This is a genomic window from Streptomyces phaeoluteigriseus (assembly GCF_001896135.2).
Taxonomy (GTDB): Bacteria; Actinomycetota; Actinomycetes; order Streptomycetales; family Streptomycetaceae; genus Streptomyces; species Streptomyces phaeoluteigriseus.
Window position 1 is genome coordinate 263,783 of sequence record NZ_MPOH02000020.1, and the last position, 42,746, is coordinate 306,528.

Genomic DNA, 42,746 nt, shown 5'->3' on the forward strand with positions numbered 1-42,746 from the left:
GCCGCCGGTACGCCCGGCTGGGCGTACGGGTTGGGCGCGGCGCCGTACGGTCCCGGAGCGGCGCCCGGCATCGGCTGCGGGGGGCGCGTAGCCCTGCTGCGGAGGCGGCGGGGCGTACCAGCCGGGCTGGCCCTGGCCGGCCACCGGCATCGGCGGCTGCGCGCCCGGCGGCAGCGGCTGCTGGAGCCCGGCCTTCTGGTCGGTGGTCGACCGGTAGTCGACGGCCCCCTGCGTCATGCGCATGTAGGCCTCCTCCAGCGAGGCCTGGTGCGGCGACAGCTCCCACAGCCGTACGTCCGCCTCGTGGGCGATGTCGCTGATGCGGGGGAGCGGCAGGCCGGTGACGCGCAGGCAGCCGTCCTGCTCGGGCAGGACGTGGCCGCCCGCCTCGGTGAGCGCGCCGGCGAGCTTCTCGCGCAGTTGCGGTTCGGTGTGCGGGGTGCGCACGCGCGCGAAGTCGGCGGAGTTCGCCGAGATGAAGTCCGTCACGCTCATGTCGGCGAGGAGTTGTCCGCGCCCGATGACGATCAGGTGGTCCGCGGTCACCGCCATCTCGCTCATGAGGTGCGAGGAGACGAACACGGTCCGCCCCTCCGCCGCCAGGGACTTCATCAGGTTGCGCACCCAGAGGATGCCCTCGGGGTCGAGGCCGTTGACCGGCTCGTCGAAGAGCAGCACCTGCGGGTCGCCGAGGAGCGCGGCGGCGATGCCGAGCCGCTGGCCCATGCCGAGGGAGAAGCCCTTGGACCGCTTCTTCGCCACGTCCTGGAGACCGACGACGCCGAGCACCTCGTCCACCCGACGGCCCGGGATGCCCGAGAGCTGGGCGAGGCTCAGCAGATGGTTGCGGGCGTGCCGGCCGCCGTGCACCGCCTTGGCGTCCAGCAGGGCGCGACCTGGCGGGGGGCGTTCGGCAGCTTCCGGTAGGGGTAGCCGCCGATCGTCACCGAGCCCGCGGTCGGGTTGTCCAGGCCGAGGATCATGCGCATCGTCGTCGACTTGCCCGAGCCGTTGGGCCCGAGGAAGCCGGTGACGGCACCGGGCCGCACCTGGAAGGAAAGGTTGTACACAGCGGTCTTGTCGCCGTAGCGCTTGGTCAGGCCGACTGCCTCGATCATGCTCCGCACCCATCGAAAGGTTCAGGACAGCAGGGCACACGCCCCCGTAAGGCTTAGGAGGATATCGAGGCGCTGACGGTTCCGCTCAAATCAAAGTAAAACCCAGAGCTTCACGCATCGCGTTTTTTCAGCAGCACGTATCCGCCCGCGAGCGCCGCCACCACCCAGGCCGCCATGATCGCCAGACCGCCCCAGGGGCCGTACGGGGTGTCGTCGTCGAGCGGGGTGACCACCTGCATGATCCTGCTCCCGGCCTGGTCGGGCAGGTACTGGCCGAACGTCTTCGTCGCGCCGACGTTGCCCAGGATCTGCGAGATCAGGAAGAAGAACGGCATCAGGATGCCCAGCGACAGCATCGGCGAGCGCAGCATCACGGCCACGCCCATCGAGAACACCGCGATCAGCGTCATGTAGAGACCGCCGCCGATCACCGCCCGCAGCACCCCGCTGTCGCCGATCGACGCCTTGTGCTCGCCGAGCATGGCCTGCCCGAGGAAGAACGCGACGAAGCTGGTCGCCATCGCGACGACGAGGGCGAGCCCGGTCGCCACCGCGATCTTGCTGAACAGGAAGGTGCCGCGCTGCGGAACCGCCGCCAGCGAGGTGCGGATCATGCCGGTGCTGTACTCGTTGCCCACCACGAGCACCCCGAACACGATCATGGCGAGCTGGCCGAGACTCATCCCGGCGAAGCTGATGAACGTCGGGTCGAAGGAGAGCTGGTCGCCCCGGCTCATGTCGTCGAACTCGCTCTTCGACAGCGCCGAGATCAGCATGCCGAGAGCGATGGTGACCACCACGGCGAGGGAGAGCGTCCAGACGGTGGACGCCACGGAACGGATCTTCGTCCACTCCGAACGGATGACCTGGGTCGCCGCCATCTCAGTCCTTCCTCCATCCGTCGCCCCACGGCTCCCGCTGCTCCTGCTCCAGGGGGGCGTCGCTGTGCGCGTGGTACTCGACCGACTCCGCGGTCAACCGCATGAACGCCTCCTCCAGGGAGGCCCGCTGCGGGCTCAGCTCGTGCAGCACGATCTGGTGCTGCGCGGCCAGCTCGCCGATCCGCTCCGACTTGCTGCCGTCCACCTCCAGCACCTCGCCGCCGGCCTCCACGACCGTGATCCCCGCACCGTGCAGCACATCGAGCAGCCGCTCCCGCTGCGGCGTGCGGATCCGGACGTACGACCGTGAGTTCTGGGCGATGAAATCGGCCATCGAGGTGTCGGCGAGCAGCCGGCCCTGGCCGATGACGACGAGGTGGTCGGCGGTCAGCGCCATCTCGCTCATGAGGTGCGACGACACGAACACCGTCCGGCCCTGCGCGGCCAGCGATTTCATCAGGTTGCGGATCCAGTGGATGCCCTCGGGGTCGAGACCGTTGACCGGCTCGTCGAACATCAGGATCCGCGGATCACCGAGCAGGGCGCCCGCGATGCCCAGCCGCTGCCCCATGCCCAGCGAGAAGCCCTTGGCCTTCTTCCTCGCCACCGACGTCAGACCGACGGTCTCCAGCACCTCGTGCACCCGGCTGCTGGGGATGCCGTTGCTCTGCGCCAGGCACAGCAGGTGGTTGAAGGCGCTGCGCCCGCCGTGCATGGCCTTGGCGTCCAGCAGGGCGCCGATGTACTTCAGCGGGTCCTTGAGCCGGTCGTAGTGCTGTCCGTCGATCCGGACGTCCCCGGCGGTCGGCCGGTCCAGGCCGAGCATCATCCGCATGGTGGTGGACTTCCCGGCGCCGTTCGGACCGAGGAAGCCCGTGACGATGCCGGGTCTGACGGCGAAGGTCAGGTTGTTGACCGCCACCTTCTCGCCGTACCGCTTGGTCAGGCCCTCGAGCTCGATCATGCCGCCACGCTAGGACCGGTGCGCGGCCGGTGCCAACCCCGGCGGGCGAACGGCGGCCGAAGCGCACGTGAAAGGCGCGGCCTGCAAGGGCCACCCGCACGAGGGGAGCGGCCGACGGGGGGAGCGGCTCGCGTGAGGGGAGCGGGCCGCGTGAGGGGAGCGGCCCATGCGAGGGGAGCGGCCCGCGCGAAAGGGGCGGCGGGCCGAAACCCCACCGCCCCTCACCTCGCTCGGGTGACTACCGGGTCTGCTGCGCCGGCACACCGCGGGAGATCGGCTCGTCCTCGGTCGGGGAGCCGGTCGCGGCGACCGCGGCGCCCGTGAGGGTGGCGAGCATCTCGCGCACGTTCGTCAGCTGGGCGTTGATCGAGTCGCGGCGGTTGGTGAGAGCCGCCAGCTCGCGCTCCGATTCCGAACGGATGCGGTCCGCCTTGGCGTTGGCGTCGGCCACGATGTCCTCGGCCTGGCGCTGCGCCGTCTCGACGGTCTGACGGGCCCGGCGCTCGGCGTCCGTGCGCAGCTTCTCCGCCTCCAGACGCAGCTGCTCCGCGCGGTGCTCGATCTCCGCGAGACGCTTCTCCGCCTTCTGCTGACGGGACGCCAGGTCGCGCTCGGACTGCTCGCGGCGCTTGGCGAGGTTCGTCTCGAAGTCGGCGGCGGCCTGAGCGGCCTTGGCGCGGGTCTCCTCGAAGAGGGCGTCGGCCTCCTCGCGCTTCTGCTGCGCGTCCTTCTGGGCCTCGGAACGCAGCTGGGAGGCGTCGCTCTTGGCCTTCTCGATGACCCGGACGCCCTCGTCCTCGGCCTTGGCCTTGCGCTCCGCGGCGAACGACTCCGCGTCGTTGCGGACCTGCTGGGCCGCCGACTCGGCCAGCTCGCGGTGCTGCTCGGCCGCGCGACGGGCCTCCTCGCGCAGATCCTTGGCCTCCTCCTCGGCGAGGCGGAGGATCTTCTCGACACGCGCGCCGAGACCGGCGTACGACGGCTCGGAGTCGCTTACCTGGGCCTGGGCGTTCTGTGTCTCGAGGTGAAGCTCCTCGATGCGCTTTTCCAGAGCAGTGATACGGGCCAGAGCGCTGTCACGGTCGGAGACGAGCTTCGAGATGCGTTCGTCCACCTGAGCGCGGTCGTACCCACGCCGCACAAGCTCGAAGCCGTAGGGGGAAGTGTCGCTCATGGGGTTCCTGTCGAATGAGACCGGTGAGGTGATAGGTGGAATCCTAGGGGCCGAAGCGGTGTGTCATCGAGCGGATGCGCGTTTGATACGGAGAATGAGACCCCTTTTGGGTGGCTGAGCGTCAGACGGCTTGCCAAGGACTTGGGCAAAGGCCCCAGACTTCAACGGAACGCGCCCCTCCCGCTAGTGGTCCGAGGACTTGCCACCCGATCGTGGAGCGCCCACCGTCGCACCGGCCTTGACACCGCTGTCCTTGGCGGCCGGCGGGGCCTCGAAGGACTCCAGCGCCTCCAGGACGTCCTGGACGCGCGAGATCTCGGCGTTGATGTCCTCGCGGCGCCGCACCAGGACCTCCAGCTCGCGCTTGCCCTCCTCGACCGTGCGCCGGGCCTCGCGGATCGCCTCGGCCTTGAGCTCCTCGGCCTCGCGAACCAGCGTGGCCTTCTTCTGCTCGGCCTCCTTGAGGAGCCCCTCGGCCTTCTTCACGGCGGCGATCCGGACCTTGCCGGCCTCCGAGTTGGCCTCCGACACCAGCTCCTTGGCCTTCGCCTGAGCCTTGCCCAACTGCTCCTCGGCCGCCTTGATGAGCGCGTCGCAGCGGTCGCCGGTCGACCTCATCGTCTCGGCGGCCTCGCGGCGGGCCCGGTCGTGCAGCTCCTCGATCTCGGAGGTGATGCGGTCGCGCAGCTCCTCCGCCCGCTCCCTTATGGCGGTCGCGTCCCGGCGGGCGCCGACGAGCAGCTCGTCCGCGTCCGTACGGGCCTTCTCCACCCGCGAGTTGCCCTCGACCGTCGCCTCGGCGACGAGCCGGTCCGCCTCGGAACGGGCCGCGCCGACCATCGTGTCGGCCTGTGCCTCCGCCTCCGCGGTGGTCTTCAGCGCCTGCTGCTGCGCCTCGGCGAGCAGCTTGTCCGCCTCGGCGGCGGTCTCCGTGATGAGCGTGTCGACCTGCTCGGCGGCCTCGGAGCGCCGCTTGTTGGCCTCCTTGCGGGCCTCGTCCAGCGTCGAGTCGGCCTCGTCGCGGGCCACGCTCAGCATGCGGTCGGCGTCCGCCGCCGCCTCCCTCTTGACCCGCTCGGCCTCGGCCCGCACCCGCTCGGCGTGCTGGCGCGCGGAACCCACCGTCTCGGCGGCCTCGGCACGCAGCCGTTCCGCGTCGCCGGAGGCGTCCCCGATGAGCTTCTCCGCCCTCGCCACCGACTCGGCGCGCAGCCGCTCGGCCTCCGCGATGGTCTCCGACTGGAGCCGCTCGGCCTCGGCGATGGTCTCCGTCTGGAGCCGCTCCGCCTCCGAACGCGCCTCCGTGATGAGGGTGTCGGCCTGCGTCGCCGCGTCCGACCGGATGCGGTTGGCGTCGTCCCGGGCCTCGGCCCGGGTGCGCGACGCGTCCTGCTCGGCCTGCGCGATGGTGTCCGAGGCCTCCGTGCGCACCCGCTGGGCGTGCGCGGACGCCTCCGAACGCAGCCGCTCCGCCTCCGCGATCGCGTCGCCGACGGTCCGTTCGGCCAGCGCGCGGGCGGCCTCCGTCTCCTCGCTCGCCTCGCGCCGCAGCCGGCTCGCGTCCTCCGAGGCCCGCTCCCGCTCGGAGTAGGCGTCGGCGCGGACCCGGTCCGCCTCCTCCTCGGCCTCCCGGCGGGTACGGTCCGCCGCGTGCTCGGCGGCGGAACGCAGCCCAGTGATCTCCTCCTGCGCCTGTTCGTGCAGCCCGGCCACGGAGTCCCGTACCTGCTGCGCGTGCTGCTCGGCCGCCGACACCATCTCGGTGGCCCGCCGGTCGGCCTCCTCCACCAGCCGTACGGCCTCGGCCTGGGCGTCCTCCACGCGCTTGCGCGCCGACGCCAGCAGCTCCTCGCTCTGCTCGCGGGCCCGCTGACGCTCCTGGTCGGCCTCCTGGCGGGCCGCGCCGAGGTAGTCCTCGGCCTCGTGGCGGCGCCGGGTGGCCTCCTCCTGGGCGGCGGCCAGCGTCTCGGACGCCTCGGCGGCCAGCCGCTCGGCGGCGGCCTGCGCCTCCGCGCGCACCCGGTTCGCGGTGTCCTGCGCCTCCGTCCGCAGCCGCTCCGCCTCGGCGGCGGCCTCCGACCGCAGCCGTACGGCGACGGACTCGCCCTCGGCCCGGGAGACGGACGCGTCGGCGGCGGCCTCGGTGCGCAGCCGCTCGGCCTCGGTCTCGGCCTGCTGCTGGAGCGTACGGATCCGCTCGGCGGCCTCGGTGCGCAGCCGCTCGATCTCCTCGGCGGCCTCGCGGCGGATCCGCGCGGCCTCCTCGCGGGCGTCGGTGAGCGCCTGCTCGGCGGCGGCGAGCCGGGTCTCCGCCTCGGTGTGCAGCCGGGTCAGCTCCTCGGCGGCCTCGGCCCGACGGGCCTCGACGGCGCGCTCGGCCTCCTCGCGCAGGGCGAGCGCGGCCCGCTCGGCGTCCGCCGTGATGATCTCGGCGGACTCGACGGCCTCGGCGCGGTGCCGCTCGGCCTCCTTGCGGGTGCGCTCCAGCGTCTCCTCGGCCTGCCGGCGCAGCGAGGTGGCCCGCTCGATGGCCTCCGTGCGGACCTTCTCGCTGTCCGCGGTGGCCTTCTGGCGCAGCTCGTCGGCGTCCTGACGGGCCTTCGCCAGCAGTTCCTCGGCGGTCTTGGCCGCCTCCTCGATCTGCTGGACGGCCTCCTTGCGGGCCTCCGCGCGGATCTTCTCGCCCTCGGCGACCGCGTCGGCGCGCAGCTGCTCGGCCTCGCCGCGCAGCCGGCGGGCCTCCTCCTGGAGTTCGACCGTCTTGGCCCGGTACTCCTTGGTGTCGTCCTTCGCCGCGCCCTTGAGCTGCTCGGCGATGTCGTGCGCCTCGGCACGCAGCCGGTCGGCCTCGGTCTCCGCCTCCCGGCGGATCCGCTCGGCCTCCTCGGCGGCGGCCCTGGTGGTGCGCTGCGCGTCCTCCTGCGCCTTGTTGAGGACGTCCTCGGCGGTCTTGGCCGCCTTCGACAGCTGGGTGGCGCTCTCCTCGGCGGTGAGCGTGCGGGCCTTCTCGGCGGCCTCGGCGAGGACCTTCTCGGCCTCGGCGCGGGCGTCGGCGACCAGCTGCTCGGCGTCCGCCTTGGTGGCCTCGGCCTCCTTGGTGGCCTCGCTGACCAGCCGGGCGACCTGTTCCTTTGCCGTACGCGTGCGCTGTTCGTTGGCGGACTCGGCGCCGGAGAGGGCCTTCTCGGCGGCGGCCTTGGCCTCCGCGACGACCTTCTCGGCCTCGGACTGCGCCTTGCGCAGCGCCTCCTCCGCCTCGGCCATGCGCTGCTCGGCGGTGCGGCTCAGCTCGGTCGCCTGCCGACGGGCCGCGTCGGACTCGGTGGCCGTGGAGCTGCGCAGCGCCTCGGCGTGGTCGGTGGCCTCCTGGGCCTGGGTGGAGGCGGCGTTCAGCAGGCGCTCGGCGTCCGTGCGGGCGCGGCGCAGCAACTGCTCGGCCTCGGCGCGAGCCGCCTCGGCGTCGCTCTGCAGACGCTGCCGGGCCTCCGTGGTGACCCGCTCGGCCTCGGCGCGCGCGGCCGCCAGGGCCTGCTCGGCCTCGGCGCGCGACTCCTCCAGCAGACGGCGGGCCTGCGCCTCGGTGCGGGCCCGCAGTTGCTCGGCCCACGCCACGTTCTCGTTGACGTGCGACTCGACGGTCTGCCGGCGCTCCGCCAGCTCCTGGTCGAGCTGCTGGCGGCGGGTGACCGCCTCCTGGTGCAGCTCCGCCTGGAGCCGGGCCGCCTGTTCGGCGTGCTCCTGGAGGATGCGCTGGGTCTGCGAGCGGGCCTGGCTCAGCTCGCGTTCGGCATCGGCGCGCAGCTGGTCGGCCTGCATCTGCGCATTGCGCAGCAACTGTTCGGCCTGGTAGCCGAGGTCCCCGCCGTCGAAGGAGGGCCGGGACATGATGGTGCGCCGCGCCTCGTGCAACTTGGCGCGCAGCACCTCGACCTGGTAGCCGAGGTCCTCGGCGTGCTGGATCGCCTTTTCCCGCTCGGTCTTCAGCCGCTTCATCTCGGCTTCGAACCGCGTGAGGTGGTCGACGTCAGCCGCCGGCTCCCGCTCCTGGCTCTCGTAGCCCCGCACTGCGCGGTCCCATCCGTCCCCTGGTCGCAAGCTTCTCCGTACGAGCTCCGTCCATCCGCCGGACGGGGCCCCCGGGGAATGGTGTCAGATCATTGGCGGAGCACGGGCTGCTGCCCCGACGCTCGTCCCCCGAAACCCGGACCCCGGACGGGTCCTGCCGACATGACGGCAGGACACCGGTCGCCCTGGCTGGAGCGGCGACGACCCCAACCCTACCGGCCCATATGTACGAGGGTCAGTGCTCAGGTGACTCAACGGGCGCCGAAGTGACCAGTTCTGTCAGGACTCCGTGGCAATCCTTTGGATGAAGGAAGGTGATTCGTGACCCCATGGAGCCGCGTCGGGGCTCTTCGTACAGCACGCGTACCCCCTTGTCGCGGATGTCCGCCGCGTCCCCGTCGACATCCGCCGTACCGAAAGCGATGTGATGGACGCCCTCGCCGTTCTTCGCCAGCCACTTCCCGACGGCGGAGTCCTCCCGCGTCGGTTCCAGGAGCTGGAGGTACGAGGCGCCCCCGTCGGACGTATCGTTGATCTTGAGCATGGCCTCGCGTACGCCCTGCTCCTCGTTGACCTCGGAGTGGAAGACCTCGAAGCCGTACGTGGCCCGGTAGAACTCGACGGTGGCGTCGAGGTCGTGGCAGGCGATCCCGATGTGGTCGATTCGCGTCAGCATGGTGTCAGTGCAGCGCGGCGGACGTGGTTACGCAACGTGCGCGCGATCACACCCACGGCCCGATGACGGGTGAAGTACCGGTCAGTACATTCGAAGTAAACCCTCGTTCACTCCTCGGCCCGTGCAAGGCCGGTAAGGGGATCGCAGCTCATGACTGGAACCAACAGCACGACCTCGGTGATCGTCGCGGGCGCCCGGACGCCCATGGGACGGTTGCTGGGCTCGCTGAAGTCCTTCTCCGGAGCCGACCTCGGCGGCTTCGCGATCAAGGCCGCTCTCGACCGTGCGGGGATCGGCGGCGACCAGGTGCAGTACGTGATCATGGGCCAGGTGCTCCAGGCCGGCGCGGGCCAGATCCCGGCCCGGCAGGCCGCGGTCAAGGCCGGCATCCCGATGAGCGTCCCGGCGCTCACCGTCAACAAGGTGTGTCTGTCCGGCCTCGACGCCATCGCGCTGGCCGACCAGCTGATTCGAGCGGGTGAGTTCGACATCGTGGTGGCGGGCGGTCAGGAGTCCATGACCAACGCCCCCCACCTGCTGCCGAAGTCCCGCGAGGGCTTCAAGTACGGCGCGATCGAGATGCTCGACGCGATGGCGTACGACGGGCTGACCGACGCCTTCGAGAACATCGCCATGGGCGAGTCCACCGAGAAGCACAACACGCGCCTGGGCATCGCCCGCCCCGAGCAGGACGAGATCGCCGCGCTGTCCCACCAGCGGGCCGCCGCCGCGCAGAAGAACGGCCTGTTCGAGGCCGAGATCACGCCGGTGGAGATCCCGCAGCGCAAGGGCGAGCCGGTCGTCTTCAGCAAGGACGAGGGCATCCGCCCCGAGACCACCGCCGAGTCGCTCGGCAAGCTCCGCCCGGCCTTCGCCAAGGACGGCACCATCACCGCCGGCTCGGCCTCGCAGATCTCCGACGGTGCCGCGGCCGTGGTCGTGATGAGCAAGGCCAAGGCGCAGGAACTGGGCCTGGAGTGGATCGCCGAGATCGGCGCCCACGGCAATGTGGCGGGCCCGGACAACTCGCTCCAGTCGCAGCCCTCCAACGCCATCCTGCACGCCCTGGAGAAGGACGGCCTGGAGGTCTCCGACCTCGACCTCGTCGAGATCAACGAGGCCTTCGCCGCCGTGGCCGTGCAGTCGATGAAGGACCTCGGGGTGTCGACGGAAAAGGTGAACGTCAACGGCGGCGCCATCGCCCTCGGCCACCCCATCGGCATGTCCGGCGCCCGGCTCGTGCTGCACCTGGCCCTGGAGCTGAAGCGGCGGGGCGGCGGCATCGGCGCGGCCGCCCTGTGCGGCGGCGGCGGCCAGGGGGACGCGCTGATCCTGCGGGTACCCAAGGCCTGAGTTCCCTGTACGTCATTACCCGAACGGAGCTGTGATGCAGGACGTCTCCTCGCTGGTCGCCCAGGCCAGGGAAGGCCGGCCCCGGGCCGTGGCCCGGCTGATCTCCCTGGTGGAGGGGGCGTCGCCGCAGCTCAGGGAGGTCATGGCGGCGCTGGCCCCGCTGACCGGCAACGCCTACGTGGTGGGCCTCACCGGCTCGCCCGGCGTCGGCAAGTCGACGTCCACGTCCGCGCTGGTCACGGCGTACCGCAAGCAGGGCAGACGGGTGGGCGTCCTGGCCGTCGACCCGTCCTCGCCGTTCTCCGGCGGCGCCCTGCTCGGCGACCGCGTCCGGATGTCGGAGCACGCCTCCGACCCCGGCGTCTACATCCGCTCCATGGCCACCCGCGGCCACCTCGGCGGGCTGGCCTGGTCGGCCCCGCAGGCCATCCGGGTGCTCGACGCGGCGGGCTGCGAGGTGATCCTCGTCGAGACGGTCGGCGTCGGCCAGTCGGAGGTCGAGATCGCCTCGCAGGCGGACACCAGCGTGGTGCTCCTCGCCCCCGGCATGGGCGACGGCATCCAGGCCGCCAAGGCCGGGATCCTCGAGATCGGCGACGTGTACGTCGTCAACAAGGCCGACCGTGACGGCGCCGACGCCACCGCCCGCGAGCTGAACCACATGCTGGGCCTCGGCGAGTCCCGCGGCCCCGGCGACTGGCGGCCGCCGATCGTGAAGACGGTCGCCGCCCGTGGTGAGGGCATCGACGAGGTCGTCGAGGCGCTGGAGAAGCACCGCGCCTGGATGGAGGAGCACGGCGTCCTCGCCGAGCGCCGCCGCGCCCGCGCGGCCCGCGAGGTCGAGACGATCGCCGTGACCGCCCTGCGCGAGCGCATCGGCGACCTGCACGGCGACCGCCGGCTCAGCACACTCGCGGAGAAGATCGTCGCCGGCGAACTCGACCCGTACCGGGCGGCGGACGAACTGGTGACGGGCCTGACCCGGGGGCAGTGAGGCGAGCGGCGCCGACTCGGCGGCGCCGCCGGCACCTTGACCGCGTGTTCCTCTTCCTGGCGTAGGGCCCACCCCGCCACGGACCGGTCGGCCGGACCGGCCGCCGTGGCCCTCAGGGGTCCCCTTCTCCCGCCTCGCGTCGCGGAACTCACCCGTCTCCAAGCACCTCTCGCGGTCCGCACCGTGCCGCCGTGCTCCGCGTCCCGCACGCCCGCCGCATCCTTGCGGCGGGCCCCGCCGGCCTCGGTGCTGCGACCCGGCGTGCCGCCGCCCGCGCCGCCCAGGCGCGCCGTCGCCCGGCCGGCGAGAGCGCCTGCGGGGGTGAGCAGGCCCCGACCGCCGACCGCGGCGGAGTTCCGCTCGGCGCTCGCGGCCTGCGCCGCACCTTCGCCGCCGCCCTCGGCGGACGGCTCGCGTACGGCCTCGTCCCCTTCTCGCCGCTGTCCGCGCGACCGGCTCCCACATCGCCACCGTCCGCGCGACCGGCTCCTACGCCGTCGCCGGCACCGTCCTGGCCCTCTTCGGGGCCTTCGCCGTCGTCCTGATGCCGCTGCGCGTGTCCCTCGTCGACCGCCACGGCCCCCGGCGCGCCCTGCCGCCTACGACCGCCCCGCACGCCGTACCGCTGGGCGCGTCGGCCGACGTGACCTGGCGCCCGGGAGCCCAGCCGGTGGTGCTCGGCGCACTCGCCGCGCTCGCCGGAGCCTGCGCGCCTCCGCCGGGTCCCGTCACGGCGCTGGTGACGGCGGCGGTGGCGGGGACGGTGGGCCGATCGGGTGGAGCGAGGGGGACGGGTCTCAGTCGTCGTCGCCGGTCTCGTCCTGGCCGTCGTCGTCGCGGACCGCCGTGAGCTTGGCGTCGTCCAGGGCGACGTTCCAGTCGCGCTCCTCGGCCGACGAGCCGTCGGTCTCCACCTCCCAGGCTCCGGCGCCGTCGGCCTCCAGGTCGACGGAGGTGACGAAGCCCTTCGTGGTGGCCTTCTCGGCGGCCTCGGCGGCGGTGACACCCGTGCCCCTGAGCAGGGTGCGGGCCTCGCGGACGTCGTCGGCGTCGTCGCCGGCGGTGTGCGTGCCGAGGACGCGGCCCGTCGCCGGGTCGACGAGGACGTCGTACGAGGTCGTGCCGGTGCCCAGGATCTCGACCTCCCAGCCGCGGTCGTCGTCCCCGGCCTCCGTGTCGAGGTCGGCGGAGACCGCCGTGCCCGGCCGGCCTTCAACGCCGCCGCGATCGCCTCGGCCGCGCTCACGTCGGCGGAGCCGGGTGCCTCGGCCGCCGGCCGTGCGGTCCGGACGTCCGCCGTCGTACCGCGTGCGTCGTCGTCCGCGAAGGCGACCGCGGTGCCTCCGCCGATCGCGACGGACGCGACGACGGCGGCGATGACGAGCTTGCGCTTCATGGGTTTCCTCCCGCTGAGATGCTGATTGGTTCCGTCTGCTTCGGTTGCGACGGGGACCACGCTGCCCGAGCCGACCTGAAGGCACGCTGAAGCAACCTGAAGATCGCTTCAGGCGGGGTTTGCGACCCTGGTGGCATGCGCCTGCTGATCGTCGAGGACGAACGCCGTCTCGCCCTCGCCCTCGCCAAGGGTCTGACCGCCGAGGGCTTCGCCGTGGACGTCGTCCACGACGGCCTGGAGGGTCTGCACCGCGCGGGCGAGTCGCCGTACGACCTGCTCGTCCTCGACATCATGCTGCCCGGCATGAACGGCTACCGGGTCTGTTCCGCCCTGCGCGCCGCCGGGAACGACGTCCCGATCCTCATGCTCACCGCCAAGGACGGCGAGTACGACGAGGCGGAGGGTCTGGACACGGGCGCGGACGACTACCTCACCAAACCGTTCTCCTACGTCGTCCTCGTGGCCCGGGTGAAGGCGCTGCTGCGGCGCCGAGGGCAGGGCGCCGGGGCCTCTCCGGTGCACGTGCTCGGCGAGCTGAGGGTGGACACCGCGGCCCGCCGGGTGTTCCTGCGCGGCGACGAGACGGCGCTCACCGCCAAGGAGTTCGCCGTCCTGGAGCAGCTCGTGGTGCGGGCGGGGGAGGTGGTCTCGAAGACCGAGATCCTGGACCACGTCTGGGACTTCGCCTACGACGGCGACCCCAACATCGTCGAGGTCTACGTCAGCGCGCTGCGCCGCAAGCTGGGTGCCGGACTCATCCGCACGGTCCGCGGCGCCGGATACCGGCTGGAGCGGGCGGAGGCGGGCCGGTGAGACGCCGTCTCGGATCCGTCCGGGCGCGTGCCACCCTGGGCACCACGCTCGTCGTCGCCGTGGCGCTGCTCGCCGCCGGGACGGCCGTCCTGCTGTCGCTGTGGACGAACCTGAGCGGCCAGGCGGGCACCCGGGCGGAACGCACCGCGCGCGAGGTCGCCGCCGAACTCGCCGCCGGACAGCCCTACCGCGAGCTGTCCCTGGACGACGACGACCGGCCCGTCCAGGTCGTCACCGAGGACGGGACCCTGGTCGCGGTCAGCGAGCACCTGGAGCGGATCAGCGGGACGGGGACGGACACGGTGCGCCCGGCGACCGCCCCCGCCGCCGCGGGTGGTGACGGGGACGGGGACGACGACTCCGTCGGGGCCTCCGCGCCGGAGCCCGGCGAGATCGCCGAGGACCCCTCCTACAGCGACGGCTCCGCCACCGTGGACGGCGACAGCGCCGACTACCGCTTCGCCGCCGTCGAGGTCGAGACGGAGGACCGCGGCACCCTCACCGTGTACGCGGGAGCGCCGCTGTCCACCGAGCGCACCGCCGTCCGCACCGCGCTCACCGTCATGCTGACCGGCTTTCCGCTGCTGCTGGCCGTCGTGGCGGGCGTGACCTGGCTGATGACCCGGCGGGCTCTGCGCCCGGTCGAGGGCATCCGGCGCGAGATGGCCGCGATCACCGCCTCCGCGGACCTCGCCCGGCGGGTGCCCGAGCCGGACACCCACGACGAGGTCGCCCGGCTCGCGCGCACCACGAACGAGACGCTGGCCGCGCTGGAGGCGGCCGTGGAACGGCAGCGCCGCTTCGTCGCCGACGCCTCCCACGAACTGCGCAGCCCCATCGCCTCGCTGCGCACCCAGCTCGAGGTGGGCGCCGCGCACCCGGAGTTGCTGGACGTGCCGGGCGCCGTCGAGGACACCGTGCGACTCCAGAACCTGGCCGCCGACCTGCTGCTGCTGGCCCGGCTGGACGCGGGGGAGCGGCCCGTGGACAGCCGGGTCGACCTGGCCGCGCTGGCGCGGGAGGAGGCGGCCGGCCGGGTCCGGGTGACCGTGGACGCGGAGCCGGCGGAGGTGTCCGGATCGCCGGGGCAGTTGCGACGGGTCCTGGCCAACCTGCTCGACAACGCGCAGCGGCACGCCCGCGAGGCGGTCACGGTGACCGTGCGGCGGGAGGGCGGGCGCGCTGTCGTCGCGGTCGCCGACGACGGGGAGGGCGTGCCCGAGGCGGACCGGGAACGGGTCTTCGAGCGGTTCGTCCGGCTCGACGCGGCCCGTAGCCGTGACGACGGCGGGGCGGGTCTCGGCCTGGCCATCGCCCGCGACGTGGCCGTACGCCACGGAGGCACCCTCACGGTCCGTGGGACGCCGGGAGGCGGAGCCCTGTTCGAGCTCCGCCTCCCGACGGTCCGGCCGCTTCAATAGAGCCGCTTCAATAGAGCCGCTTCAATAGAGCCGCTTCGACAGAGCCGCTTCGGTGGAGCGGCTTCGGTCGAGCCGCTCGGGTCGTGCGGCTTGGGTCCCGCGGCTTCGGTTCAGCCGCTCACGGACGTCCCCGCTGCTCGCGGAGGTGGTCCGCGATGGGGGTCAGGGCCTTGTCGAGTTCCGCCAGGGCCTCGGTGGAGAGGAGGTCGATGAAGTGCCGCCGCACCGATGACACATGGTGGGGCGCGACCTTCCGCATCGTCTCCATGCCGTGCTCGGTGAGGACCGCGTACAGACCGCGGCGGTCGGACTCGCAGTTCTCCCGGCGCACCAGATGGGCGTTCTCCATGCGCGTGATCTGGTGCGAGAGACGGCTCTTGGACTGGAGGGTGGCGGACGCGAGGTCGCTCATCCGCATCCGCACGTCCTCCGACTCGGAGAGGTTCACCAGGATTTCGTAGTCGTTCATGGTCAGCCCGAACGGCTGAAGATCCTTTTCAAGCTGGTACGTCAACAGCCTGTTGACCTCCAGGTGGGTGCGCCAGGCGCACTGCTCCGCTTCGGTCAGCCAGCGCGTGGCCGTTTCGGTCTCCATAAGTGAAGTCTACCTAAAATGTTGAAAGGCGAACTACTGGGGGTGGTGTGACAGTGCGCACGCGTTCGATGTCACTCTCAGCAGACTACCGCTCACAGCCCGAAGCGACGCTGGAGGTCTCCCAGCTGTCCGGGAAGACGCGGTGCGCCGCCTTGCCCCGTGGGCCCGCCCGGCCCACCTCCGCCGGGCACCCCCGGCTCGTGCGGAACCGCTCCCGTGGCCTGCTCCGGCATGAGCGTCTCCGTGGACTGGAGCAGCACCGTGCCGGCGCCCACGAACTCGAACTGGTGCTCCTCGCCGGAAGCCCCGCCCAGGCCCGTCAGTGCACGTAGACCGCCCATCAAGCCCGTCATGTACCCGTGGTCGTAGTGATGGCACGGGGACGGGCAGTCGGCCCAGCCGACGAGCGCCTGCGGGTCCACCCGGATCGGGGGTTCCATGAACACCACCGGCCCGTTAGATGCGGCGACGAACTTTCCGGTTCCGATCAGTGTCAGAAAACCTGGAACGATCGACTGCTTCAGCGCGAGAGTTGGCTGAAAAGCGAGCAGATTGCCCGAGCGAATGGTCAGGTTGCCGTCTTCCAGGTCGTACGAATTCACGTCGAAGGCCCGGTCGGCGAGCAGCATCTTGCCCGAGCCCTCCGCCACGACCCAGTCGCTCGCGTGCAGAGGCGAATGGAACGACGTGCGCACCAGGCGGTCCAGCCGGCCGTGCCCGATGCCGTTGAAGTCGATCGACCCGTAGTAGGCGATCATCTTCCCCTTCTGGAGGAACCACTGGCTCCCCTTCAGCTCCACGCAGAAGGTGTACGGGTTCACGTTGTCGTCGACCGGCAGGGTCGTCGGGTCGAGGACGGTGGGGCCGCCGGTGCCCGGGTAGGTGGTCACAGCTTCTCCTCCGACGCCTGGACGAACACCGTGCCGCTGCCGCTCAGTTCCAGTTGGAACGCCTCGCCCGAGCCGCGGCCCACCATGTCCCGCCAGCCCAGGGCGGTCGACAGCTTGTTGCGGACGTCGCCGTGGTGGGCGACGTAGGCCTGCGGGTCGACGTGGACCGGGCGCTGGGGGGTGATGGGGACCTCGAAGACACCGCCGTGGGCCATCACGGCGACCGAGCCGTGGCCCTTCAGGGTCGTGGTGAACAGGCCCTGGCCGCTGATCTGGCCGCGGACCATGCCCATGACGCCACCCTGCGAGCCCATGAACATGGTCCCCTGCTGGAGGGTGCCCTCGAAGGCGAGCAGGCGGTCGGCCTCTACGTAGAGCGTCTCGCCGGTGAGGTCGATGACCTGCACGTGGTGGCCGCCGTGTCCGAACAGGACGGTGCCGCTGCCCTCGACGGACATCAGGGGAGTGTCCTCGTTCGCCATGCGGCGGCCGATCATCGACATCACACCGCCCTGGCCACCCTGCACGTTCGGGGTGAAGGACACCTCGCCCTGGTAGGCGAGCATCGCGCCGCGCTGACTGAACAGGCGCCGGCCCGGCAGCACGGTCGCCTCGACGATCCTGGAGTTGATCTCCCGGAAGGGCATGTCACACGTCTCCCGCGATCGTGTTCCGCTCGCTGGGCTGGACGTACACCAGGCCGTCCCCCTCGAAGCGGATCTGGAAGGCCTCGCCGCCGCCCTCGCCCATCAGCGTGCGGAACGTCACGCCGGACTGCAGGGACTGCCGGACGTTGCCCTGATGGGCGACGTACGCCCCCGGGTCCACCGTCAGCGGGAACTGCGGGCTGACCCGGAGCACCACCGCCGGACCGTCCGAGGTGATCGCGGCCCGGCCGTGCCCCTCGACGGTCGTCGTGAAGAGCCCGTTGCCCTGCGAGGCGCCGCGCAGGCCGGTGAAGGACGTCCCCGTCCTCAGCCCCGCGTCCGTCGCGAGCAGGTTGCTCGACTCCACGTACAGCTTGTCCCCCTGGAGATCCACGAGGTTGATCTCGGAGGCGCGGTCCGCGAACCAGCAGGTGCCCTGCCCCCTCACCTCCATCACGGTCATCTGCTCGCCGGTGAGTCGCCGGGTCACCATGCCCCGCAGTCCCTCGCCGCCGCCGCTCATCTTCTTGAAGGCCATCTGCCCGTCGTACGCGACCATCGAGCCGTTCTTCGCCTTGACGGCGTCCCCGGTCATGTCGACGGCGAGCACCTTGCTGCCTTGGAGTCGAAACATCGCCACGCTGCGAAGGTAGCCTTTGGACGGCCGTGCCGACAGGGCTCTTGGGGGGAGATCGTCCCTGAATGGTCCCCCGGGCACCGTCGGCGGCGGCCTCCCGCCGCCCGACCCGGCGCGCACCCCGCCCCGCTCCCCGTTCCGCCCGTTTGCCACAATGGACGAACGCTTGTGCGTGCGTTCACAAACGGACCGGATCAGCAACGCATCTCCCACCGAAGGTGACCCGTGGACCTCAAGACAGCCTCCGCCCTCCGCCGCCTCCGCCTGGTCTCCGGCCCCGAGGCCATCTCGTTCCTGCTGCTGCTCGTCTGCTCGGTGCTCAAGCGCACCACGGACTTCAACGCGGTGCCGGTGATGGGCATGGTCCACGGCGTGCTGTTCGTGCTGTACGTGATCTTCTGGGCGGACGCCTGGAACCGCACCAAGTGGTCCCTGAGGACCGCCGCCCTCTACTTCGTCCTCTCGGTCCTGCCGACCGGCGGCTTCTTCGCCGAGCGCAAGCTGCGCCGCGAGGCCGAGGACGCGGTCATCGCCTCCCGCGCCCAGCGCGAGGGAGTGGTGAAGGCATCGTGATCGTCGCCTTCTCCGTCACCCCGCTCGGCGTCGGCGAGGACGTCGGCGAGTACGTCGCCGACGCGGTCCGCGTGGTCCGCGAGTCCGGCCTGCCGAACCGCACCGACGCCATGTTCACGTCCGTCGAGGGCGAGTGGGACCAGGTCATGGACGTCGTCAAGCGGGCCGTCGCCGCCGTCGAGGCCCGGGCACCGCGTGTCTCCCTGGTCCTCAAGGCCGACATCCGTCCCGGCGTGACGGACGGCCTGACGTCGAAGGTGGAGACGGTCGAGCGGCATCTGGCACCGCGGGCGCGGGGGGAGTAGCCGGGGCGGGGTCTCTCACCGCTTCCCGGAGGCCCGCCGCAGGTACTCCGCACCGCCCGCGGGCGCCACGACCGAGGTGCCGCCGCCGAACGGCACGGCGGCCAGGGGGGACCGGCCCCAGTTCCTCCCGGGCGCCCACCAGTGACCCCGGTTGCTCCAGCGCGTCCAGCGCCGACGCGGCGCCCGCGCCGTCGACCCCCTCGTACAGCTCGATGCCGACGAACGAGGCGGCGACCGCGCGGGCCGGCCCGGCCGGGTCCGTGAAAGCGCCGAGCGGGGTGTCCGCGAGCACCCGGCCGAGCACCCTCGATCTCCACGATCCACAGGTCGAGCCCCGCCGCCGTGGCGGGCCGAGCGTCTCGTGCGTCCGGGCGCCGGCCATCAGCCGGCTGCCCAGCGGCATCGCCTGGCCGCCGGCCCGTTCCCGCTCGTGGATCTCCCGACCGACGGCGAGCAGCTCGGCCGGCGAGGCGACCGCCGCGCAGCGGTCCCGGTAGCCCGACACCGACCGCTCCGCGCCGTACCGGCAGGCCGCCGGGAGCAGTTCGTCCACCGAGCCGGAGCGTCACCGAGATCACCCACCCCCCGGCCCTGGTCTCCCGCCGCGCGCAGATCCCAGCGCCGGCGCGCGCGGGTCCTTGGTGCGGGTCCACAGGTCGTCCGGATCGGCGCGGATGCGCGTCTCGACACAGATCTCCATGTGCGCCCCCGGATCGGACGGGCGTTTGGGCGAACGTTCAAGCGCTCCGGGAATGGGAGTACCTGCGTTTGAGTAGTCGCTCAATCGGGTGCTATCGAAAGGGGTTACGGGCCGTGCCGGATGGCTAACCTCAGCCGGGACTCGATCAAGTCCCGTCCGACGGGGTGGGCATTCAGGCGGAGGCGAAGTGGCAGCGCGGCGCGGGCCGGTACCGGTTCGGGGCAGAGTGGGCGGGACGACGGCGACGGCCGTGAGGAGGGTGGTCGTGGCGGCCCTGACGGTCGTGTCGCTGGCGGCGCTGGGCGGCAAAGCAGCGCCCCCGCGCGCGGGAGACGACACCTGCGCGCTCGCACCCGGCGCCCTGACCGTAGAGGACCTGCCGGCCGGGTCCTCCGTGCTCGGCTGCGCGGCCGTCGGCCGCCTCGTCACGCACGCCGGAGCCGGCGTCACCGTCCCCGGCCCCGGCACGAAGGTGAGCGTCGACGCCCTCACCGCGGACGGTTCCCTGCACGGTTTCACCCTGGAGGTGGCCGCCGACGGAACGGTCTCCTACGACCTGACGGACACCGCGGCCCACGCGCGGGCCCCGGGCGCCCACCACCACGCCCGCGCGTCGGCCGCCGCCCCCGGCCGGGCCCGGGCCGCGTGCGCCGACGGCGCCTACGCCACCACCGGCCACAAGGAGTACGACACCTACGAGTGGTTCCTCGGTGACGGCGCCCTGCCCGGGGACCTCGCTCCCGACGACGCCCGCCGCGCCTTCGAGGACGCCATCGGCACCATCACGGCCAGCCGCAACGACTGCGGCTTCGGCGACACGGTCACCGCGAGGGCGCGGTTCCTCTCGCGCACCGGCAACGAGGCCGACGTCGACCGGGACGCCCGCTGCCTGGCGCGCGACGGCCTGAGCGTCTGGGACGCGGGGGACCTCAGCAGCGGGGTCGTCGCCACCACCTGCTCGTGGAGCCGGGCCGTCCCCGGCGGCCCCGACGCGCTGCGCGAGGCCGACGTCCGGTTCAACACCCGCGACCACACCTTCACCGACCGCCTCACCGACATCTGCTCGAACACCTACGACCTGCGCAGCGTCGCCACCCATGAGGCCGGGCACGTCTTCGGCCTCGCCCACGTCGGCCAGAGCCACGAGAGCCAGACCATGTTCACGAACTCCTTCGTCTGCTCCACCACCGCCCGCACCCTGGGCCGCGGCGACGTCCTCGGCCTGCGCGCCCTCTACTGACGGGGGCCGGTACGACGTGGGCCGAAAGGCCGGGCGGACCGAAGACCGAGACGGGGCTGACCGCGATATGACCGACGGGTAGGGTCTGGTGCCGTGCCGAAGCCGCCCAGCCTTCCCTTCGACCCCATCGCACGCGCCGACGAGCTCTGGAAGCGGCGCTGGGGAAGCGTGCCGTCCATGGCCGCGATCACCTCGATCATGCGCGCCCACCAGATCCTCCTCGCCGAGGTCGACGCGGTGGTCAAGCCGTACGGACTGACCTTCGCGCGCTACGAGGCCCTCGTGCTGCTCACCTTCTCGAAGGAGGGGGAGCTGACCATGTCGAAGATCGGCGAGCGGCTCCAGGTGCACCCCACCTCGGTGACGAACACCGTCGACCGCCTGGTGAGGTCCGGCCTGGTCGCCAAGCGTCCCAACCCCAACGACGGCCGCGGCACCCTCGCCACCATCACCGACAAGGGTCGCGAGGTCGTCGAGGCGGCCACCCGCGACCTGATGGCCATGGACTTCGGCCTCGGCGTGTACGACGCGGAGGAGTGCGCGGAGATCTTCGCCATGCTGCGCCCGCTCCGGGTGGCGGCGCACGACTTCGACGAGGAGTGACCCGACCCGTGACCCGACGGGTCACGGGAGGGGCCACGCGAGGGGCGACCCGGGGCAAGATCGCCCGGAACGCCTGGTTACGCTCGACGGCATGAAGAAGAGCGTGCTGACCCGCTACCGCGTCTTGGCCTACGTCACCGGTGTGCTCCTGGTCCTGCTGTGCCTGTGCATGATCGGCAAGTATGTCCTGGACCTGGACGGTGCCGCGGACGCCACCCGTGTCGTCTCCATCGCGCACGGCTGGCTCTACGTCCTCTACCTCGTCTTCGCCTTCGACCTGGGCTCCAAGGCCAGGTGGCCGGTCCGCAAGCAGCTCTGGGTGCTGCTGGCCGGTACCGTCCCCACGGCCGCCTTCTTCGTCGAGCGAAACGTCTCTCGCGAGCTGGAGGCCAAGGTCGCCGAGGAAACGCCGGCGGTCGCCAAGGCGTGACCCGCACCGCCGTACGCAGGTGTACGGCGGTCTCCCATCGACATTTACTTGGACGTCCTAGTAAATTCGAGGGTATGGACGCTGACGCCATCGAGGAAGGCCGCCGACGCTGGCAGGCCCGTTACGACGCCGCGCGGAAGCGCGACGCGGACTTCACCACGCTCTCCGGGGATGCCGTGGAGCCGGTGTACGGGCCACGGCCCGGTGACACGTACGAGGGCTTCGAGCGCATCGGCTGGCCGGGGGAGTACCCCTACACCCGGGGGCTGTACCCGACCGGCTACCGGGGGCGCACCTGGACCATCCGGCAGTTCGCCGGGTTCGGGAACGCCGAGCAGACCAACGAGCGCTACAAGATGATCCTCGCCAACGGCGGCGGAGGTCTCTCCGTCGCCTTCGACATGCCGACCCTCATGGGCCGCGACTCCGACGACCCCCGCTCACTCGGCGAGGTCGGGCACTGCGGGGTCGCCATCGACTCGGCCGCCGACATGGAGGTCCTCTTCAAGGACATCCCCCTCGGTGACGTGACGACCTCGATGACCATCAGCGGGCCGGCCGTACCGGTCTTCTGCATGTACCTCGTCGCCGCCGAACGGCAGGGCGTCGACCCGGCCGTCCTCAACGGCACCCTCCAGACCGACATCTTCAAGGAGTACATCGCCCAGAAGGAGTGGCTGTTCCAGCCCGAGCCCCATCTGCGCCTCATCGGCGACCTCATGGAGTACTGCGCCGCCGGCATCCCCGACTACAAGCCGCTGTCCGTCTCCGGCTACCACATCCGCGAGGCCGGATCGACGGCCGCGCAGGAACTGGCGTACACCCTCGCCGACGGCTTCGGGTACGTGGAGCTGGGGCTCTCGCGCGGACTGGACGTCGACGTGTTCGCCCCTGGCCTGTCCTTCTTCTTCGACGCGCACCTCGACTTCTTCGAGGAGATCGCCAAGTTCCGCGCGGCGCGCCGGATCTGGGCCCGGTGGATGAGGGACGTCTACGGGGCGAAGTCCGAGAAGGCCCAGTGGCTGCGGTTCCACACCCAGACCGCCGGCGTCTCCCTCACCGCCCAGCAGCCGTACAACAACGTGGTGCGTACGGCCGTGGAGGCGCTCGCCGCCGTGCTCGGCGGGACCAACTCGCTGCACACCAACGCCCTGGACGAGACCCTCGCGCTGCCCTCGGAGCAGGCCGCCGAGATCGCGCTGCGCACGCAGCAGGTGCTGATGGAGGAGACCGGGGTCGCCAACGTCGCCGACCCGCTGGGCGGTTCCTGGTACGTCGAGCAGCTCACCGACCGGATCGAGGCGGACGCCGAGAAGATCTTCGAGCAGATCAAGGAGCGGGGACTGCGCGCGCACCCCGACGGGCGGCACCCCATCGGGCCCGTCACCTCCGGGATCCTGCGAGGGATCGAGGACGGCTGGTTCACCGGGGAGATCGCGGAGTCCGCGTTCCGCTACCAGCAGTCGCTGGAGAAGGGGGAGAAGCGGGTCGTCGGCGTCAACGTGCACCACGGCTCGGTGACCGGGGATCTGGAGATCCTCCGGGTCTCGCACGAGGTGGAGCGGGAGCAGGTGCGGGAGCTGGGCGCTCGGCGGGCCGTCCGTGACGAGGCGGCCGTCCGTGCCGCCCTCGACGCGATGCTGGCCGCCGCCCGGGACGGGTCCAACATGATCGGGCCGATGGTGGAGGCGGTGCGGGTCGAGGCGACGCTGGGGGAGATCTGCGGGGTGCTGCGGGAGGAGTGGGGGGTGTACACGGAGCCGGCCGGCTTCTAGTGCCGCGGCACTAGGAGGCTCACCCGCCCGAGGGGCCGGGTGCTGCTGCCGTCAGGCCGTGCAGCAGCACCCTGGTGAAGTCGCGCACCCATTCCTCGTCCGCCGGCTCCGCGCTGACCAGGGTGCGGTGGACCACCGCGCCCGCGACCATGTCGAAGATCAGGTCCACCGTGCGGGACACCGCCAGGGGGTCCGGTTCCGGGGGGAGTTCGCCTCTGGTCCGGGCTCGGGCCCGGCCCTCCAGGACCAGATCCTTCTGCGGATCGACGATGGAGGCGCGGATGCGGTCGCGCAGGGCGTCGTCGCGGGTGGCTTCCGCGACCACCGCCATCAGGCCACTCCTGGCCTCCGGGCGGGCGAGGATCGCCGCGAACTGGAGAACCACGCCCTCGATGTCGGCGGCCAGGCTGCCCCGGTCGGGGAGTTCCAGTTCGTCGAAGAGTTCCGCGACCGCGTCCACGACGAGTTCGTTCTTGCCGGACCAGCGGCGGTAGAGCGTCGTCTTGGCCACTCCGGCGCGGGTCGCCACATCCCCCAGCGTGAGCTTGGACCAGCCCAGTTCGACCAGCGCCTGGCGGGTCGCGGCGAGGATCGCCGCGTCGGCGGCGGCGCTGCGCGGGCGTCCGGTACGGCCGGCGGGGGTGCGGCTCTGCATCCCCCGACCATAACCGGCCGATTCTGTGCGGTCGTGAGGGAGATCACCGGGGTGGGGCGGCGGGAAGGCCGCTCCCGGTATTACGCTACGACTCGTAGCGAAAGCTCGTGAACGGACGTACACGAGTCGCGGCCGGACGGCGCGGGGTGGGGACCCGGCGCTTTTTCGGATCGTTTTTCACGCACGCGCGCGGACGGGGGAGGATAGACGCATGCAGCCACGGAACATGTCCATGAGCGGAGTCGTCGACCTCGCCGCGGTGAAGGCGGCCCAGGAGGCCAAGGCGAAGGCGGAGCAGGCTCGGGCCGAAGCCGCCCGGCAGGGCGGGACGGGGGCCGTGTCGCCCGCGGACCTCGTCATCGACGTCGATGAGGCCGGGTTCGAGCGGGACGTCCTCCAGCGGTCCGCCGAGGTGCCGGTCGTCATCGACTTCTGGGCCGAGTGGTGCCAGCCCTGCAAGCAGCTCAGCCCGGTGCTGGAGCGGCTCGCCGTCGAGTACGACGGGCGGTTCCTGCTCGCCAAGATCGATGTCGACGCCAATCAGATGCTGATGCAGCAGTTCGGGGTGCAGGGCATCCCGGCCGTCTTCGCGGTCGTCGCCGGCCAGGCGCTGCCGCTCTTCCAGGGGGCCGCCGGCGAGGCGCAGATCCGGCAGACCCTGGACCAGTTGGTGCAGGTCGCCGAGCAGCGCTTCGGCCTGACCGGCCTCACCGTCGATTCCGAGGCCGGCCCCGGCGAGCGTGCCGAGGCCGTCGCCGAGCCGCCGGCCGGCCCCTACGACGCCCTGCTGGAGGCCGCCGTACAGGCGCTGGACGCGGGTGACTTCGGCGGCGCGGTGCGTGCCTACCAGAACGTGCTGGTCGACGACCCGGGCAACACCGAGGCCAAACTCGGCCTGGCGCAGGCCGAGTTGCTGCACCGGGTGCAGGGTATGGACCCGCAGCGGGTGCGTGGGGAGGCCGCCGAGAAGCCGGGTGACGCGCAGGCGCAGATCGCCGCCGCCGACCTCGATCTGGTGGGCGGGCATGTCGAGGACGCCTTCGGGCGGCTCATCGACACCGTGGCCCGTACGGCCGGTGACGAGCGGGACGCGGCGCGGCTGCGGCTGGTCGAACTGTTCGAGGTGGTCGGCCCGACGACCCGCGGGTGACCGCGGCGCGCAGGGCTCTGGCGCGCGCCCTCTTCTAGCCTGGCGGGGGCCCGGTTCTGACCAGTCGCTAAACGTCGGAGCCGGTGGTGCCCGCGTGAAAGTTCCGCCCACACGGTTCCCCAGCGCCGCGCTTTGCCAAAACTTGGCAAACGCGGCCGCTGTTACTGGCAGTAAGTCAGGGCCGTGATTCTGTCGGATTCTGTCCAGCGATCAATAGTTTTGTCCTGGGCATGGTTGCCACCGAGCGTCGCCGGTCGAGACCTGCGGGTCGTTGTTCGGTTATCCGGCCGTTACTAGCCAGTAACGAACCCCCTTGTGCGGGCGGCGAGAATGCACCACGATCGGCCACGCTCGGTCCGTTGCCCGTACCCCGACAGCCGGTTGGGTCGACGGGTTCTCCTGGGTCCCCACCGAGCAGAGCCGCCGGCAGTGGCGGCGGCTCTTGGGCAGGGGGGTCTTCGCCGAGGCGAAGCCTGTCCAGCAAGGTTGTGCGTGATGCGTGTCAGGCGCGACCAGTGGTTGTCGCTCGGGGGTGATCGCCGGTGATCCGGGCGCGGTTCGCGCCTCCGGGTACAGGCGCTCCCCTTCCCGAGGACGTAGCACTTCTCCCATCCCTGCCCGGCTGAGCCGCCGTTCCGGGGGCTAGTCAGGGCCAGGAGATGTACGTCCGAGAAGGAGGAAATATGGAGTCCCAGGTGCGTGGCGGGACCAGATGGAAGCGGTTCGCTGTGGTCATGGTGCCCAGCGTCGCCGCCACGGCGTGTATAGGTGTCGCCCTCGCGCAGGGTGCCCTCGCAGCGTCGTTCAGCGTTTCGGGTCAGTCGTTCAAGGTCACCGCGGACAAGCTCGTCGGTACGGGCTTCTCGCAGTACGGCGCGATCGACTCGGGCTACACCCTCGACGGCAAGAAGACGGCTCACCCCGTCGCCGTCTCCGGGTTCAAGAGCGCGTCGATCACGAACATGTGCCAGTCCGTGGTCACGCCGAACATCCCGCTGATCGGTTCGGTCAGCCTCACGCTGAAGGCCGGCGGTGGAGGCACCCCGGTCGAGGCCGAGAACCTCTTCATCGACGTCGAGGACCTCGCGGCCGACGCGACGTTCAAGAACATCGACATCGGTGTGGCCGCCAAGGACCTGAAGAAGGGTCCGGGCATCAAGAGCGGCGACACCGCGAACCCGTTCGGGTTCGCCCAGGAGGCCGAGTCGGCCGTCCTGACCGACGTGAAGCAGACGGCGTGGGCCACCACCGCCGGAACCTTCAAGCTCAGCGGCCTGAAGATGTCGCTGTCGACGGGTGTCAAGGAGTGCTACTAAGCACTCTCTGACGGGCGGGGGAGCCGGTGGCACCCCCGCCCGTCCAGTCTCACCCGTCCGGACCGGAGCGCCCCTGCAGCCGTGAGCGCCGGTCCCCACCCGCAGCACAACCACCACAGCAACGCCGCACCAGGGAGCTGTTTTCCATGAGCGCCGAGACCCCTGTCGCCCCCGGCCAGTTCGATCTCCGGAGGCAGCAGTTCCGCGCCTGGCGGGGCACGAGGCCGTTCTGGGCCGGTCTGTTCATTCTGATCAGCGGGTTCCCCATCGCCTACTTCCCGTACGCGAACCTCCAGATCGGCCATCTGACGCTGGCGATGGCGACCACCGCCGGCGCCGGCTCGCTGATCATCGGCGTACTGCTCGCGGTGCTGGGCGTCAGCCTGTGGTTCCAGAAGCACGTACGGGTCTTCGCGGGCGTCGCGGCGATCCTGCTGGGACTGGTCTCCATCCCGGTGTCCAACCTCGGCGGCTTCCTCATCGGCTTCCTCTTCGCCCTGATCGGCGGAGCGATGGCCGTCTCCTGGGCGCCGGGAGCACCGCCGGAGGAGCAGGCGCCGGGGAAGGGTCCGGACACGGGCACGACGCCCGCCGCGGCCTTCCCGGAGGACCAGGGGCCCGCCCCGGCGGACGGACCCGCCGTGAACCCGTACAGCACGGGTCCGGCCTTCACCAAGGACGCCGACGGCTCGGACGAGCCGAACCAACTGTCAGGAACGAGCCCGGCCAACGGGGCGAACGGGAGGCACAGTGCCGGCTGACGAGGTGACCACCGGGAGCGGTGTGGACGCTGCCCGCGTGAGAACCGGGCCGCGCCACGCGGCACCCAAGAAGCCGCTGTTCACCAGGTTCCACATGCCGGCCGGCAAGGCGATAGCCCTGGCGGCCATGCCGACGGCGGTCCTCATGGGCATGGGGTTCACACCGACCCTCGCCAACGCCGAGGACCAGCCGACGTCCAAGAGCCTCACCATCGACGAGTACAAGGACTGCGTGGCGGCCCTGGAGGACTCCGAGGGGACCGACGCCTCCGCGTCGCCCTCGCCGTCCGCCTCGGCGAGCGCGAGCGAGTCCGCGGACGACACGAAGGACGAAGCGGAGGACGACGCGAAGGACGACGCCGGCTCCGGTCCCAAGGACGAGCCGACGGGCGGCACTTCGGACTCCTCCGGCGGCACGGGCGGTTCGGGTGACTCCACGTCGCCGGATTCAGGTTCCGGCGAAGCGGACGAGCCCGCCCCCGCGGCGTCCTCGGCGGCGTCCGAACCGCAGGACTCGCAGACCTCGGGCGACACCGGGGCGGCCGGTCCGTCGCCGTCCGAGACCGACAAGAACCTGCTGGAGACGATCGGCGACACGATCACCGATCTGTTCGACGGCAAGGACACCGAAGGCACGGACACCGCGAGCCCGGCCCCGTCGGCCTCGGAGTCCGCCTCGACGGGCACCGGCGCCGACAAGCCGACGGACACGGGCTCCGGCCCGGCGGACTCCGGCAAGGACTCCGGTACCGCCAAGGACACGTCCGACGCCCTCACCGACGCCGCGAAGGACGCCGCCGACAAGGCGGACGACACGGCGAAGGCCACCGAGGACAAGGCGGACGAGGCGGAGGAAGCGGCCGAGGACGCCGCCGACGCGACCGCCTCGCCGAGTCCGTCCGAGAGCGCCACGACCGATGTGGACGACTGCCCGGTCGCCACCGAGGACGAGAGCGGCATCGACAACAGGACGCCGCTGCCGGACGATCCGTGGTACCTCGACGCCAGTTCGCTGCTCCTCAAGGGCGCCGACTACCAGGGCATCGTCGAGGTGAAGACGGCCAACGGGACCAAGAAGAAGGTCCTGAAGTACGTCATCTCCGAGGGGACCGACATCGGCGACCTGCACCAGAGGGTCAACGACAAGCAGGCCGGCGTGACCCATCACGTCCAGGCCGGCCCGGGCACGACGTCGACCATCCGCAACGGCGACACGATCATGTACACCGAGAGCATCTCGGGGAACCTGTTCGGTCTGATCCCGGTGACGTTCGACCCGGAGAACCCGCCTCCGCTGAACATCCCGCTGATCTACTTCACCAAGGTGAAGGTCGTCCAGGCCGGCCAGTTCGGCGGCGACCTCCACATACCGGGGATGCACCTCTTCAACACCAAGTAGGCATCCCCCGCAGTCCCTTCCGGGAGCCGCACGAAGGCCTGAGGGCGCCCCCTTCGCAGGGGGCGCCCTCAGCGCCGTACAGCGGTCCGCTCCCGCGGGTCAGCGGCCGGTCAGCCGCGGCCGTCCTCGCCCAGGTGGTGGACGCGGACCATGTTCGTGGTGCCGGGGACGCCGGGGGGCGAGCCGGCGGTGATGACCACGATCTCGCCCGGGTTGAAGCGGTTGAGCTTGATGATCTCCTGGTCCACCAGGTCGACCATCTCGTCGGTGCTGTTCACGAACGGCACGACGTGCGACTCGACGCCCCAGCTGAGCGCCAGCTGGTTGCGGGTGCCCTCGTCGGTGGTGAAGGCGATGATCGGCTGGGTCGCGCGGTAGCGCGAGAGACGACGGGCGGTGTCGCCGGACTGGGTGAACGCCACCAGGCCCCGGCCACCGAGGAAGTCGGCGATCTCGCACGCGGCACGGGCGATCGAACCGCCCTGCGTACGCGGCTTCTTGCCCGGCACGAGCGGCTGGAGGCCCTTGGAGAGAAGCTCCGTCTCGGCCGCGGAGACGATCTTCGACATCGTCTTCACGGTCTCGATCGGGTACGCGCCCACGCTCGACTCGGCGGACAGCATGACCGCGTCCGCGCCGTCCAGGATCGCGTTGGCCACGTCGGAGGCCTCGGCGCGGGTCGGACGGGAGTTGGTGATCATCGACTCCATCATCTGGGTCGCCACGATCACCGGCTTGGCGTTGCGGCGGCACAGCTCGATGAGCCGCTTCTGCACCATGGGGACCTTCTCGAGCGGGTACTCGACGGCCAGGTCGCCACGGGCGACCATGACACCGTCGAACGCCATCACGACGTCCTCCATGTTCTCCACCGCCTGCGGCTTCTCCACCTTGGCGATGACGGGGACGCGGCGGCCCTCCTCGTCCATGATGCGGTGGACGTCCTGGACGTCCTTGGCGTCGCGGACGAAGGACAGCGCGACCAGGTCGGCGCCCATGCGCAGCGCGAACCGCAGGTCGTCGATGTCCTTCTCGCTGAGCGCGGGCACGTTGACGGCCGTGCCGGGCAGGTTGATGCCCTTGTGGTCGGAGATGACACCGCCCTCGATGACGATCGACTTCACCCGCGGGCCCTCGACGTCCAGGACCTTCAGCTCGACGTTGCCGTCGTTGATGAGGATCTGGTCGCCGCGCGAGACGTCGCCGGGCAGCCCCTTGTAGGTGGTGCCGCAGATCGTCTTGTCGCCGGGCACGTCGTCGGTGGTGATGGTGAACTCGTCACCGCGCACCAGCTCGACCGGCCCCTCGGCGAAGGTCTCGAGGCGGATCTTCGGGCCCTGGAGGTCGGCGAGGACACCGATGGCCCGGCCCGTCTCCTTGGCGGCGGCACGGACCCGGTCGTACCGGCCCTGGTGCTCGGCGTGCGAGCCGTGGCTGAAGTTGAAGCGGGCCACGTTCATGCCGGCTTCGATCAGCGACACGAGCATTTCGTGGGAGTCGACCGCGGGGCCGAGAGTACAGACGATTTTCGAACGGCGCATGGGGCGATCCTATCGGTTTGTTTCGCTACGGAATATTCCGTCTGGTGGAAGATACAAATGGGCGGGAACGCGCTCAGTTGCTTTCCTGCTCAGTTGCCACGCGGCGGAGCCGCATATCGATTCCCCTCGACCAGCGCGTAGGTCTGTGTGGCGATCTCCAGTTCCTCGTCCGTGGGGACCACGGCGACCTTCACCCGCGCGCCTGCGGGCGAGATCAGCCGCGGTTCGTCACTCCGTACGGCGTTCCGTTCGTCGTCCACCGCCAGGCCCAGGGTCTCCAGGCCCGCGACGGCCGCCGCGCGCACCGGCGCCGCGTTCTCGCCGACCCCGGCGGTGAACGCCACCGCGTCCACCCGGCCGAGCACGGCGTAATAGGCGCCGATGTACTTCTTCAGACGGTGAATGTAGATGTCGAAGGCGAGCTTCGCCTGTTCGTCGCCCTCGTCGACCCGCCGTCGGATCTCCCGCATGTCGTTGTCACCGCACAGGCCGATCAGCCCGCTCTTCTTGTTGAGAAGAGTGTCGATTTCGTCGGTGGACATTCCGCCAACACGCGCCAAATGGAAGATGACGGCCGGATCGGTGTCCCCGGAGCGGGTGCCCATGACGAGCCCCTCGAGCGGGGTGAGACCCATGGAGGTGTCGACGCACTTCCCGCCCCGTACGGCGGAGGCGGACGCCCCGTTGCCGAGGTGCAGCACGATGACGTTCACCTCTTCGGGCGCCCTGCCCAGCAGCTCGGCGGTCGCCCGGGAGACGTACGCGTGCGAGGTGCCGTGGAAGCCGTAGCGCCGGATGCGGTGCTCGTCGGCGGTCTTCACGTCGATCGCGTAGCGCGCCGCCGCCTCCGGCATCGTGGTGTGGAAGGCGGTGTCGAAGACGGCGACCTGCGGGAGGTCCGGGCGCAGCGCCCGCGCCGTGCGGATCCCGGTCAGGTTGGCCGGGTTGTGCAGCGGGGCCACCGGGATCAGCCGCTCGATCTCCGCGAGGACCGCGTCGTCGATCACGGTCGGCTCGGTGAAGTGCTTGCCGCCGTGCACCACCCGGTGCCCGATCGCCGCCAGCTCCGGGGAGTCCAGGCCCAGTCCGTCCTCGGCGAGTTCCTCGGCGACGGCCTTGAGGGCCGCCTCGTGGTCGGCGATCGGCCCGCTCCGCTCGCGGGGCTCGCCCGTCGCGAGCGGCGTGTGCCTGAGCCGCGAGGTCTGCTCGCCGATGCGCTCGACGAGGCCCTGCGCCAGCCGGCTGCTGTCGCTCATGTCGAGCAGCTGGTACTTCACCGACGAGGAGCCGGAGTTGAGGACGAGGACGCGGGTGCCGGTCACTGCTGGGAAACCTTCTGGTCGAGGGTCTGGGCCTGGATCGCCGTGATGGCGACGGTGGTGACGATGTCCTGGACGAGGGCGCCGCGGGACAGGTCGTTGACCGGCTTGCGCAGCCCCTGGAGCACCGGGCCGACCGCGATCGCGCCGGCCGAACGCTGCACGGCCTTGTACGTGTTGTTGCCGGTGTTGAGGTCGGGGAAGATCAGCACGCTGGCCTGACCGGCGACTTCGGAGCCCGGCAGTTTCGTCGCCGCGACCGTCGGCTCCACGGCCGCGTCGTACTGGATCGGTCCCTCGATCCGCAGGTCGGGGCGCCGCTGTCGGACCAGCCCGGTCGCCTCGCGCACCTTGTCGACGTCGGCGCCGGAACCGGACGTACCGGTCGAGTACGACAGCATCGCGATCCGCGGCTCCACGCCGAACTGGGCGGCGGTCGCGGCCGACTGGATGGCGATGTCGGCGAGCTGCTCGGCGTTCGGGTCGGGGTTGACCGCGCAGTCGCCGTAGACGAGGACCTGGTCGGCGAGGCACATGAAGAACACCGACGAGACGATGTCGGCGTCCGGCTTCGTCTTGATGATCTCGAAGGCGGGCCGGATGGTCGCGGCCGTGGAGTGCACCGAGCCCGACACCATGCCGTCGGCGAGCCCCTCCTGGACCATCAGCGTGCCGAAGTAGTTCACGTCGGAGACGACGTCGTACGCCAGCTCCACCGTGACGCCCTTGTGGGCGCGCAGCCGTGCGTACTTCTCGGCGAAGGAGTCGCGCAGCTCGCTGGTGGCCGGGTCGATCAACTGGCAGTCGCCCAGGTCGATGCCGAGGTCCGCGGCCTTCTTGCGGATCTGGTCGACCGGGCCGAGGAGGGTCAGGTCGCAGACCCCGCGGCGCAGCAGGACCTCGGCCGCGTGCAGCACCCGCTCCTCGGTGCCCTCGGGGAGGACGACCCGGCGCAGGTCGGAACGGGCCTGTTCCAGCAGTTTGTGCTCGAACATCATCGGCGTGACGCGGTCGCTGCTCGGCGCGGAGACCCGCTTCAGCAGGTCGGCGGTGTCGACGTGCCGCTCGAAGAGGCCGAGCGCGGTCTCCGCCTTGCGCGGGGTGGCCGCGTTGAGCTTGCCCTCCAGGGAGAACAACTGCTCGGCGGTGGGAAAGCTGTTGCCGGCCACCGACAGCACGGGTGTGCCGGGCGCGAGGCGGGCGGCGAGCGTGAGGACTTCCTGGCTCGGCACCTCGCCCAGGGTCAGCAGCACGCCGGCTATCGGCGGGGTGCCGGCGCTGTGCGCGGCCAGCGAGCCGACGACCAGGTCGGCCCGGTCGCCGGGGGTGACGACCAGGGCGCCGGGCGTCAGGGCGTGCAGGAAGTTCGGCAGCATCGCGCCGCCGAAGACGAAGCCGAGGGCGTCGCGGGCCAGGCCCGAGTCGTCGCCGAGCAGCACCTTCGCCCCCAGGGCGGTGCTGACCTGCGCGACCGTCGGCGCCGACAGGGCGGGCTCGTCGGGCAGGACGTAGCAGGGCACCGGCAGCCGGGAGACGAGCCGTCCGGCGATCTCCTCGCGGTCCTCGCGGGCGACCCGGTTGGCGACCATGGCGATGACGTCGCAGCCCAGGCCGTCGTAGGCGCGGTAGGCGTTGCGGGTCTCGGCGAGCACCGACTCCGTGGTCTGCCCGCGTGCGCCGACGACGGGGATCACGGAGGCGCCGAACTCGTTCGCCAGGCGCGCGTTCAGGGACAGTTCGTCCGGGAACTGGGTGTCGGCGTAGTCGGTGCCGAGGACCAGGACGACGTCGTAGTCGCGGGCGACGCGGTGGAAACGGTCGACGAGCGTGGAGACCAGTTCGTCGGCGCCCCGCTCGGCCTGGAGGGCGGACGCCTCGTGGTAGTCCATGCCGTAGACGGTCGCGGGGTCCTGGGACAGCCGGTACCGGGCACGCAGCAGGTCGAAGAGGCGGTCGGGTCCGTCGTGGACGAGGGGGCGGAAGACCCCCACCCGGTCGACCTGCCGGGTCAGGAGTTCCATGACCCCCAGCTCGACGACCTGGCGGCCGTCGCCGCGGTCGATCCCGGTCACGTACACGCTGCGCGTCACGCGTGCTCTCCGTTCCATCGGTGGGGCCGTTCGGGCGGCTCATAAAAATCGCCCACCGAGGTGAGCAGAACCCTCTTGACAATACCCCTGTCCGCGGATAAGGCGCCCGTCAAGCGACAGTCTCCTCGGGGGCATGAAAGAATCGACACTGGCTCACCGGTACCCACAGCGAGCAGGAGACACAGCAGGATGCGCATCGGAGTCCTCACCGCAGGCGGCGACTGCCCCGGCCTGAACGCAGTGATCCGGTCGGTCGTGCACCGCGCGGTCGACAACTACGGCGACGAGGTGATCGGCTTCGAGGACGGATACGCCGGTCTCCTCGACGGCCACTACCGCACCCTCGACCTGAACGCCGTCAGCGGCATCCTCGCCCGCGGCGGCACGATCCTCGGCTCCTCACGGCTGGAGCGCGACCGCCTCCGCGAGGCCTGTGACAACGCCTCGGACATGATCCACGAGTTCGGCATCGACGCGCTGATCCCGATCGGCGGCGAGGGCACGCTGACGGCTGCCCGCATGCTGTCCGACGCGGGCCTGCCGGTCGTCGGCGTCCCCAAGACCATCGACAACGACATCTCCTCCACGGACCGCACCTTCGGCTTCGACACGGCCGTCGGCGTCGCCACGGAGGCCATGGACCGGCTGAAGACGACGGCCGAGTCCCACCAGCGCGTGATGGTCGTCGAGGTCATGGGCCGGCACGCGGGCTGGATCGCCCTGGAGTCCGGCATGGCGGCCGGCGCCCACGGCATCTGCCTGCCCGAGCGCCCCTTCGACCCGGCCGACCTCGTGAAGCTGGTCGAGGAGCGGTTCGCGCGCGGCAAGAAGTTCGCGGTCATCTGCGTCGCCGAGGGCGCCCACCCCGCCGACGGCACGATGGACTACAGCAAGGGCGCGATCGACCAGTTCGGCCACGAGCGCTTCCAGGGCATCGGTACGGCGCTCGCGTTCGAGCTGGAGAAGCGGCTCGGCAAGGAGGCCCGCCCGGTCATCCTCGGCCACGTCCAGCGCGGCGGCGTGCCGACGGCGTACGACCGTGTCCTCGCGACCCGCTTCGGCTGGCACGCGGTGGAGGCGGCGCACCGGGGCGAGTTCGGCATGATGACCGCGCTGCGCGGCACCGACGTGAAGATGGTGCCGCTCGCGGAGGCGGTGACCGAGCTGAAGACCGTCCCCAAGGACCGGATCGACGAGGCGGAGTCGGTCTTCTAGGGCCTGTCTCCTCAGCCGGAGTTCTTCTCGACGGTCGTCCAGAAGTGGTCGGTGATCCGGTCGAGGAAGTCGCGGCCCGCGTCCCCCGCGTCCCCGGCCGCGCTGCCGCCGCCCCAGCTCAGGGTGGCGGTCATCTGCCCCTGGTAGCTGTGGTGCAGCTGTTGGAGGACGGCCTCCAGCGGGCGCCGGTCCAGGGGGAGGATCTTGCCGAGCGGCTTGGTGTACGCCTGCCAGCGGGTGGTGACAGCGCTGCGCAGGAGTTCGGCGAGTTCGGCCTCGCGGCCGGTGACGGCGATCAGGTCGGGCGGGGCGAGGCCGAGCAGTTCGGTGAGTACGGCGCACTGGCGGTCGGTGCCGCGCCACCGGCCGCTCTCCTCCATGCGCAGGTAGGCCGGGAACTCGTGACCGAGGGCGCGGGCCACGTCCTCGGGGGCCAGGCGACGGGCGATCCGGAACTCGCGCAGCGTGCGCGGGCGGCCGGTCAGTTCGGCGGGGGAGCACCACAGGACACCGGCGAGGGCGGTCAGCTCGGGGCCGGTGGGGGACATGGTCGCGCGTTCCCAGGAGACGACGAGTTCCGCGGTGGCGTAGGGCAGTCCGAACGAGGCGCGCAGGCCGTGGGCGACATGGTCCGGGGTCATCCCCAGCGCGGCGCGCAGCCGGCGGGCGGCGAGGGCGTCGAAGGGCGGACCTGGCTGGTGGGTGTGGGACAGGGGTCGGTGCACGGGCACACCGTAGGCGTCGGAAGCCGCTGTGACTACGGGCCGTTCGGCCACGGTCACCGGTTGTGGAAACGTACGGCGAGCGCTTTCCGTCGTTTCCTCCCCCGCGTCCGGTGCCGAGTGCGGGGCCGGAGCCGGCGCCGCGTCCGGTGCCGGAGTCGGTCCCGCGGCCAGTCCGGCGGCCGGACGGCGGGCGTGCCGGCCGCCCCCCGCTCGTGGCTCCCTCACCGGGCGGCCGGAACCCACCGGTAGACCAGCTCGGGCCTGCCCACCTGCCCGTACAGCGGCTTGCGTGCCGCCCTGCCCGTCTCCACCAGGTGCTCCAGATAGCGGCGGGCGGTGATCCGGGAGATGCCCACCGCCTCGGCCACTCCGGCCGCGGTCAGTCCCTCCGCCGCCTCCCGCACGGCCCCCGTCACCCGCTCCAGGGTCGGACCGCTCAGCCCCTTGGGCAGCGCGACGGGGCCCGGTGCGCGCAGGGTGGCCAGGGCGCGGTCGACCTCGTCCTGACCGCTCGCCTCGCCCGCCGCCCCGCGGAACTCCGCGTACCGCACGAGCCGGTCCCGCAGGGTCGCGAAGGTGAACGGCTTCAGCACGTACTGGACGACGCCCAGCGACACGCCCTCCCGGACCACCGTCAGATCGCGCGCCGAGGTAACCGCTATCACGTCCGCGTGGTACCCCGCCGCCCGCAGCGAGCGCGCCAGCTGGAGCCCGTGCCCGTCCGGCAGGTGCAGATCGAGCAGCAGCAGATCCACCGGCGTACGGTCCAGCATGCGCCGCGCCTCCGCGCCGGTGTGCGCCTTGCCCACCGCCACGAACCCCGGCACCCGGCCGACGTACAGGACGTGCGCGTCGGCGGCGACGGGGTCGTCCTCGACCACCAGCACCCGGATCGGCTCGTCGCCCGAAGCGCCCGTCACGTCCGTCATCCCCTGCCTCCCGACACCGGCACCGGCACGGCGGCGGCCGTCGTGCGCAGCGGCAGCCGCACCACGAACTCGGCTCCGCCGCCCTCCGCCTCCGCCACCGACAGGGTCCCGTCGTGGCGGTGCACGGCCTGCCGGACGAGGGCCAGGCCGAGGCCGCGGCCCCCGGGTCCGGAGGGCTTGGTGGAGAAACCCCGCTCGAAGACCTGTTCGGCGTGCGCCGGGTCCACCCCGGCGCCGGTGTCCGTCACCCGCAGCACCAACTCGCCGCCGCCTTCGCCGCCCCGCGCGCCACGCTCGGTGCACGCGGTCACCGTGACCCGTGCGCGCACGCTGCCCTGCGCCGCGTCCACCGCGTTGTCGATGAGATTGCCGAGGATGGTGACCAGGTCCCGGGCGGGCAGCGAGTCGGGGAGGAGCCCGTCGTCGAGGCCGCTGCCCTGCGACACCACCAGCTCCACGCCCCGCTCGTTGGCCTGCGCCGTCTTGCCCAGCAGCAGCGCCGCCAGGACGGGCTCGCTCACCGCGGCCACCACCTGGTCGGTCAGCGCCTGGGCCAGTTCCAGTTCGGCGGTCGCGAAGTCCACGGCCTCCTCGGCGCGGCCCAGTTCGATCAGCGAGACCACGGTGTGCAACCGGTTGGCCGCCTCGTGGGCCTGCGAGCGCAGGGCCTGGGTGAACCCGCGCTCCGAGTCCAACTCGCCCATCAGTGACTGGAGTTCGGTGACATCACGGAGGGTGACCACGGTGCCCCGGCGCTCTCCGCCGGACACCGGCGAGGTGTTCACCGCCACCACCCGGTCCGCCGTCAGATGCACCTCGTCCACGCGCGGTTCGGAGGACAGCAGGGCGCCCGTCAGCGGGGCGGGCAGACCGAGGTCGGCCACGGACCGGCCCACCACCTCCCCCGAGACGCCGAGCAGTTCACGGCCGCCGTCGTTGATCAGCGCCACCCGGTACTGGCCGTCCAGCATCAGCAGGCCCTCGCGCACCGCGTGCAGCGCCGCCTGGTGGTAGTCGTGCATCCGGCTCAGCTCGGACGCGTTCATGCCGTGCGTGTGGCGGCGCAGCCGGGCGTTGACGACGTACGTGCCGACCGCGCCGAGCGCGAGCGCGCCCGCCGCGACACCGAACAGGGCCGTCACCTGACCCTGAACCCGTTTGGTGATCGCCTCGACCTTGATGCCCGCGCTGACCAGGCCGATGATCCGGCCGTCGTCGTCCTCGACGGGGGTGACCGCGCGGACGGACGGGCCGAGGGTGCCGGTGTAGGTCTCGGTGAAGGTCTCGCCCTTCAGGGCGCGGGCGGTGTTGCCGCGGAAGTGCAGGCCGATCTGCTTCTCGTCCGGGTGGGTCCAGCGGATCCCCGCCGGATTCATGATCGTGACGAAGTCGACCTCGGTGTCGTGCATGATCCGCAGTGCGTACGGCTGGAGTTCGGCCGTGGGGTCCGGGGTGCCGATCGCCTCCCGCACGGAGGGGGAGTCGGCGACCGAGCGGGCCACCGCGGAGGCCTGCCGGCTCGCGGCCTCCTCGGCCTGGCCGCGGTCGCTGATGTAGGTGAACAGCGCGTAACCCGCGACGAGCACCGCGATGAGGACCGCCTGCATGGCGAACAGCTGGCCGGCCAGGCTGCGGGGTCTCGGGACGGGGATGCGCATGCCGTCAGTGTGCCCCCCGCGTCGAGCGTGAACTAAATGAACGGAAGGGTGACCGCCCTCACAGCCCGGGGGGATAGTCACGGCATCCCCCATATCCCCCGGACGTGAGCCGCACGCCGGTGATGCCGACGAAGACGTCAAGGAGGGCAGCCGTGGCCGCCAGCACCCCCGATACGGCATCCGCCGTACCCGCCGCGAAGCGGGACCGCACCCACTATCTGTACATCGCGGTGATCGTCGCGGTCGCCATCGGTATTGCCGTGGGTCTGATCGCCCCCGACTTCGCCGTCGAGCTGAAGCCCATCGGAACCGGCTTCGTGAACCTGATCAAGATGATGATCTCGCCGATCATCTTCTGCACGATCGTGCTCGGCATCGGATCCGTCCGCAAGGCCGCCAAGGTCGGCGCCGTCGGCGGTATCGCCCTCGCCTACTTCACCGTCATGTCGCTGGTCGCCCTCGGCATCGGCCTCGTCGTCGGCAACATCCTGGAGCCGGGCAGCGGCCTCGCGCTCACCGACGCGGTCAAGGAGACCGGTCAGGCGCAGGTGTCGGCGGAGGCCAAGGAAACCACCGAGTTCCTGCTGGGCATCATCCCCACCACGATCGTCTCCGCCTTCACCGGCGGCGAGGTCCTCCAGACGCTGCTCGTCGCGCTCCTCGCGGGCTTCGCCCTCCAGGCCATGGGCCCGGCCGGGCAGCCGGTCCTGCGCGGTGTCGAGCACATCCAGCGGCTCGTCTTCCGCATCCTCGGCATGGTGATGTGGGCCGCCCCGATCGGTGCCTTCGGCGCCATCGCCGCGGTCACCGGCTCGGCGGGCGTCGACGCGCTCAAGAGCCTCGCCGTCCTGATGCTCGGCTTCTACGCCACCTGTTTCCTGTTCGTCTTCATCGTGCTCGGCGCGCTGCTGCGGATCGTCTCGGGGCTGAACATCTTCTCGCTGTTCAGGTACCTGGTCCGCGAGTTTCTGCTGATCCTGTCCACCTCCTCCTCCGAGTCGGCGCTGCCGCGCCTCATCGCGAAGATGGAGCACCTGGGCGTCAGCAAGCCCGTCGTCGGCATCACCGTGCCGACCGGCTATTCCTTCAACCTCGACGGCACCATGATCTACATGACCATGGCCTCGCTGTACATCGCCGACGCCATGGGTACGCCGATGTCGGTCGGTGAGCAGATCCCGCTGCTGCTGTTCCTGCTGGTCGCCTCCAAGGGCGCCGCGGGTGTCACCGGCGCCGGCCTCGCGACCCTGGCCGGCGGCCTCCAGTCGCACAAGCCGGCCCTGGTGGACGGCATCGGCCTCATCGTCGGCATCGACCGCTTCATGAGCGAGGCCCGCGCCCTGACGAACTTCGCGGGCAACGCCGTCGCCACGGTCCTGATCGGCACCTGGACCAAGGAGATCGACAAGGAGCGTGTGGAGCTGGTGCTCGCCGGTGGGCTGCCCTTCGACGAGAAGACCCTGCTCGACGACGGCCACGGCGACAGCCAGGACACCCCGCGGTCGGACCTTCCCGAGCCGCGGGAAGAGGGCGAGAAGGAACTCGCCAGGGCCTGACGCCCTCGGGGCGGCGCCCCTCCTCGCACTCCGGGTGTCCGGCCCGGCCTGAACCCGGGCCGGACACCCGGTACACGCCGCGGCTGAGTACTCCCCCGTAGCTCAGCCGCCCGGTTCCGCTTCTCCCGATTCCCGCAGCCCTCGGTGTTCGCACCCCGAGGGCCTGCGGCGTTCGACGAGCCGGCGCCCCTCAGCCGGACTCGCTCACCTTCGTCACCAGCGCGGTGGCCAGGGTGGCGGGCACGCCCGCGGTGGTGAGCGTCGTGACGGCGGCCGACCGGCCCGCCTCGTGCGTGCTCAGCAGCTCGTCGTTCACGGCCTCCATCAGCGCGAACACGATCTGCTCGTGCACGTAGGCCAGGGCCGGCGCCGGCAGCGGTGAGGCGAACGTCCCCTCGTCGAGACCGCGCTGGAGCAGCAGGATCGTGTCCCGGCGGACCGGGGCGAGGCGCTCCCGGATGCCCTGCATGGTGACCGTGCGCTGGGCCAGCGCGACCAGCAGCCGGTAGCGGTCGGCGATCTCCCAGACGGCCAGCACCGACCGGGCCAGCTCCTCCGCCGGGTCCCCGACGGCCTCGCGCTCCGGCTCATGGGCCGCCGCCAGCGCCTCCACCGCCTCGTCGACCAGCGTGCCGATCAGCGCCTCACGGCTGGGGAAGTGGCCGTACACCGTGCGCCGTACGACACCGGCGGCGCGGGCGATCTGGTCCATGGACGCGTCGGGGTCGCGCAACAGCTCGGCGAGGGCCACATCGAGGATGCGACGTCGGTTTGCCTCGGCTCGACTGCTGTTACCCGTGGTCATGGCGGCCATTGTGCCCGCCTTCCGGTGCCGGCTCATTCCGTGCCCCTGATTTGCACAGTGTTGTGCAGTGGACATATATTGCACAGTGTTGTGCAATTCCAGCCGGGTGTGTCCCGAGGAAGGTGGTCCCCGCCATGCGACTCGTCATGAACGAACCGGTCGAAGGGATGGAGGGCCCCTACCGCCGACGCTGGTGGGCGCTCCTCGTCCTCTGCCTGAGCCTGCTGATCATCGTGATGGCGAACACCGCCCTCACGGTCGCCGCGCCCGCCATGACCGAGGACCTCGGCCTCTCCAGCGCCGACCTCCAGTGGGTCATCGACGGCTACACCGTGCCGTACGCGGCGCTGATGCTGCTGCTCGGCGCGATCGGCGACAAGTACAGCCGGCGCGGGGCGCTCGTCCTCGGGCTCGTCGTGTTCGCCGGCGGCGCGGTCTCCGGCTACCTCGCCGACAGTTCCACCGCCGTGATCGCGGCCCGCGCCGTGATGGGCGTGGGCGCGGCGCTCATCATGCCCGCGACGCTCTCCCTGCTCGCCGCCACCTTCCCGCGCGCCGAGCGCGCCAAGGCGATCACCCTGTGGACCGCCACCGCGGGCCTCGCCATCGCGGCCGGTCCGCTCGTCGCCGGAGCGCTGCTGGAGAACCACGGCTGGTCGTCGTCGTTCCTCATCAACGTGCCCGTCGCCGCCGTCGCGATCGTCGGCGCCCTCGTCCTCGTCCCGCCGTCCAAGGCCGGGCACCACGACCGCATCGACCACGTCGGCGGCCTGCTGTCGGTGGTCTGGATCGGCGCGCTCGTCTACATGATCATCGAGGGCCCGCACTTCGGCTGGGGCCCCAAGGCGATCGGCGCGGCGGTCGTCGCCGCCGTGGCCCTGCTCGCCTTCGTCCTGTGGGAACTGCGCCACCCGCACCCGGTGCTCGACGTCCGCCGCTTCACCGACCGCCGCTTCGCCGGGTCCAACCTGGCCGTGGCCCTGTTCTTCCTGGCCGTCTTCGGCGCCTTCTACTACCTCACCCAGCACCTCCAGTTCGTCCTCGGCCACGACGCCCTCGACACCGGCCTGCGCATGCTGCCCCTGGCCGGCGCGGTCTTCGTCGGCTCGGCCCTGACCGCCTACCTCACCCCGCGCGTCGGCATGAGGTGGACGGTCACCGCGGGCATGGTCGGCGGCACGGCCGCCCTCGCCCTGCTCACCCAGGTCGACTCCACGTCCTCGTACGGCGACTTCGTGGCGCCCCTCGTCGTCCTCGGGGTGGCGATCGGGCTGGCCCTGTCGCCCTGCACGGACGCCATCATGGGGGCGTTCCCCGAGTCCGAACTGGGCGTCGGCGGCGCGGTGAACGACACCTCGCTGGAGCTGGGCGGCTCCCTCGGCATCGCGATCCTCGGCTCGCTGCTGGGCACGTCGTACTCGGACCACCTCGGGGACGCGGCGTCCGGCAGCGGCCTCCCGGCCGGCACCCTCGCCACCGCCCAGGACTCGGTCGGCGCCGGGTACGCCGTCGCGCAGGGCGTCGCCGACAAGGCGCGGCAGCTCGGTGAGCAGGCGGCGCAGACGACCGATCCGCAGCAGGCCGCGCAGCTCAGGGCGCAGGCCGCCCAACTCGCCGAGAACGCGCGGAACATGGCCGACTCGGTCGGCTCCTCCTTCGCGGACGCGGTCGCCCACACGAGTCTGGTCGGCGCGGTGGTGCTCGGCGTCGGCACGGTACTGGTGGCGGTGCTGCTGCCGGGCAAGGGGACGCCGCCGCCGGCAGAGGCGGAGGCCGAGGAGGGCGCGGGGCGGGAACGGGAGCGCAGCGAGGTGCGCTGAGCGGCTCAGGCCCAGGGGTCGGTGATCTCCCGCAGGGACGTGAGCGCCTCCCGCGACTGCCGCATGCGGCGCTTGCCGAGGTGCTCCTCCCACCCCTTCCCCACCTGCGCGACCACCCCGTCGGTGACCTCCTTGGCCGCCCACGCCTTCGCCGCGCCGCCCACGCCTTCGCCTTCGCCGCGCCGCACACCAGCCGGGCCCGCCGGTCGGTCGGGTCCGGCACGCGCCGCACCCAGCCCGCCTTCCCCAGCTGGTCGACCAGGACGCCGACGGTCTGCTTGGTGATCTCGGCCTGCTCGGCGAGGTCCGTCAGCCGGGTGCCCCGGGCCGCGCGAGGCGGCCCGCGACGCCGCCGACCGCGTCTGCGCCATGCGCGTCCCACCCCGCCCCTGGGGCCCCTCCCGCGGGCCCGCCCGGTCGCCACGGACATCGAGTGGAGCCGCGGCCAGGGCAAGGAGACCCGCGGTCCGATCGCCGCACCACTCCTCCTGCTGCGGGCCGGGAAGGGGCGGCGCAGGCACGGCTGACGCGGGCGGGGTGAGGCCCGCTCGGCGAGG

General features: G+C 71.6%; 36 protein-coding genes and 4 pseudogenes. 18 read left to right on the plus strand and 22 right to left on the minus strand.

The genetic code is table 11. The features are described from left to right. From BM536_RS35640 to mce, 6 genes and pseudogenes are all read right to left on the minus strand, one after another. Positions 1-1,118 (minus strand): annotated as a pseudogene (locus BM536_RS35640) (ABC transporter ATP-binding protein); the annotation flags it as partial. A 110-nt stretch (positions 1,119-1,228) separates the two neighbouring features. Then, positions 1,229-1,999, minus strand: coding sequence for an ABC transporter permease (locus tag BM536_RS35645; protein ID WP_073499628.1), 771 nt, complete (start codon positions 1,997-1,999; stop codon positions 1,229-1,231). A 1-nt stretch (position 2,000) separates the two neighbouring features. Further along, entirely contained in the window at positions 2,001-2,963 is a 963-nt protein-coding gene (locus tag BM536_RS35650; protein ID WP_073499629.1) for an ABC transporter ATP-binding protein, read from the minus strand. A 238-nt stretch (positions 2,964-3,201) separates the two neighbouring features. After that, entirely contained in the window at positions 3,202-4,137 is a 936-nt protein-coding gene (locus BM536_RS35655; protein WP_073499631.1) for a coiled-coil domain-containing protein, read from the minus strand. Between the two features lie 183 nt (positions 4,138-4,320). Beyond that, positions 4,321-8,202, minus strand: a complete 3,882-nt coding sequence (gene scy, locus BM536_RS35660) for a polarized growth protein Scy (protein WP_094103967.1) — start codon at positions 8,200-8,202, stop codon at positions 4,321-4,323. 235 nt (positions 8,203-8,437) lie between these two features. After that, positions 8,438-8,878, minus strand: a complete 441-nt coding sequence (mce, locus tag BM536_RS35665) for a methylmalonyl-CoA epimerase (RefSeq protein ID WP_073499834.1) — start codon at positions 8,876-8,878, stop codon at positions 8,438-8,440. A 150-nt stretch (positions 8,879-9,028) separates the two neighbouring features. Between mce and BM536_RS35670 the strand changes: the two genes are divergently transcribed. The 3 genes from BM536_RS35670 (at position 9,029) to BM536_RS44505 (ending at position 11,770) form a co-directional block, all read left to right on the plus strand. Continuing rightward, entirely contained in the window at positions 9,029-10,231 is a 1,203-nt protein-coding gene (locus BM536_RS35670) for an acetyl-CoA C-acetyltransferase (RefSeq protein ID WP_073499835.1), read from the plus strand. A gap of 34 nt (positions 10,232-10,265) precedes the next feature. After that, positions 10,266-11,225: a methylmalonyl Co-A mutase-associated GTPase MeaB gene (gene meaB, locus BM536_RS35675; protein WP_086767729.1), complete on the plus strand. Its 960-nt coding sequence runs from the start codon at positions 10,266-10,268 to the stop codon at positions 11,223-11,225. A 191-nt stretch (positions 11,226-11,416) separates the two neighbouring features. Next, entirely contained in the window at positions 11,417-11,770 is a 354-nt protein-coding gene (locus BM536_RS44505) for a hypothetical protein (protein ID WP_143651053.1), read from the plus strand. 252 nt (positions 11,771-12,022) lie between these two features. On the opposite strand, the gene BM536_RS35680 is transcribed toward BM536_RS44505, so the two are convergent. After that, on the minus strand, positions 12,023-12,706 hold the full coding sequence (locus tag BM536_RS35680) for a PepSY domain-containing protein (RefSeq protein ID WP_245873948.1): 684 nt from the start codon (positions 12,704-12,706) through the stop codon (positions 12,023-12,025). A gap of 50 nt (positions 12,707-12,756) precedes the next feature. On the opposite strand from BM536_RS35680, the gene BM536_RS35685 reads away from it, so the two are divergent. Beyond that, the gene (locus tag BM536_RS35685; RefSeq protein WP_073494674.1) at positions 12,757-13,434 is read left to right on the plus strand and encodes a response regulator transcription factor; all 678 of its coding nucleotides are present in this window, start codon (positions 12,757-12,759) and stop codon (positions 13,432-13,434) included. Beyond that, positions 13,431-14,855 carry a sensor histidine kinase gene (locus BM536_RS35690; protein ID WP_094103968.1) on the plus strand — a complete coding sequence of 475 codons (1,425 nt, stop codon included), beginning with the start codon at positions 13,431-13,433 and terminating at the stop codon, positions 14,853-14,855. Before BM536_RS35685 ends, BM536_RS35690 begins: the two co-directional genes overlap by 4 nt. A gap of 118 nt (positions 14,856-14,973) precedes the next feature. Here BM536_RS35690 and BM536_RS35695 read toward each other — a convergent pair whose 3' ends face one another. The 4 genes from BM536_RS35695 to BM536_RS35710 all read right to left on the minus strand — a co-directional run bounded on the left by BM536_RS35695 (position 14,974) and on the right by BM536_RS35710 (position 17,621). Beyond that, positions 14,974-15,450, minus strand: a complete 477-nt coding sequence (locus BM536_RS35695; protein ID WP_073494672.1) for a MarR family winged helix-turn-helix transcriptional regulator — start codon at positions 15,448-15,450, stop codon at positions 14,974-14,976. A 92-nt stretch (positions 15,451-15,542) separates the two neighbouring features. Beyond that, entirely contained in the window at positions 15,543-16,340 is a 798-nt protein-coding gene (locus tag BM536_RS35700) for an AIM24 family protein (RefSeq protein WP_073494670.1), read from the minus strand. Continuing rightward, a complete protein-coding gene (locus BM536_RS35705; protein WP_073494669.1) occupies positions 16,337-16,987 on the minus strand; it encodes an AIM24 family protein in 651 nt (216 codons plus the stop codon). The genes BM536_RS35700 and BM536_RS35705 overlap by 4 nt, the downstream gene beginning before the upstream one ends. A 1-nt stretch (position 16,988) precedes the next feature. Continuing rightward, complete coding sequence (locus tag BM536_RS35710; RefSeq protein ID WP_073494667.1) at positions 16,989-17,621, minus strand: AIM24 family protein; 633 nt, start codon at positions 17,619-17,621, stop codon at positions 16,989-16,991. 228 nt (positions 17,622-17,849) lie between these two features. On the opposite strand from BM536_RS35710, the gene BM536_RS35715 reads away from it, so the two are divergent. Next, a complete protein-coding gene (locus BM536_RS35715; RefSeq protein ID WP_073494666.1) occupies positions 17,850-18,197 on the plus strand; it encodes a DUF3817 domain-containing protein in 348 nt (115 codons plus the stop codon). After that, positions 18,194-18,502, plus strand: coding sequence for an MTH1187 family thiamine-binding protein (locus BM536_RS35720; RefSeq protein WP_073494664.1), 309 nt, complete (start codon positions 18,194-18,196; stop codon positions 18,500-18,502). Before BM536_RS35715 ends, BM536_RS35720 begins: the two co-directional genes overlap by 4 nt. Before the next feature lie 58 nt (positions 18,503-18,560). Here BM536_RS35720 and BM536_RS43505 read toward each other — a convergent pair. Continuing rightward, positions 18,561-19,061: pseudogene (locus tag BM536_RS43505) on the minus strand (TetR/AcrR family transcriptional regulator); the annotation flags it as partial. Positions 19,062-19,467: 406 nt separating this feature from the next. Here BM536_RS43505 and BM536_RS35730 point away from each other — a divergent pair. The 4 genes from BM536_RS35730 to icmA all read left to right on the plus strand — a co-directional run bounded on the left by BM536_RS35730 (position 19,468) and on the right by icmA (position 23,250). Then, a complete protein-coding gene (locus BM536_RS35730) occupies positions 19,468-20,442 on the plus strand; it encodes a matrixin family metalloprotease (protein WP_245873949.1) in 975 nt (324 codons plus the stop codon). A gap of 93 nt (positions 20,443-20,535) precedes the next feature. Next, a complete protein-coding gene (locus BM536_RS35735; RefSeq protein WP_073494654.1) occupies positions 20,536-21,045 on the plus strand; it encodes a MarR family winged helix-turn-helix transcriptional regulator in 510 nt (169 codons plus the stop codon). Between the two features lie 91 nt (positions 21,046-21,136). Beyond that, entirely contained in the window at positions 21,137-21,475 is a 339-nt protein-coding gene (locus tag BM536_RS35740) for a DUF3817 domain-containing protein (protein ID WP_073494652.1), read from the plus strand. Positions 21,476-21,549: 74 nt separating this feature from the next. Then, positions 21,550-23,250, plus strand: coding sequence for a coenzyme B12-dependent isobutyryl-CoA mutase large subunit (icmA, locus tag BM536_RS35745; protein ID WP_073494650.1), 1,701 nt, complete (start codon positions 21,550-21,552; stop codon positions 23,248-23,250). A 19-nt stretch (positions 23,251-23,269) separates the two neighbouring features. Here the strand turns inward: icmA and BM536_RS35750 are convergent, their stop codons facing one another. Continuing rightward, positions 23,270-23,905 carry a TetR/AcrR family transcriptional regulator gene (locus tag BM536_RS35750; RefSeq protein WP_073494648.1) on the minus strand — a complete coding sequence of 212 codons (636 nt, stop codon included), beginning with the start codon at positions 23,903-23,905 and terminating at the stop codon, positions 23,270-23,272. A 211-nt stretch (positions 23,906-24,116) separates the two neighbouring features. Between BM536_RS35750 and BM536_RS35755 the strand changes: the two are divergent. The 4 genes and pseudogenes from BM536_RS35755 to BM536_RS35775 all read left to right on the plus strand — a co-directional run bounded on the left by BM536_RS35755 (position 24,117) and on the right by BM536_RS35775 (position 28,531). Then, a pseudogene (locus tag BM536_RS35755) lies at positions 24,117-25,093 on the plus strand (tetratricopeptide repeat protein). A 645-nt stretch (positions 25,094-25,738) separates the two neighbouring features. Beyond that, complete coding sequence (locus BM536_RS35765) at positions 25,739-26,371, plus strand: DUF6230 family protein (protein ID WP_073494646.1); 633 nt, start codon at positions 25,739-25,741, stop codon at positions 26,369-26,371. A gap of 146 nt (positions 26,372-26,517) precedes the next feature. After that, positions 26,518-27,132 (plus strand): DUF6114 domain-containing protein, encoded by a 615-nt coding sequence (locus tag BM536_RS35770; RefSeq protein ID WP_073494644.1) that lies wholly within the window; start codon positions 26,518-26,520, stop codon positions 27,130-27,132. Then, complete coding sequence (locus BM536_RS35775; RefSeq protein WP_073494643.1) at positions 27,122-28,531, plus strand: hypothetical protein; 1,410 nt, start codon at positions 27,122-27,124, stop codon at positions 28,529-28,531. Before BM536_RS35770 ends, BM536_RS35775 begins: the two co-directional genes overlap by 11 nt. 110 nt (positions 28,532-28,641) lie before the next feature. Here the strand turns inward: BM536_RS35775 and pyk are convergent, their stop codons facing one another. The 3 genes from pyk to pta all read right to left on the minus strand — a co-directional run bounded on the left by pyk (position 28,642) and on the right by pta (position 33,481). Further along, entirely contained in the window at positions 28,642-30,072 is a 1,431-nt protein-coding gene (gene pyk / locus BM536_RS35780; RefSeq protein ID WP_073494641.1) for a pyruvate kinase, read from the minus strand. Positions 30,073-30,161: 89 nt separating this feature from the next. After that, positions 30,162-31,394: an acetate kinase gene (locus tag BM536_RS35785; protein WP_073494639.1), complete on the minus strand. Its 1,233-nt coding sequence runs from the start codon at positions 31,392-31,394 to the stop codon at positions 30,162-30,164. After that, positions 31,391-33,481 (minus strand): phosphate acetyltransferase, encoded by a 2,091-nt coding sequence (pta, locus tag BM536_RS35790; protein ID WP_073494637.1) that lies wholly within the window; start codon positions 33,479-33,481, stop codon positions 31,391-31,393. The genes BM536_RS35785 and pta overlap by 4 nt, the downstream gene beginning before the upstream one ends. Positions 33,482-33,670: 189 nt before the next feature. Here pta and BM536_RS35795 point away from each other — a divergent pair, with 189 nt between their 5' ends. Continuing rightward, entirely contained in the window at positions 33,671-34,696 is a 1,026-nt protein-coding gene (locus tag BM536_RS35795; protein ID WP_073494635.1) for an ATP-dependent 6-phosphofructokinase, read from the plus strand. A gap of 11 nt (positions 34,697-34,707) precedes the next feature. Here BM536_RS35795 and BM536_RS35800 read toward each other — a convergent pair whose 3' ends face one another. The 3 genes from BM536_RS35800 to BM536_RS35810 all read right to left on the minus strand — a co-directional run bounded on the left by BM536_RS35800 (position 34,708) and on the right by BM536_RS35810 (position 38,008). Continuing rightward, positions 34,708-35,421: a transcriptional regulator gene (locus tag BM536_RS35800; RefSeq protein ID WP_094103978.1), complete on the minus strand. Its 714-nt coding sequence runs from the start codon at positions 35,419-35,421 to the stop codon at positions 34,708-34,710. Between the two features lie 221 nt (positions 35,422-35,642). Further along, the gene (locus tag BM536_RS35805) at positions 35,643-36,350 is read right to left on the minus strand and encodes a response regulator (protein ID WP_073494634.1); all 708 of its coding nucleotides are present in this window, start codon (positions 36,348-36,350) and stop codon (positions 35,643-35,645) included. After that, a complete protein-coding gene (locus BM536_RS35810; RefSeq protein ID WP_073494633.1) occupies positions 36,347-38,008 on the minus strand; it encodes a sensor histidine kinase in 1,662 nt (553 codons plus the stop codon). Before BM536_RS35810 ends, BM536_RS35805 begins: the two co-directional genes overlap by 4 nt. A 122-nt stretch (positions 38,009-38,130) precedes the next feature. Here BM536_RS35810 and BM536_RS35815 point away from each other — a divergent pair, with 122 nt between their 5' ends. Further along, a complete protein-coding gene (locus tag BM536_RS35815; protein WP_073494632.1) occupies positions 38,131-39,564 on the plus strand; it encodes a cation:dicarboxylate symporter family transporter in 1,434 nt (477 codons plus the stop codon). 190 nt (positions 39,565-39,754) lie between these two features. Here the strand turns inward: BM536_RS35815 and BM536_RS35820 are convergent, their stop codons facing one another. Further along, positions 39,755-40,378, minus strand: coding sequence for a TetR/AcrR family transcriptional regulator (locus tag BM536_RS35820; RefSeq protein ID WP_073494631.1), 624 nt, complete (start codon positions 40,376-40,378; stop codon positions 39,755-39,757). Between the two features lie 125 nt (positions 40,379-40,503). On the opposite strand from BM536_RS35820, the gene BM536_RS35825 reads away from it, so the two are divergent. Further along, positions 40,504-42,189: an MFS transporter gene (locus BM536_RS35825; RefSeq protein WP_073494630.1), complete on the plus strand. Its 1,686-nt coding sequence runs from the start codon at positions 40,504-40,506 to the stop codon at positions 42,187-42,189. Positions 42,190-42,194: 5 nt separating this feature from the next. Here BM536_RS35825 and BM536_RS43510 read toward each other — a convergent pair whose 3' ends face one another. Together BM536_RS43510 and BM536_RS45085 are read right to left on the minus strand one after the other, a co-directional pair. Continuing rightward, entirely contained in the window at positions 42,195-42,353 is a 159-nt protein-coding gene (locus BM536_RS43510; RefSeq protein ID WP_245873950.1) for a hypothetical protein, read from the minus strand. Positions 42,354-42,439: 86 nt separating this feature from the next. Then, positions 42,440-42,619: pseudogene (locus tag BM536_RS45085) on the minus strand (hypothetical protein); the annotation flags it as partial. Positions 42,620-42,746: the final 127 nt, after the last annotated feature.

Excerpts from the sequence above, each read along its gene's own strand:
- BM536_RS35645 (WP_073499628.1), bottom strand. The coding sequence starts at position 1,999 with ATGGCGGCGACCCAGGTCATCCGTTCGGAGTGGACGAAGATCCGTTCC.
- BM536_RS35650 (WP_073499629.1), bottom strand. The coding sequence starts at position 2,963 with ATGATCGAGCTCGAGGGCCTGACCAAGCGGTACGGCGAGAAGGTGGCG.
- BM536_RS35655 (WP_073499631.1), bottom strand. The coding sequence starts at position 4,137 with ATGAGCGACACTTCCCCCTACGGCTTCGAGCTTGTGCGGCGTGGGTAC.
- mce (WP_073499834.1), bottom strand. The coding sequence starts at position 8,878 with ATGCTGACGCGAATCGACCACATCGGGATCGCCTGCCACGACCTCGAC.
- BM536_RS35670 (WP_073499835.1), top strand. The coding sequence starts at position 9,029 with ATGACTGGAACCAACAGCACGACCTCGGTGATCGTCGCGGGCGCCCGG.
- meaB (WP_086767729.1), top strand. The coding sequence starts at position 10,266 with ATGCAGGACGTCTCCTCGCTGGTCGCCCAGGCCAGGGAAGGCCGGCCC.
- BM536_RS35685 (WP_073494674.1), top strand. The coding sequence starts at position 12,757 with ATGCGCCTGCTGATCGTCGAGGACGAACGCCGTCTCGCCCTCGCCCTC.
- BM536_RS35695 (WP_073494672.1), bottom strand. The coding sequence starts at position 15,450 with ATGGAGACCGAAACGGCCACGCGCTGGCTGACCGAAGCGGAGCAGTGC.
- BM536_RS35705 (WP_073494669.1), bottom strand. The coding sequence starts at position 16,987 with ATGCCCTTCCGGGAGATCAACTCCAGGATCGTCGAGGCGACCGTGCTG.
- BM536_RS35710 (WP_073494667.1), bottom strand. The coding sequence starts at position 17,621 with ATGTTTCGACTCCAAGGCAGCAAGGTGCTCGCCGTCGACATGACCGGG.
- BM536_RS35740 (WP_073494652.1), top strand. The coding sequence starts at position 21,137 with ATGAAGAAGAGCGTGCTGACCCGCTACCGCGTCTTGGCCTACGTCACC.
- icmA (WP_073494650.1), top strand. The coding sequence starts at position 21,550 with ATGGACGCTGACGCCATCGAGGAAGGCCGCCGACGCTGGCAGGCCCGT.
- BM536_RS35750 (WP_073494648.1), bottom strand. The coding sequence starts at position 23,905 with ATGCAGAGCCGCACCCCCGCCGGCCGTACCGGACGCCCGCGCAGCGCC.
- BM536_RS35765 (WP_073494646.1), top strand. The coding sequence starts at position 25,739 with ATGGAGTCCCAGGTGCGTGGCGGGACCAGATGGAAGCGGTTCGCTGTG.
- BM536_RS35770 (WP_073494644.1), top strand. The coding sequence starts at position 26,518 with ATGAGCGCCGAGACCCCTGTCGCCCCCGGCCAGTTCGATCTCCGGAGG.
- pyk (WP_073494641.1), bottom strand. The coding sequence starts at position 30,072 with ATGCGCCGTTCGAAAATCGTCTGTACTCTCGGCCCCGCGGTCGACTCC.
- BM536_RS35795 (WP_073494635.1), top strand. The coding sequence starts at position 33,671 with ATGCGCATCGGAGTCCTCACCGCAGGCGGCGACTGCCCCGGCCTGAAC.
- BM536_RS35805 (WP_073494634.1), bottom strand. The coding sequence starts at position 36,350 with ATGACGGACGTGACGGGCGCTTCGGGCGACGAGCCGATCCGGGTGCTG.
- BM536_RS35810 (WP_073494633.1), bottom strand. The coding sequence starts at position 38,008 with ATGCGCATCCCCGTCCCGAGACCCCGCAGCCTGGCCGGCCAGCTGTTC.
- BM536_RS35815 (WP_073494632.1), top strand. The coding sequence starts at position 38,131 with ATGCCGACGAAGACGTCAAGGAGGGCAGCCGTGGCCGCCAGCACCCCC.
- BM536_RS35820 (WP_073494631.1), bottom strand. The coding sequence starts at position 40,378 with ATGGCCGCCATGACCACGGGTAACAGCAGTCGAGCCGAGGCAAACCGA.
- BM536_RS35825 (WP_073494630.1), top strand. The coding sequence starts at position 40,504 with ATGCGACTCGTCATGAACGAACCGGTCGAAGGGATGGAGGGCCCCTAC.